Consider the following 57,671-nt stretch of genomic DNA (forward strand, 5'->3'; position numbering starts at 1 on the left):
CAGCGTTCTATTTATCCGAACGCTGTCTTAACCTGTATTGCGTAAACCCGCTGCTAGTGCATTAATACTACGGATTAATGGGTCTTCAACTTGCAAATTATTTAGCTCGCTGCTGGCTATATTATCTGTGCTATCTGCTTGTCTAGCACGCTTTAACAGCTCGATTTGGATATAGTTAATCGGGTCTAGATAAGCGTCGCGCCATTGCAGGGATGAAGCAAGGTTTTGCTGATTGGATAATAAAGAATCTTGCTCAAGCAGAGAGTTTAATCCTGAATTGGTCAGCGTGTGTTCATCGGTGACCGCTGTCATGATTTTTTCGCGTAACGGCTCATCATCACACAGTTGGCTATAAGCCTCTGCAATATTCATCTCTGACTTGGTAAAAGCCATCTCGATATTGCTGATAAACACGCTAAAGAACGGCCAGTGCTTATTCATCTCTTTCATTAATGCTTCGTCAGCTTTGACACTATGCAGCGCACTACCGACGCCATACCAAGCAGGTAGGGTAAATCGTGCCAATGACCAACCAAACACCCAAGGAATCGCTCGCAAGGTGGTTTTGCTTGGTAGGCCTTTTTTGCGATGGGCTGGACGTGAGCCAATGTTTAACAGAGAGATTTCTTGTACTGGCGTCACTTGCGAGTAGAATTTATAAAACCCTTCGGTATGATCGGTCAGCTCACGATAACGTTGTTCACCTGCGTCTGCTAAGCGTGCAAAAAGCGCTTCGTAATTTGGTAACTCAGTAGGTTGCACCACAAACCTTGAAGAGCAGGCTTTGAGTGTGCCCGTGATACCCATGGTCAGCTCAAACACAGCGGTGTCAGTATTGGCATACTTAGCATATAGCACTTCGCCTTGTTCAGTCACTTTAATCTGACCATGTAGCGTGCCAGCGGGCTGTGCGGCGATGGCATTATGCGTTGATCCACCACCACGGCTCACAGATCCGCCGCGACCATGAAACAAGCGTGTTTTGATGCCATATTGTTCAGCGATATGGTTGATGGTTTGCTGTGCACTATAAAGCTGCCACGCCGAGGTGATGATGCCGCCATCTTTCGATGAGTCTGAGTAACCCAACATGATCTCTTGCGTGTTATCGGTATTCTGTAGCAGTCCACGATACAGCGGATTATCTAACACGGCAGGCAAGATTTTATCGATGTTTTTAAGATCTTCGATGGTCTCAAACAACGGTGCGACAGGTAGGTCAGCAGACAATTGACCGTCAGCATCAATCGTACATAAGCCTGCAAACCGCATTAACAGCAACACTTCTAGTAGCTGACTGGCATTATTAGTCATTGAAATGACGTAACTACCAAAGGTGTCTTGACCAACCAATTTGCGTAGGGTGGCGACTGAGTTCATCAGCGCCAACTGCTCGCGTGTTTTGTCTGCTAGGTTGTCAGTATAAATGAGCGGTGTGCCCGGTTTTTCTAGCAAGCGTGTCAGCCACTCTCGACGCTCTACTTCACTGAGCGCTTGATAGTCTGGTAGGTTAGAGGCACTGGCAAAAATATCGGCAATGACTTCGCTATGATAAGACGATTCCTGACGGATATCGAGCGCTGCCAAATGAAAGCCGCAGGTTTTAACCAGACGAACGACATCGAGCAATAATCCATCTGCATGTGCTGTGTCATGAGTATTCACGCTATGACGGATAATGCGTAGGTCTTCTAATAACTCTTCTGGATTGCGGTAAGCGTCTTTTTCGGCCTCGATATCCGTGCCTTTGCTTTGAATACGGCGATTGGTGGCTTTGACTTTAGTCAGGATGATAGAGAGCAGTCGACGATAAGGCTCATTGCTGTAATCATCGAGATTGTAGTCAAATACTCGCTGATCGAGTTCGTCATAACTTTTGATTTTGGCATACACCTCAGGCTCGACCGTCACGATCGTATCACTGTGAATGAGCTGGCGGCGCAGTTTTTTGAGCAATACTTGGTAGTGACGTAACACCGTGTCCGCATGCATCAATACAGCACGTTCTGTGGTTTCAAAAGTCACAAAAGGATTGCCATCTCTGTCGCCACCGATCCAAGAGCCAAAGCTAATAAATGCAGGTAACGGATAATCTGTCAGCTCTGGGTAGATATCGATGATGGCTTTTTTAATATTGCGATACACTTTAGGAATGGCATTAAACAAACTGGCATTAAAGTAGTGCAGTCCATTATTGATTTCATCATAAACCAATGGCTTACGTGTACGCACTTCATCAGATGACCATAATAAGTCAATCGTTTGCGCAGTTTGGTCTTTTGCCTGCTCGTAAGCGAAACTGTTTTTATCCAGATTGTTTAGCGCATCGCTGTGTGTGAATAGGCTTTGCAACATGTTCATCGTCGTGCGGCGACGAGCTTCCGTAGGATGGGCGGTGAATACAGGTATGAACTTTAGCTGATCAATCAGCTCTTGCATTTGGGCAGGTTCGATATTGCGCTCACGGCACTCAAGTAGCGTACGACGGAACGAGCCTTCCCAGCTATGTTCTGACTGCATGCGTTGGGCGTGGCGTTGCTCACGTAGGTAGTTTTCTTCACTTAGATTGGCTAGGAAAAAATAGATAGAAAAGCTACGGATGACATTTTTTAAGGTTTGATTGTCTAAAGAGGCAATGAAGTCGATAAGCTGTTGCTTATTTTCTTCGTTAGGCTCACGGCGTTGTTGAATAAAACCTTTGCGTAGAGTTTCAATCGTGTGAATTGTTTTTTCGCCAGTTTGGCGAGAAATCGCATCGCCTAAAAATGATCCTAATAAGCTGATGCGCTCACGTAATACGTTATTATCTATAGTCATCATTAACCTTCTCATTAAATGGGTTGGCAATATATGAAAATCATGATTTTAATATATTGTTATTGACGGGTATTCATTGGCTGCTTTTATTATTTTGACTGTCCAAGCAATTTACCACATTAACCATAGCAAAACTAATGTGCCACTGGTATAAATTTTTCTCGCGGAATACATTTAGAACTTATCAAAGTTGTCAAACAACTCACATTCACTCTACGACAGTACTTTAAAATGAATTAACTGTCGTTTAATAAATTTGCTTTAAGATATGAAGTTGCGATCAAGGGTATTGCTATAGTCGGTTCAATATAATTTCGATACAAGGAAACCGAGTGCAAGTTATACATTAGTATGCTTAGCGAGGATGACGATGTAGCGGATTTATATGGACTTGACTATATTGAACTAGCTGGCTAGTAGCTAATAATCTAGGGCGTATCATCATTTAGATTGTGGGTCTTTATATCAGAAAGATAGATGACATACCCTAGCGTAGTGCTTTCAGTCTTACCTTTTTCAATATTAACTATTTTTGATGGGTTTACCAAGATCTACGATTTCTTCGGCATCGATAGAAGTAGGAAATTTTGCTTTCTGACGCTTATCCCACCAAGCAAAGAGGTTTGCTAATATAGAGCCGGATACAGAATGCCAGATACAAGCAACGGCAGCAGCGATGGCTGATTCTGCATTACCAGGGAAAAACTTGGTACTTAAACCCGTGGCCAAGCCTGCATTTTGCACCCCAACCTCAATAGATATGGTACGTTTTTTGGCTTTATTCATACCAAAGAATGCGCCTGAGTAGTAGCCCAATACATAGCCGATGATATTGTGTACGGCAATGGCTAAAATGACGACCAATCCCGATTGTAAGAACTGACTGCCAAATACGGCTGCAACGCCGCCGACGATCGCGGCAAAAGCCAACACCGCAACGCCTGGCATCACCGCCCGCACATCATTAAACCAGTGCTTGTTGTGAAATAAAATGTTTAACATAGAACCAATAGCGACTGGTAACAACGTCACTAGAAGCATAAAGCGGAACATGCCCCAGCCATCCATTTCTACAGATTGACCCACCAAATAATTCAACCAAAGTGGTGTTACTAAAGGCGCAATGATGGTTGAGACAGTGGTCATACCTACTGAAAATGCCACATCACCTTTAGCCAGATAGCTCATAATGTTCGAAGACACGCCGCCTGGACAAGTGCCGACTAAGACCAGACCGAGTGTCAAGCCGGGTGAGAGATCAAAAAGGCGAGCCACGCCAATTGCCAATATTGGCATCACGGTATATTGAATGATAGAACCAATAAAAATATCTAGTGGGCGCTTGGCCAATACTTTGTAATCTTCTTTGCCTAATGTCATACCCATAGCAAGCATGATGACACCCAGCACGATGACTTGGGTATCGCCTGTTACCCAAGAAAAAGTCGCAGGCTCTATAAATGTCACTGCCGCTGCCAAAATAATAACCAATGCTGTAAATCGACTCAATTGCTGACTTATCATCCCTAAAAACTGCATCTCTCACTCCTTCTAAGTCGAAAAATACTAAAGTATAAGTTTAAAACCGTTGTATTTCCAATAGGTTTGGGGTGTTTTTAGCCAACAATAAGTTGCTATTATAACAACTTTAAATATTTTCCATTTTTGATACAGAGGGAATTATTTGGTAAAAATTACGGATAGCTGACCATATCGTTACCTTTCTTTAAATTCCACAATTTTAGATGCCGTTATAATTCCTTATGATTTAGTGTATGTAATCTACATAACACTTTATTTATGAAGCATATGTATAAAATGCTATGCAGATTAACGTCATTCTTTGCAATAGTGTTATATAGTTAGTATACTAACAATTAATATGCTAACTAAATAATATCTAATATGCCTAATCAACCTTATCAGTTTCACTTTTTTTTGCATTGTGGTCATCTCATCGAAGAGCGTCTGCGTACCAAACTGACCCCTTTGGAGGTTATGCCGCGTCAAGCACGTGTGTTAGATGCGCTCGGAAGAATGGGGCAAGCATCGCAAGTGCAGTTGGCCGACGAGTTTGGATTGTCTGCCGCAAGCATGAGCACGATGACAGCACGCTTATTGACAGCAGGTTTAATCGAAAGACGTGTCGATGAGCATGAGCTGCGCAGTAACGTCCTCAAGCTCTCCAAGCACGGGAAAGGTCTATTAACACAGATTTATGAAGTATGGCACGAATTAGATCAAGAAATATATGAGGCGATAGGGTCTGAAAATGCGACGCAACTTGCCAGGATTACTCATGAGCTACGCAATGCGTTTGGTGGTTTTACACCAGGTGAGAATAGCTCGAATTCAGAAGAATTAGCTTCCGCATAATTAACTTTAAAACAGTCTTAATATTAGTGTTTTTATAAGAGATTTTTCACCTATTCAGTCTAACTAGCTATCAGGAAATTTACGATGTCGACCTCTATTCAATCACTTGTTCGATCAAAAAGTATTATCAAATACCTATCTTTACTGACGTTACTAACCACGTCTTCTTACGCCTTTGCGCTCGATGTAAATTTTGTGGATAGTAAATGGGATGGAGAAACGATACCCAAGGGGCAACAGTGCCAAAAATTTGATGGGGTCAATCCAGGTACACCCAAGCTGAGCGTATCTGATATTCCAGCAGGGTCAGACAGTGTCGTGTTGGTATACAGTGACCGCGACTCTAAAAAAATGAACAATGGCGGGCATGGCATTATGAATTACACCCTACCAAAAGGCGCAACTGCGGTTAAGTTGCCGATTGTGGCTGGACACAGTTATGAGATGCCAAAAGGGTTTGAGATAATTGCAGAACATCGCGGTGCTGGCTGGGACAAGGAAGGGGCTTATATGCCACCTTGTTCTGGTGGTAGTGGCCATGAATATTATGTCACGGTTCAAACCTATAAAGGCAATACAGTCACTGCTGAAACCGTGTTAGAGCTTGGCAAGTTTTAATCGGCAACGTGGTATTCGTTATCAAAAACACGACCATTTTTACCTGCGAATCGACTAAAAAATAGCCGCCGCCAATGTCATTAGCGCCATGGTCGAATACCAGTGACAAGATTTAATTTTTTATGATAATTTATGATAATTACTGTTCACAATAGAGGGTTTATGAAAACAAAGATACTTTACAATAGCATACTGATCAGTATGGCATTAACGCTAACCGCTTGTAGTCAACTTGCTGAGCAATATTCGGTAGAAGCTGCTAACGAGACTAGTCAAACGCTATCAGTTTCAGAAGCTGATCGCATTGCTAATGGTGGTGTTGATATGACACGCATCAGCCAAGATGCCCTTGTAAAGGCCCCTGAAACTGTAGACTGTACATTAGAAAACGGCGACGCTGCCAAGTGTGCAAAGATAGTGGTCAAGCATCAACCTGATAACTTGAAAATTGGGCCGTTTTGCCCAGAGACGCTAGATGACAAAGGTGGTGTCTGGAACTGGGATGGCGAAAAATCAGGGCTCTATCGTATCGATGAAAAGTTTTTGACCATGTTGGAGACGCAGGGTTACCAATTCTATGACGCTGACGGCAAGGTGAATATCGTCGACGTGCGTACGACCCAGCCAACGGTCAGTAATGCCTGCTTGTCTGCCTCGGCTGATGAATCGGTCGAGATGACTATTTTATTGCCATTGTCGCCTGTCAAGTCTGACGAAGAAACCAGTCTAGGGACTGTGGCCAAAGTTGGGTTGGCTCTTGATGGCGTGCCTATTTTTGCGGATGCGCCTTCAGTGCTACAAACCGGACACATGCCTGCGCTCGACACGTGCGGCGGCCATATTGATCCGGGTGGCTGGTACCACTGGCATGCCACCTCAACAGACATCAACTCAGTGTTCGAGCATGACCATGTCGATGCTAGTTGTGCCTTAGAGCAGAAGGCTGATGCCTTGTTTGCCTATGCTTTTGACGGTTATGCTATCTACGGTAGCGTGGACAGTAATGGCAAGATACCGACCGATCTGGATGCCTGCAACGGACACACCAGCGCCACTCTTGAAAATCCTAAAGGCACTTACCACTACCACGCATCGACAGAATTTCCGAACTTGCCAAGTTGCTTGAGCGGCGTAGTTGCTCAGGATAACTTCACGACCACTGCCAAACAAGGCATCGGTGCTGAAAATGGCACAGGAGCAGGAGGTCCAGGTCAGGCTGCGCCCCCAGGTTTTGATACGGCAGCGACAACACTTGGTGTTTCAGAAGCTGACTTGTTAAGCGCGATTATGAAAAATGGCGGAAGACAGCTCGACACTGCCGCTGCTGCCAAAGACCTTGGTGTGACCGAAGCGGCTTTGAAAGCTGCTTTACCCAACCAAGATTGATCTCGACAACCCTTTCAGACCTGCTAAGCTTTTGCATGCGGGTCTCATTTTATAAACCCTACAAGCTACAACAATAATTTGTGTGGCTTGTAGGTTGGTTGGAATTCTAGTCATCTCCATTTTTTATCAGACTCATTAAAACTTTCTAATTGTTAACAATTAATTTATATATGGAATTAATCAATTATTCATATAAAGAGGACACTATTCATGCAACTTTCTACTGCCAAATTTGGCTTAAGCTGCTTAGCACTGACACTCGCATCGGGCGGACTGTTCGCTTGTAGTAGCGAGGTGTCGAATACCAATGCAAGCGCCACGACCAGTGTGTCTAGCAAAAATGCAGATACCGTTATGCCTTCGGTACAACCGTCTTATTTCTTGAGTGATGGTTTGGTTGAGCCTATTAGTAAGGTGTCATGCTCGTTGTCAGATGGAAGCACTGGTGAATGCTATAAAATCGTTACCGAAAACAAGCCAAGCGATACAGGTATGGGGCCATGGTGTCCAAGCAATATTGCAGATGATGCCTCAAAAGGGGGTATTTGGTTAGAGGATGGTGAGGTTCATGATGTTGATGGTGAGTTCATCAAAAACTTATCACAGTTTTATGGTGACAGTAATTGGAATATGTACAACAAGACCACTGGTAAAATCATGAAAACCTCAACACTTGAGGAATGTGTGGCTGCGGCAGACCCTAAGGTTGGTGACGAATACCGCAACTATTGTGTTGAATGCTTGCCAGAATATGTAGAAGACCTGACCGATACTTTCTATATTCCAGTCACACCAAAAGCCTCAGCCAGTATCACTGAGTTCGGTGGTCCAGGCCCTCAGGCTAGAGGCCCATCGGTGCGCGGTATTGCCTTTAATGGCGTACGTTTTGATGCACCAGCGCCTGTCAGCAACATCTTAGGCGCTTATACGATTGCACCGTTTGACGATGCCGGTGGTCACATCAATTCTCATGAAGGTTACCATTATCATGCAGCTACTGGTGTGACGACCAAAATTGCACAAGACGACGGTCATGCGCCAATGATTGGCTATGCGCTTGATGGCTATGGTATCTATGCCAATACTGATGCAGATGGCAACGAATATACCGATCTGGATGAAGCGCGTGGACATTATGATGACGTGAGAGGGTATCATTACCATGTGGACAAAGCAGGCAATAACAACTTTATCGACGGACTGCGTGGTGTGTATGCGGAAGACTAGTTTGTCATCAACGACGTTTGCGTGCTTGGCTGCATTTGGACTGAGTATCGCGAGCGTCAATGCGACTGCCCACAATCCCAATACCTCGACTTTTATACTGTCGAAAGCTGCTGATGGTAACTACTCTGTGCGTCTAGACGGTGCATTGACTGGAGTAGAGGCGCAAATTAACGAAACGTACTCGCCCGACGCGTATAAAACGGCGGAGGAGTTTCAGCAATTAGCCAATGAGCACTTTATTAAATCATTGACCTTATCTATCAATGACCAGCCCATTAAGGTAGTAAACCCTAATGTACAGCTGGGTCACGGCACGCAGTTTTCTGCCGAGGCGCAGGGTATTGGTGATACGGTTGAATCTATTGATTTGACCAATACGTTCTTTAAAGACTTACATGGCAACCGAATGACAGTCGTATTGCTGTCTGACCAATTTCCAAAAACGCAATATACACTTAGTGATAGCAATCAACATCAGCTAAGTTTAAAGTTGGTTGATGGTCAATGGCAACAAAATAACAGCGATGCACTGCCTATGGCAGGTGATGCTCAACCGCATACTCATGATGAAAGTGGTCAAGAGGTGGTACATCATCATGACGAAGACGGCCATGATGCAGATTCCCATGACGTAGATAATCATTCGCATGAATCTGCTGATGATCTAGCACTAGATAGTGTTTTAGATGATGATAAAATAAAATTAGCAAGCACGCCGACGTTGGCTACAGCAGACAAGAGCTTGTTTGGTTCTGTCTATGTATTGGGTATTGGTGCTGTGATAGCATTGCTGATAGGTGCAAGGTGGTTTTTTAAGAAAAAACAGTAAGTGCTTATGTAGAATACGTACTGGAATTTATTGTTAAAAGGCCAGCTCAAAAGAGCTGGCCTTTTTTATGTTCTGCTCACTATTCAGACTGCTATGGTGTCAACTTCGCTAACCATACTAATAGATAGTAATCGGTTTCCTTACTCATTGCGACGTGATTCAAAAGCTTATCTTGCTAAAAATATAACTTATTATCACTATAATGGTGGTGATTATCTTTTATTAAAACTAGCATCTGGCGTTCCTTTAAAGCATTTTAATACCCATGGATAAGCGTCAGTAATATAGTAGCCATAGCTTCCATTAATGGTCATACCGTTACATTCATCCAAATCGCCCAAGTTTTTTATATACTCATAGTCATCGATATAAGTACCATCATAACTTCCACCGGGGTTAATACCATTTTGTGCTACACGAGTGCCTGATTTAAGTTGGTAGCTAGAAGCTGCCTTTCTAACGGTGCCATTATCATCGAAATATGAGCCATAAATAGAATAACCATCGGCTGCAAACCCTACGATAGGTGATTCAATTGCTTGATCTGAATGAAACAGAGCATTTGGATTGCCATGGTAATGATAAGTACCATCTGGCTGAGTATGGGCATTATGTGAATCTGTCCCAAAGCTTGATGCAGGTGACATAGGGTCGTATCTAAAAGGAGCATTCATGTTGTGACAACCAATTCTGCCATCACCTATGCCGAAACATCCTGCTGCCATCAAATCTAATTTCACACCATTTAGAAAAATCGCATTATCTGTTCTTAAAGAAAGAGGTGTTGTAGACGCTGCAGGGGTTGGTGTTTGAGTGACCTTAAACGTTTTATTGACTTCTGATACAGCAGTTGCAAAATGTGCACCACCATCATTGAAGTTATGGTTGGGTATTGAGTTTGTGTTAAATAAACATTTGCCATTTTCTAATACTATTTCTAAGTTCCCTTCAAAATCTAAATCTCTTTGAATATCCAAAACATCAGATGTATATGTGTTTGCATATTCAGCACAATTCGTTGCTCGGTTTTCTAATATCTTATTGGTAATATCAATGCTGTCATGCGTATGATTTTCATTTTCACCATGAGAGTGGTGTTCATGAGTGGCAATATCTGTACTAGTTTGAGAGGCGTCATTAGCATCCGTAATATAGCCATTGCAACCACTCAAAATACAGGCAGTCAAGAAAATATAATAGTGTCGCATACAGCTGTCCTTGATAGAGATGTTAGATAATATTTGAAGTAGTATGCTAACACTAAACAGTATCTAGTCGATAACCTTTGTTATTTTGGATTAAATATTTTTTAGATACGTAAGATGCTGATAGCTACTAATCTTGTGATTGTTTATCAAGTTTTTATAGCTGTGTGAATGCACTGTGATTCAGGGTACTGTGATTAAAGGCGCTTTGGTTGAAAATGCTACGACTGAAGAAAGTTATAGAAAGATATGAAATAAAGGTAAGTGTCTTCAAGACATTAAATATAGTTGAGTTCAAATAATTTCGGTACAAGGAAACCGAGTGCAAGTTATACACTAGTATGGATAACGAGGATAACGAGGATAACGAGGATAACGAGGATAACGAGGATAACGAATTTATATGGATTTGACTATATGATCTAAAGTGATTTGCTATACTTTATATAATTTAATCCATCAATTACGCCCCAGCGACTATAAACCTTTCAGCATATCTCAAGGCTATTTAATTGAACACTGTGTCTACGCATCTTTCGTCCACGACTCGTGCGCCATCGAAATCAACACGTTTTAGACATCTGTGCATTGCGTTATCAATATTTTATCTACTTTATAATGTGACGACTTTGTATAGTGTTTCATTATATGAGATAGCCCCTTCGAGCATTCATAATTTGGCCACGCCGTTCGATAGCGTTATTCCTTTCATCCCCATTATGATTGTTCCTTATAGTTGGTCGTTGATTTTATTTGTGGTCAGCTTTTTTTTGGTGCGGACGTCTACACAATTATCTTTATTGACCTATCGCCTGATTTTGGCAACCATTTTTGCCTGTTTGATTTTCTATTTTTATCCTGCTAGATTCTCACTTGATCGAGTGATACCTGATGATTGGACGCAATTCGGCTATCGGTTTTTGCAATTGGTGGATAAGCCGTTTAATCAGCTACCGTCTTTGCATGTCAGTTATGCCATCTTGCTTGGGGTGTCATTATGGGATGTTGCAGAGTCCGAAAAACTTTGGATTTCAGTCGCTTATCGATTATTGCTTATTAGCATATGTACATTGATAGCACTTTCAACGGTGTTGACATATCAACATCATTTGCTAGACATGCTAGGCGGGGCAGTGTTGGCCGTTGCGGTGCTCATACTCTCAAGTCGAATCCGTAACGCACTGGTAATCAAGTATTTAGTACTGGGTAGCATTGGGTTTTTATTGATAGCGATAGGAGGGTTTTACCTTGCCAATATGAGTATGATAGTGTCTGAAGTTGTAGAAAACTTAGCCATTATTATTGCTTCATACTGGCTGATCAGTTTCACAATGTTGGCTTGTGCCTATCAACAGGCCAAGCCAATACGGGATACATGCTGGTTTCAAAAGTCGAATAGCGGTCGACTCACCGTATATACTTGGATGAAGTTTGCGCCCATCATTATCATTTATAACGGTATGTCATTTTTGGGCCAGTGGTATTTTAAAGTTTTCTCAAAAGGTCAGAAATATCCACTCACACCGTATGCTATTAATAACATGGTCAACGTTGTGGCTTCCCCTCGATTGAGGCAGGCTGATTTGCATAGCCATTTAGCGCATTGGCTGTTTGACTGCACTTCATTAGAGTGGTCGCGCTCATTAGAAAAACTGCCGCCCTCGGTTTACTATCAGATTATCGTCATTGATTTAGCCGCCGAGATATCTAGTCATGTTTATCATCTCGAAGTAGCTGCTAAAAATATGACGAGTACGCCTGTCCATTATTTGTATCTACCTTTACTAGACTTACAGCCATTAAGTGATGTATTGCTCAAAGATTATATTGATCTATTTAAGCGAATTGATGCTTTGACGCGATCAGCTGAAACGCGAGCGATAAACGCTAATAATGAGAGTCGGGTAGAGGGTAATCAGGTAAAATATGGTCAGGTAAAGGATAGCCTCACCACGCTTCTCAACTTCCATTGCGTGATGGGGCTGTCGCGTAGCATTGGTGTACAGGTTTTATATTTATTATATTGTGGTACGCTAACCATCCATAATTATCAATCGTGGATTGAGCAGCATTATCCACATGCGCATCTGAAAGGTGCTTATCTGCCACAGTCACTGGTAGAAGCGGTGGCCAATTATAAATCTATCGAATATCCAACAACTCATTAATGCACATTGATGTCAGTGGGTCTGCGCCTGCTACTTTTTATTTGCTTGCTAGCTACTATTAAATTCCTATTCAACTATGGAAATCTCTATGAACGCTTCACTGCCTTGCTTGTACTCTTTTCGTCGCTGTCCCTATGCTATGCGTGCTCGTCTTGGTTTATTATTTGCCGAGTTACCGGTAGAGCTACGAGAAATCACGCTAAAGAATAAGCCAGAGCAGATGCTAGCGATTAGTCCAAAAGGTACGGTGCCAGTATTACAGCTTTTAGATGAGTCGGTGATTGAAGAAAGTGCAGAAATAATGATGTGGGCGCTTGAGCAAAAAGATCCGCAAGGACTGCTGGATGAAAGCGTTTTATCTCAGGGTAAATCTTTGATTGCACAAAACGACAATGAGTTTAAACAGTGGCTCGATCGCTACAAATATGCCGATCGTCACCCTGAAATGACTCAGACAGAGTATCGACAAAAAGGTGAGGTTTTTTTGCAGGATTTAGAAGTGTTATTGACTAATAATACGTATCTACTAGGCAATAGCGTGACTGTTGCTGATATTGGTATTATGCCGTTCGTTCGCCAGTTTGCCCATGTAGATCGTGATATCTTTTATAGTTTGCCTTATCCGAAATTGCAACTATGGCTAAAAAATTGGTTGGCGCATCCATTATTCATACAAGCCATGACTAAGTTTCAGCCATGGCAGGAAGGCGATGAGATAGTGGTTTTTTCTTCTTAATATTAGGGCGTGTCCTCAATTTAAACGAGTGTCCTCTAAATGGGCTAAAAACAGCTAAATTTTGCCAAACATCGTCAAATAGTTGGTCAATATCTCGATATTATCTGCACTATTTTCCTCGTTTGACGGCAATTTATCTCATTTTTATCACCATTTTTAAAATGAGGACACGCCCTAGGGTCTGTCATTAGTAGACCCAAAGCCGTGAATCTAATACAGTCGTATAAATAGACATGAATAACAGCTCTCTTTACTTAGCCATGTTTTCTATCTTGTTCAAACTTACTATCTTTGTGCTTTGTTTTGCTGTCATGATGCGCGTCTTTCTGCTTGGCTTTTTGTTTTGCTCGCAGCTCTGCATCATGCTTGGCTTTTTGTTTCGATTTCAGATCTGAGTGGTGCTTTGATTCTGCCTTGTGTTTAGCTTTGGCTTTAAGTTCTGCATTGTGCTTAGCTTTTTGTTTTGCCTCTATTGCATTTTTTTGTTTTTGGGTCAAATGATGCGTATCTGGTTGAGGCGCAGCATTTGCTGGACCAATCGCAGCAAAGCAAGTAGATACAGCAATTAGTGAGCTGATGGCAATGTTTTTCATGTTGAATTTTTTCATGGTAAAGCCCTTTTAAGCTCATTATAAGTATAAGCATTTATTAAGTGGTTAAAGAGGTATGAATATAAAGTTGCTCTATCGAACGACCACCACTTTTTTTGCTGGATGTTTGTCTTTGACAACGACTACTTGCTTGGCCTTATGTTTTGCTTTAACGACGACTACTTTTTTCGCTTTAGGCTGGGCTTTTTTAACGACTACCACTTTTTTTGCTGGATGTTTGTCTTTGACAACGATCACTTGTGGTGCGGCATTTGCTGTGCCGACCATTGCAAAGCAAGTAGATACAGCAATTAGTGAGCTGATGGCGATATTTTTCAAGTTAAGGTTTTTCATAGTAAGGTCCTTTTAATCTCATTATAAGTATGAGTATTTATTGAGTGGTTAGAAATATACAAATAGAACGTCGCTCTATCGAATAAGGAAATCATAACGGATTGCAGTGTTACGTACGTTTATGAAAGTTAAAGAAAGGTGACGTTTTCTAGCCAATACTCAACTATTTACACTAACGCACGTGAGTTGTGCGAGTGATAGGCAAATTAGCAATACTCTAGAGAGGATACTTACTTAATATCATCAATTTGCTTTTCCGCTAGCTTCTTACTACATTCTGATATGCCACACCAACTAACTATCTAGATCATCATTGAGAGGGGAGTCAGACGGCATATTGGCAATAGGTAAAGGATTTTATAAGATTTAGAAAAGTTGCTAGCTGATAGGACTAACTTATTATTTATACAAGAAAGCCATGACTGAGTTTCAGCCATGGCAATAAGGAAGTGATGTGGTGGTTATTCCTGTTTAGTACTAATTAGTACTGAGATTTTCTAACACATCGTTAAAGTACCGCTATAATTTAGATGGCGCTCACTTGAATTAAGCCCTCAATAGCTCAACACTGACTTGAAAGTAATAATCATCTTTGATAGTGATGCTGACATTGCCTTTATGAGCTTGTGCAATCGTTTGGACGATTGATAACCCTAAGCCCGCTCCTGTGTGCTTGTTGTCTGTCTTATGATGACGATAAAAACGCTCAGATAATTTATCTACCTCTAACTGGGTCATTGGCTCATCTAAACGATTGGTCATCACGATTTTTAGAGAAGATTGCTTTAATGCAGGTGCTGAAGTCTTTTGTAGACTACTCCTAGTTTTATGTGTCAGCGTCGAATCTCCAGTCGAAAAGGCTTCAATAGTGATGCTACTGTCACTCGCTGCATAATAAGTGGCGTTTGATATCAAGTTGGCAAATAACCTCTGCAATAAACTCTCATCTCCCAATACTGCTTGGAAATTACCTGTTTTTTGGAAGGTGATGTCACGCTCTTCCGCTACCAGCTCATAGTAAGAGATAAGGTTGGTCATCATTGACTCGGTATCGATACGATTGAGCTGTGAGTCAGACAGTCCTTTTTGAGTTTTTGCGAGTAGTAGCATGTTATTGATTAGCGCAGATAGCTGCTCAAGGGTGTCATGCTGATGATGCAGTTGTTCGACATATTCATTGCAGTTTCTATTTTTGCTGAGCATCACCTGAGTTTGGGTGCTGAGCGTGGCAAGCGGAGTGCGTAGCTCGTGCGCGATATTATCTGAAAAGCGAGACAGCGACTCAAAGTTGCTTTCAAGGGTTGCCATCATGAGATTGTAAGATTCAGCCAGTGGTCGTAGCTCTCGAGGCATGTCAGTAACGATGACTCTTTCATCCAAGCGCTCAGGATTAATGCCTTTCATTTTTTGGACGATGGTAGATAACGGTGCAAAACCCCAGTAGACACTCATGGCGGCCACTGATATCAGTAGCAGGGTGATAATCCCTAAAATAATACTTAACTGACGATTGAAGTGTAATAGGTATTGCTGATGGACATCGATAGGTAAGGCAATCAGTGCCAATGTTTGGTTGTTTTGAATAATAATGGCATGGTAGTTTTTACCGTTCATTGCCAATGAAAACTGTTGCTCATGGTGGGTGTCCCATAATGGCAATACTTGAAAGTCTTCGGGTAAAAAGGCTGAAAATCCGCTAGGGGCACTCGATAGCAGTTTTCCGTTTTTATCAAAAATAAGGGTTTTTATATCGTAATCAAGCCATGAAGAATGCAGATGATCCGCATCAGCAGGTGCAGATAATGTCAAAGCATTAGATAGAGTCGTTTGTTCATCAGTGCTATTGACACGCTTACGCAGGTTGAAGGCGGCATGAGACAGCATTTCAGTATCCATTTGATCGAAATGGTTACTGACAGAGCGCTGAACCCAGATATAGATGATGGCTTGAGAGATAACGACAAATATCGTTAGTAAGAAAATAGTACGCCATAGCAAAGGCAAGCGCCGATTGTGGACGTTACTCTTCATTGTGTGCGTGCTCAGCGTTGTCATTGCTATCGTCCGGTGTATCTAACTTATAGCCCATACCTCGTACGGTATGAATCAGTTTTATGTCAAAGTCATCATCGATTTTTAGACGCAAACGACGAATGGCAACATCGATGACGTTGGTGTCACTATCAAAGTTCATATCCCAGACTTGAGAGGCGATGACAGAGCGCGGTAACACCTCACCATGGTGCTCTAAAAAGAACTGCAGTAGAGAGAACTCTTTAGCAGTAAGTTTTATAGTGGTTTGACCTCTATTAACTGTGCGCTTGGAGAGATCCATTTTTAAATCTGCAATTTGCATGATGGTACTTTTATAATCTGCTTGGTTGGCACGGCGCAGCAAGCTTTTGATTCTTACAATCAATTCAGCAAAAGCAAAAGGTTTGGTTAGATAATCATCACCGCCAATCTCAATGCCTTTGATTCTATCGCTCAGATCATCTTTTGCTGTCAAAAATAGCACAGGCGTATAGTTTCCAGCCGCTCTATAATTGCGGATTAACTCAAAGCCGCTAATATCTGGCAACATGACATCCATGACTACCACGCTGAAATCATCTGTTATCAACGCATGATGACCATCTAAACCAGTCATATAATGATCTACAATAAAACCTGCTTCGGTTAATCCTTTTTTGATATATTCACCGAGTTTTATTTCATCTTCAATCAGTAGTACTTTCATATTTTCTCTATTTAGTATGGTGCGCGTATTTATCACAACTGAAGGGCATGGGCATGGGTATGGATAGGGTAGGTGTCATTAATGCTATCAGGTGTTTAGGATTCAAGTTATATCAGTTTTTGATGTGTCAATTCTGTGTGGCAGTCTATTTTTGATAAAAATGATCTAGTTGGCATAACCATGAGGTTTCAACCTCATATTAAAGGAAATGGTCGTGTATTAGAATCCAAAGACATCAACATGACAAAATTGTCATGTTGGTGTCATCTATCAGTCAGAATCAACCGTGTATGCTCCCTGCTGATTTAATGGACTGTAATGTCAATCCTGCTAGCCCTATAATTTTTATTAGCATCGAATCAAACCAATAGAACTCCCTGATGTGGCCACTCAAATCAATGGCAGCTTGATTGGTGTATATTTACACACAAGCCTATCTCAATATTAAATTAATCTTGGTACGAAACAAATTAGAGGCGGTCTTATGAGACACAAGAATAGTACTTATACATATAGGCATCGCAAGATATCGAGTCATATTTTGTTAGTGGCGCTGACATCGTTACTCTTTGCTTGTAGCCAACCAAGTACGGATGCGCAGAATATACAAAGTGTATCAAACGATAAATCTGCCACTACTGACTCGCAAACGGTACAAACAAGCGCTGCTAAGATAGAGCCAGTCATGACTCCTGTGTCCGATTCGTCTACATCACTTAAAAATGTTTCAGCCACTGTCTACAAAACGCCAGATTGCGGCTGCTGTGAGGACTGGATAGAACACATAGAAAGTCATGGTTTGGATGCAAGTGTTCAACACCCTGAAGACTTGTCTTTATTTAAAGATCGTTATGATGTTCCGCAGCAGATGCGTACTTGTCATACGGCCGTTACCGCAGATGGTTACGTCTTCGAAGGTCATGTGCCTGCAAAATATATGGCGCAGTTCTTAGCGAGCCCGCCGGCCCAAGCCATTGGCCTTGCGGTCCCGGGTATGCCAGTGGGCAGTCCTGGTATGGAGCAACAAGATAAATTTATGCCGTACCAAGTAATGCAGATGAATAAAGATGGCACAACAGAAGTATATGCTGATATTACGTCTGCTCAGCAGCAGTTGTAACGCTATAGTCAATCCTCTATAAAATGGATAGGGTGTCACTATTATCAATGATAAACACCAAATACTTTATAGCTAACAAAACAACCTATTGAAAATGAAGTGCTGAAACATCATTTTTGATATCAGTACCATAAATTTAGAACCATGGAGAAAGTACGATGATGAACGATACCGCTATGAATGGAGCAATGATGAACGGAACCATGATGCAGGGTATGGGTGGCATGATGATGTGTATGCTATTTGCACTATTGCTATTTGCCGTACTCATATTAGCTGGCATCGCACTGATAAAACACTTGCGTAAGCCAGCAGCAATTGCATAATAAACGGCCGCATCCGGCAGCAGGGGATAGGGATAATGTGTCTGTCCCAAGTTGTCAGAGATTATTTCAAGCTGATGGTTCTCAACAGAGCGTTTGATCAAGTGTGATATACCTGAAAATTCACATAGACGATAAACAGCCATGAGGCTCTGACACTGTAACCTGCTTGGATAGCGTAAATAAGGTTTAACCACCTAATAGGGCTGGCAATTTAATAAAATTGCCAGCCCTACTGGTATGGTGATGACGTCATTTAATATATTATCTAATACTTTGATATCAGATGTTTATTAAAAGATTGCCAGTTATAGTCAATCCTCTATAAATTGGGTACGGTGTCAGTCTCGCTTAGCCTACTACTTGTAGTGCTTTCACTCGGCTTCCTTGTATCCAAATTATATTGAACTGACTATAGTAAAAAGGTTATTCAGGGTTGTCATTAATGAAGGTAACCAAAAGCTCGCCCAATGTTTCGCCCTGATCTTCTTGAAGGAAATGCCCACCATTGGTAATAATCGTATGGTTTTGGCCTTTGGTTCCCGGAATAAGCTTTTGCATTATTTTATCGCCACCGTTGGTAACTGGGTCTGAATCGCTGAACAAGGTGATGAAAGGCTTTGTCCATTTACTCAGTTCAACCCAAGCCGAACGGTTCTTGTCTGAGGCAGGATCATTCGGTGTCGTAGGGACAAGTAGAGGGAACTGTCTTGCGCCTTCTTTATAAGACTCATCAGGAAACGGTGCATCATAAGCGTCGATTACCGCCTGTGATAGCTCTGTGGTAGTACCGCTCTTGATAGCACCGCCTACATTGAATAGCGGTGTTTCTTGTGAGAATTTTTGCCATTTTCGAAAGCCTTCCCCTGGATCATGATCGCCCGTAGGGAGCATGGTATTACCAGCGGCTACACGAGCAAATTTATCTGGGTTTTCTGCCACAAGTCGTAGGCCGATTAGGCCACCCCAATCTTGACAAAACAGGGTAATGTCTTTCAAATCTAATTGATCAAGTACCGATTGCATCCAGTCGACGTGACGCTGGTAGGTATAGTCTTCACGAGACGCAGGTTTGTCTGAACGTCCAAAACCGGGAAGGTCTGGGGCAATCACACGATGACCAGCGGCAGTTAATATTGGGATAACTTTGCGATATAGATAAGACCATGAAGGCTCTCCGTGTAACAATAATACTGGAGCGGCATCTTTTGGGCCTTCGTCGAGGTAATGCACACGTAGTTCACCTCCTTCGCTATCGTCGACCAGTAAGTAGTTCGGCTCAAAGTCGTAATCAGATAGGTTCGCAAAACACGAATCAGGGGTTCTAAGTATTTTCATATATCATCCTTGTTATCGTTTAGATCCATTAAATGTAACTTCAGGGTTGGGCTTTTGGTACGTGATGTAATAACTATACTCTATCTACTTCGACATTCTATCTACTTCGACGGGTAGTTATCTTAATCAGATAGAGGTATCTACTATAATGAACAAGCTTGTCTTATATACTTAAAAAATATTTTCAATAAAGACTATATCGCACATAGCTTTGTTCATGCAACACAGAAAGTGCTGAAAAGGATATGAGCGATATGGCGTGTCAATAGTGATAAATTCAAACTCCATTAACAAATGGATTGTTGTATATAAGCTTCATTATTTATGAACGAGCTTGGTGTAAGCTTTGCCTAATACCACGCCAAAGACGAGATGTAGCATTAAGGTTGCGATAGGTATCATGAAACCGCTTGGCATATCTAAGCCAAACATTGCTTTGCCTATTATTGGCATCACGGCAACCATCATCACAAGCCAACCTGCAAAACCTATCCCAATACCTAGTCCGACGAAATTTCTATGTAAATTATTGCCAGATGCTAATGCGATGCCAATACCGTAGCCGATAGAACCAATCATAAAGTGAGCCACCAAAGCGATGGCTTTACTACCACCCATTTTGGATGCGATCATCGCGATGATGTCAAAATCAAGCATCAGTCCCATCATGCTTTTGAACATGAGTAGTAAAGACATGACGATAGTAGCGATAAAGCCTGCAATTATTCCTGCTATATATTTATTCATGATAAATATTACTTTTTTATAGTTTTAAGGTTATTTCTTCTTTTTTGAGATAATTTGCTCAACCAGTGTGACAAGATCTGACGCTATAAAGTCAGGGGTTGGGACGTTAGGGGCGGGTAACATAGCGTTGTAAGGCCGTGTGAGAAAAGCCCCTTGGCAACCAGCTGCTTGTGCACCAATCGTATCCCAAAGATGAGAAGCTACTAGGCACATATCAGACATCTTCACCGATAGCTCTTTAGCCACCATTTGATAGGTCTCAGGTGCAGGCTTGAACTTCGCTACTGTCTCAACGCTAAAAGATTGCTCAAAAAACTCACTCAATCCTGCTTTTTCAAGTGGTGTAGGGGAGGTGCTACTCGCTGAATTGGTCAATGTCACGAGTCTAAACCCTGCCGCACGTAGTTTGGTCAATGCAAGCGCAGCGTCAGGATGAGCGGGCATGTTACCCATGCGAGTTTTGAATTCTTGGATGTCATCATCTGTTAGCGTGACTTGATGGATATCAGCTGTCATCTGTAATGCGCCAACACCGAGCTCACCGAAAGATGTATAAAGACCGGATAAGGTCATGGCTTGCGAATACAGCACCAACTGAGCGAACCATTCTCTTAATATGTTCTCATTGTTAAACAGACGAGCAAATAAAGGTGTGAGGGTATCGATATCTAATAATGTCTCGTTGACATCGAATACGATGATTGAAGGAGATAGGTTAGAGGGCATAAAAGCTCCTTTTAATATATAAGTGTGTTGAATAAACGTATTAAATATAGGTGCTTTGCATTTATAAGTATTAGAGCAACAGCATCAGTGGCTATTACAGTAACTGGACTTAAGCAAGCATTCAAGTTAATTTGAGTAATCACTCAAATTTAGAGTCGAGTTATAACCAGCTTTTTAAATAGCTCGCTGAACTTGCTTAGATTCTTTCGCTTAGAGGACTTGGCTATATATTACTGAAGGGCATTGCGAAAGTTTTGAAATTCTGCTGATTGATCAAGCAGACTGCTGCCTAATGAGCGTAAATCATCGACTTGCTCAGGTTGTAAGTGAAAAGTGGTTGGCATCGCATCGAACTTTGCACGTTCGTTTTTATCTTTTACTTGATCAAAGGTTAATACCGAAAAATGCACCTCAACTTTAGGGGAGTCTGAGTCACGCTGAGCATTCACATGCTCACCCCATTGCAAAAACTCTTTTTTAGCCGATGAGACAGTTTCATTATTCAAAGTACCTAATGCGACCTCACTAGCAGCGGAAATGGTGTCGAGGAAACTAGGATCTTTACTCTCTAGTGACCACTCATGCTCTGAGTAGGTTTGCGCATTGGCAATGACGACCAGTACTTGTTTGACCTGGCGCAACTTGTCGGGGCTAAATGCGCCTGCCATATTCGGGACGTCGCCATATTGAGTCACAGGGCTCATCATTGAGCCACGAACGCCTAGATTATCGGTGACGCCGCCATCTACCAACCGAACGACAGGCATGCGATCTGGCTGTGAATATCGGTCTAATGCACGGGCGATTGCATAACTGCGTGGTAGATGATCGTCTTGATTTAAAGCCTTATCCACCCAAGGTTGCCCACGCTCGGAGCAGTCAAAAAAGTTACGTAGGGCTATGGGAGCAAAGATGCCAGGCACAGACGAAGAGGCCATCACTGCATTGGCCACAGGATAGCTCGATAAATCTGAACATAAAAAATCAAATTGCTGCTGAGTGAATGAGAACGTCATGGCGTTATTGAGGTCACTGGCATTGAGGATGACATAAGGCAGTTTGCCTCGACCCATATCCGCAAAAGTCTTTTGCTGAAACAGGCTACTGTCTAAGTTGTCCGCTACCAGATCGCCTCGATTGTATTCAGAGCTGCTCATAGCGATTAGGCTTTTCGGACGTAATGCAAGCTTGATTAGTCGAGACTGCCAGTCCTCATATAGAAACTCTGGGGCAAACCGCTTAAAAATATCATCACCAAACAAGCCGTAATAAGCAGCGGTGTAACTACCGCCTGATACTGAGGAGATGACATCTACCTCATCTAACAGTCGGCGCTCGACGCCATTGATAGTCACTGGCGTGTCACGCAGTTTTTCGAGCACGCCGTAGCTAAGCGCCGCTGCCCGTGTGCCACCACCAGAAAAGGCGAGCACCACAAATACATCATCTGAGTTTTGAGGTAAAGTATTATCAAAGTCATAACGAGTGGTGGTTGTATCTGCTATGGGTTCGTTCCAGACTCGTTGCGTACAACCGGTCAATAGGCTGGATATAAGGATAAGCATCAAGAGAAAAATCATGAAGCGTAATTGCGGCGCAGCTATGCGGTTTGATAGCCTTTGAAGGAGGTGTTCATAGCAATTAGATAAGTATATACGCATGCAGACTACCTCAAAATATGTATAGTAAAATCCACATAAATTCGCTACATCGTCACCCTCGCTAACCATACTAATGTATAGCTTGCACTCGGTTTCCTTGTATCGAAATTACTTGAACTCAACTATAGGTCGGGTCTCTTGTCTCTCAGTTATTTCAAAGCGGCTATCCGTGACACTTTTTATGAATTTTTAGAGAGAGCTTGACGCTTATTATATTGACCTTTCTTATATAGATAGCTGATGCGTACGGTCTACAGTTTACAATGTGAATGGCAGCCAATATAGTAAATCCTCTATAAAAGAGTGACAGCGTTAACCTCGCTTGAAGTATCACATATACATCTGCACTCGGTTGCCTTGTCTCTCTTTTAAACTGAATCAACTATAGTACGATTGCTACATATAAACAGTAACGGCATAGCAATGGTCAGTCAAGATAAAATTAAGCAGTCCTTCAATGTTGATAGAGGTGTGTTTAAGATTAATCCCTCTAGAAGACATATGTTGTCGTTTGAATATAGAGATTGTCTGTTTTGAGCAGTGCTAGACAATTATGCTGAAGCCCAAAGTTTGATGATCGAGAAAGGCTATATATTAGCCGTCGTCAGCATACTTATTCGCTAGGATCAGAGCCAGGTGGAAAGTCATGACGCAGCTGAGACACGTTGTCAGTTGTCACTATATCAGTATAGTTATTTAAATCGCTATGCACATATTGGGTAACCGCAGCTATCTGCTGATCATTCATCATGTGATGAAAAGAGGGCATACCGCGTAATCCATTGATAAGGATGCTAATGATGTAATATTTAGACTCCATTTTACTGTTGTTGGCTAATGGTGGATAGTAACCCGCTCCCTGTGCGCCTTCGCCTTTGAGCATATGACAGCCCGCGCAGGAATCTTCATAAAGCTTCTTGCCATCCGTAGCGAAAAACCCAGTTTTGCCTTGTGTACCGCCTTCAAATTTGGCTAACCATTTTTGTAAATTGGCATCGTCACTCATTTTTGGTATAGCACTGACGTCGACGATATCCATAGGCGTGCGTGTCAGCGCTTCTTTTGATAGATAGACGCCGCCCCAAGCCCCATTATTGCGACTAGCTTGATTATCAAACACCATGGGCGCTGTTTGCTGGCTGGCGATAGTAGCGGCGTTCTCGGTTCTATGCTGACTACAGCCTGACAACGTTATTAACGCTATTGATCCACCAACAACGAGGGTCATTATTGCCTTATCCGAGCTAAGCGGGCTAGATAATCTAAATGGGTTTGATGTCAACATAGTCATGATTGTTCCTAATGTGCCTAGTCTCATTGTTATCATTCTTGCGTCAATGCCAGACTTATTAACCAAAGACTTATTATTTAAAGATGTGCTATCCAAGTTTCTTGGCCTTTTGATGTAGGCGCTTGGCTGCGTCTAGCCCTGAGAGTATCGCACCTTCTTGCCAAGCAGGAATATGAGAACAATGCTCACCCGCTAATACAATACGATGGTCAATACTACAAAGCGACTCGTAATACTGCTGACGGCTCGACTCACTCCAAATGCCATAGCAGCCGAGTGACCAGGGAATACGATGCCAAGCGACTGATGTACCTGCGCGGAACTCTTTGGTGTATTGCGGATGAATATATTTGCCATATTCTAAAGCAACGTTAATTCGCTCTTTTGGCGTTAACGCATTGAATTTATAAGACGCTTCTCCAAAGCCATAAGCACCTAATAACACGCCTGAACCTGAGGTAAATAAATCTTGTGAAGGGTAGGAGATTTGGGTAATGGGCAGATCCGTATAAGTGATGCCGCCGTATATCCATTCATCCTCTTCCCAAAACCGTCGCTTAAACTCAAGCCCTACTTTATAGGAGGTGTCATAAGGCACTGCAGCCATGGCTTGCTTCATTGGCTCTGAGACATTGATGTCAATTTGGGTCAATACTGACAGTGGAATATTGCAAATACACCAATCAGCACGAATACTTTTAACGCCACTTGTTAAGTTACCGCTTTCAGAGTTGCTGCTTTTAGAGTTATTGGCATCGACATAATCAACCGTGACACCCGTTTCATCTTGATGAATCTTAGTTACCTTAGCATTGAACTGAATCATATCGCGGCATTCGCGGGTGAAAGCATCGCCGATTTTACCCATGCCACCAACGGGTTGGAACATGGCGGGTTGATGCACATGAACCGTATAGTTGTTATAGAGATCAGACCACATGCCTGAACTGAGCAGCTTATCCATTGGAATGGGCGTAGAGGGTTTGGCATCGGGCATCAGTCCACCACCTGGATAGACGCTATAGCCACGATGTTTACCCGTTTCATGGCTTTTGACATAGCGATAATCAGTATCGAGCACGCCCCAACCTTTGAGACCTTCTAATAGTTTTTCTTTGTCTTCTTTAGTCACCGTATCATCCAAGCTGCCTTTATTGACGGCTTTGGATAATAGCTCTGATACATAGCCACGGATATCGCTTTGCACGTCACCCAAGCGCTGCGGCGCACCATTGAAATGGTTGGTACGATGCAGATAAGCACGATCATTGGTTTGAATAAAGGGCTGTAATGCCACATTGAACTTTTTGCAATAATGAAAGACCGCATAGTGATGTACGGGCAGTCGCCATGGTCCACCATTGAAGTAGTTGCCTTTTTCAAAGTCGCAGGTGACTTCTTCGCCCCCTAGTTCCGTGTATTTATCCCCGCTATTTAGCGTCCAACTGCGTCCGCCGCCGCGATTTTGGTACTCAAGGACAGTAACTTTATAGCCTGCTTTGCGTAATTCATAAGCCGCTGTCAGTCCACCTAAGCCAGCACCAAGGATAACGATGCTGGCGCCAGCAGGGGCACCTTTTAGATCTATTTCTTTTTGAAAGCTAGACTCTGAGGCAAAGCCCAATGTGGTCATTGCCTGATACATGGCCGTCGCGCCAGCCGTCTTACCAATCATCGAGAGCAGTTGTCGCCGTGTAGGGGAATGCAGCAAATCTTTCATTTAAATGTCCTTATAGTGCTCAACCTCTATATTAGTATAGTCAATCCTCTATAAAAGAGTGGCAGCGTTAACCTCGCTTGAAGTATTACATATACATCTACACTCAGCTGCCTTGACTCTCTTTCAAACTGAATCAACTACATAAGAGGCAAACAGTCCGATTTATTTTTGGGATTAGCCTTTCTCTTTTATGACTCGCTTAACCTCGTCAGCACTCACATCACTACTGGATAGACCGCCAAAGTTGATTCGCACATAATTGGTAATACTAGCAATCTGTGCGTGGCTCAAGTCTTTTTCAAAGCCAGGCATCTTGGGCGCGGTATTGAATGCACCTTTTGCCCCAAATGCAATCACGCCAATAAGTGCATCAGGTTTAGCGCGGCGGATGCTACTGAGACCGACGATAGCGGCATAGCGGGCATCAGGTTGCGCGTAACCATCGACACCGTGACAGCTGGCGCAATGAGTCAGATATAGGGATTTTGGTGAATCGCTATTTTCCATGCCTCTATTTTGACTGTTGATTTGATTACTGCTTTGACTAATAGTGGCAGGAGATGTATTGGCTTTCGCCTTAGCTAAGTAATCCTTTTGCTCAAGTAAGTCATAGGTGATAGAAGTGCTTTTCGGGCTAGGGAGTCGAGCGACATTAACTGGTATTAGGTAATCATCCGTCTTGATTGCTGGGACGACTTTTAGATAGTTAGCCATCGCACTCAAGTCTTCATCAGTGAGATAGCGTGTACTATGTGCTACCGCTTCGGCCATAGGGCCACCGGCATAAGCTTGCTTATCAAGCTTGCCAGTACGCAAATAAGCGATAATGTCACGCTCAGACCAGCGCCCAATGCCCGTATCGTTGTCAGGAGTGATGTTAGGGGCAAACCACTTACCGAGCGGTGCTCCAGATAGATAGCGATCTTGATCGAGACCTTGGGTGAGATTGCGCGGCGTATGACAAGTGCCGCAATGCTCTAGATTATTTACCAAATATTCACCGCGCTGCTGTACGGAAGTCAGTCCTGAGCGATTTTCGGTAGAAGGTACATTGATGATATTCCATGCCAACATCAAGCTTCGGATGTTTAATGGAAATGGCAAATGAGTGGTCTGTTCAGGAGGCTTATCAATGATAGGCACGGTCTGAAAATAGGCAAATAAAGCGCTAATGTCAGCGTCAGACATGCCGTGATAGGATGGATAGGGCATGGCGGGATAGATTTGATGCTTTGGCGCACGACCTTTACGAAGCGCGCTTTTAAAGTCAGCTTCGGTATAGTTGCCGATGCCATACTGCGTAGAAGGCGTAATATTGGTTGAATAAATATTGCCAATAGGCGTCTCTATCGGTACGCCGCCGCTGTAATCTTCACGGTGGCAAGCCATACAATCTGCTGTACGTGCCACATAAGCCCCGCGATTGGCGAGATCACTATTAAGTGGACTAACATTTGGCAGGCTGGTTCTAGCAGGCAAATCAGTGTGTGCAGGATAGATATTATCAGCATAGGCCGTACTGCAAGCCAGACTAGCAACCAGTGCTGATATCGGTATAGAAAGTGGTTTCATAATATCCTTATAATGCTAGTAATAGCTCCTGTCTATAACGCTTGTTCACAGCACCCGTCGTATTGGCGGCTTATATCGTAGCAGTTTATTCTGACACTCAAATAGAAGGCTCATGACTACATTCCCTTGTAGGCCATCTACACTTCAATGACGATTACGACGAGTGCGATTCATATTTTTATCGACTCATATATTGGTTACTATTGATTATTTATACATTGTTTTTCAAATATTTAGTAGCAATATTTTAGTGGGAGTAATATGGATGACCTAAGTAGTGTTTGCTCGACGATGGCCGCATCATCGTTACGGTCAAATCGTTTTAGGATGTTTTTTGCTATTAAAGATATCTATAAAGTTCTTTAAACATTGAGGGTAATGCTTTTAATTGTGCTGGTAGTCTTCTTCTTCTTAAAAAATAGGCTAGAAAGCGCACAAGCAATGGTTAGTGACAGTAGCATCGATACCAATGTATGACTAAAAAAATGGTCGCCAAAGAGCATTTTATACAGCCCCATTGTCCAGCCTAAGACGGTCACGCTCTCAAATATTCCATAACGATATTTTTTTAGAGTGGGTAAAAATGCCAAACCATATAAAGAAAATCCTGCGCTCGCATGTGCGGCTGGAAAGCATTTGGCTGGCGTGTCGGCGACTATGTTTTGCCAGACATTTAGATAGGGTAAGCTCCCACCAAAGAGGGTTAAATGGTTGGGGCAACTCACATGTGTCATCCCTTTTAATAGTGCAATAGAAGTAGGGACTACGATAAGAATCGTCAAAAGATAACTTATCTCACGAATGGATAAAGGGGTAACAAATTTATGGAGCTTACTGCTATTGGTTGCAGAGATACTGTTTAGGGAGTGTCTGTACTTTAAGATTAATACGGTAATCAAATAGAGTGCTAGGAGAATCAATAATGCTTTAGGTCCATCATAAAAGATGAAAGCATAAGGCTGTGCATCTTTTTGGATGAGCCATTGCCCATGGCTATAAAACAGTTCACTAATACGAATATCAAATTGGCTATGCTCAAAAGTTAAAGCAGCAATAATCGTTAAGCACAAGAGTTTAAGCCAAACCCAATCCGTTGAATCGTCCTCTAGAATCATTTAAAACTTCAACTAGTCCTATAGTCAATTCTCTATAAAAGAGTTACCGCGTTAACCTCGCTTGAAGTATCACATATACATCTACACTCGGTTGCCTTGTCTCTCTTTTAAACTGAATAAACTATACATACATTATGGTAGTGATACTGCTAACTAAATACTGTTTAAGATAAAAAAGTCGATAATGCCATTAGCCACAAAACAAACAATAACAGCAATGCTAGAAACTGAGCAGCTGAACCGACATCTTTGGCTATTTTCGCTAATGAATGTTGCTCAGTAGAAGTATGGTCGACACTCGCTTCGATACCAGTGTTGATAAGCTCAACGATTAAGGATAGGAAAGAGGCGAATACCAGCATCATTTTGATGCTGATAGTAAAAGGCATAAATATAGTGAATATTAACAGCAGTAGATTAAGCCAAAGAACTTGTCTGAATGCGGCTTCAAACTTATAAGCAGCACGGAAACCATCTATAGAATATCCTGTTGCATTTAGGAGTCGATCCAGACCTTTTTTACCCTTGGCATTACTTGCAAAGCTGCCGGACATCACAAGAGTATCAGGTGCGCTCTTATTTTTAGAATAGGAATCTATCTGTTGATGCTCGATAGAAATGGTTTCGACATTGTTCATATTGATGCTCAATCGTTATGGATATTTTGAGTATATGGCAAGGAACACGTAGTGCTTTCACTCGCTTTTCTTATCTCTGAAAATATAGAGTAAGTGCAATCATCTCTATAATTATTGTTTTAATGATCCCAGTGTAGGAGGTCACTGGTTAGCACTTGGGTATTAGTATGAGCGGGGCGCTGTTAAGAAAACGTTAAGATGAGATGCTTTTGCTTTTTTTATATTTATGCGATGTACTTATGCGATTGTTGAGTGTGGATGCAATACTTCAAGCGAGGTTCAAGCTGGCATTCTTTTATAGAGGACTGACTATAGAAGAGGCTACGTATAATAAATACTAAAGGTGCTACCGCCAGCCTCATTGGCTTGGTGCGTTAGTTGCCAGTCCATATGAGTCATGATGCGTTGCACGATGCTAAGTCCCAAACCGCTGCCTTCAACTTGGTAGCTAGACTGACCTTTTGACAATGATTCGGTATCCAGTTGTTGGTCATGGTTCTGTTGTTCTAGACGCTCAAATCTTTCATATAGCAAAGGCATCATCACTTCAGGAATACCAAGCCCTGTGTCTGTGACGGTGATTTTTTCGGCATCAATCGTAATGACTACCTCACCATCATCAGTATATTGAAATGCATTTTTTATTAGATTGCCCAATGCCATTTTTAGTAGCTCGGGTCGTACGTACGCGAAACATTCTTGTTCAGCCATTACGGTGCAAGTCACTGCCTTATTGCGTAGCAAGTATCTTAAGCGCGCTACTTCATTTGAGGCAATATTGTTGATGGAGGTTTGCGGCGTGTCTAACTTTTCAGGCGCACGAGAGAGTAATAGTAAAGCACTGATAATCTCAGAAGTTTCTTTAGCGGTATTGCTAATGCGGTTGGTAAATTCACTTAAGTGACTGTCATGTTCTAATTGTGAGGCCAGTACCTCTGATGCCCCCATGATAATAGTCAAAGGAGTACGCAGCTCATGGCTGACATCGCCTGTAAACAACTGCTCACGCTTTAGGTATTGTTCTAGCTTATGGTTTTTATCATCAATAGCTCGAGCCAAGACGCCAACCTCTGAAGGCATATGTGTCAGTTGGGATAGATTTTGATGATCGGTTTCTACGGCTTTTTTTAAATCTAATAGCGGTTTGGTGATTTGCCTAGAGGACAGCTGAGAGAATATCGCTGCGATTAATAAACTCAAAATGACAGCCGCTCTCAAGGCATTGGCGAAAATATCTTCTAAGCTTTCGAAGATTTCTAAAACCGGATAGTGACTCATCACCATCTCAACCCCTTCTACGTAGGTCAATATATAAGCTTGCTCACCCTGCTGATCGATAAAAAAATGAAGGTTGGCGTGAGTTTTGCCAGACTCATCGTTGATAGTGACCGATATTTCTTGCACTTTTTCATTCGCCAATGCTTGTAGATTGGCAGGTGCCACATCGTAGCGGTAAATTTTAATACCTGGGTCGGCAGTATAAATAGGCTGATCGCCGTACTTCTCTTGACTGAGATCAAGCTGCTGTAATAGACGAGCCTTGACCAACTCCTGTTCTATTCTGCTCTCCGCGTACAGAAAAATACTGACGAAAGTTGCGCAAAGCAATAAGGCAAATAAGAAGTAAGAGATTCGAAATTTGTTAACGATGGAGTCGATACTAAACATGGTATTTACTTCGTAATGAAAGGCAGAAAGAAAGAAAGAAAGAGAGATAGGCGGCCATACAAATATCTAAATATTTTTTATCACAAGGGCAGATTTTTGAAGCTATCAGCGGATTTTATACTTTATCTGGATCAATGATTTGGTAACCCACACCAGGTATCGTGACTATCATAGATTGTACAAAGGGTTTGTCGACTTGTGCACGTACACCATGCATATGCGTGCGCAGGGCATCGCTACTAGGAATGTCCTCACCCCATACCTTTTCTTCTAGCTCGTTTTTACTGACGACTCGAGGAGAAGTGCTCATGAGCACATTTAGTATCTTAAAGCCTGTTGGCGTGAGTTTTAGCGACTGTCCTTCACGTGTGATGGTGTGCTCTTCCGTGTTTAACGACAGCTTGCCGACTTCTATACTATGCCGGAAATGGTCGTCTTGATGTCGACGTATAAGGGCTTTGATGCGTGACTCTAGTTCTACTAAAGAAAAGGGCTTAACCAGATAATCATCGGCACCACTATCGAATCCTGCGACTTTATCTGAAATAGTATCGCGCGCCGTCAACATGAGTACTGGGGTTTTATTATGTAGCTCATCTCTTAGCTTTTTACACAGTTTTGTACCGTCCATGCCAGGTAGCATCACATCTAATAAAATCACGTCATAACGATTATTAGCAGCGAGCGTTAAGCCGCTAATACCATTGTGAGCATTGTCCAACTCAAACCCTTTTGGCTCAAAAAAAGCATAAATATTGGCCACAATATCAGGATTATCTTCAATAATAAGTATTTTGTACATAGATGTCTCGTGCATAAATGCCAGTCGTGAATGGATTAAAACGCTAACTGGCCAGCTTAAAAAAAGTGGGTTCTGCTGCCACTTCATCGGTTATGATACCGAAGAAACTGAGTAAAGTGGGCGTAATGAAATCATGTGATACGGGCTGATCGGTCATACGAGTAAGACTATGGTTATCAATGCTGTTGCTAGTAGGTGACCAAATGATGACTGGTACCTGCTTTTGGGCATCGGGTGCGATACTATAGGGTAGGCCATGCAAATAAATATTGTTTTCTCCTAAGCTCTCGCCATGATCACTGATATATACCATCACCACATCATAGTCTTGCTCATAATTTTTTAGCGTATCAATAACGTTATCTAAGAAGTAATCAGTATAACGAATGGCATTATCGTATCCATTGATAACAGACTGATCATCGCATTTGGCCAGCTCATTGGTCATACAGACAGGTTTAAACTCTTCAAACTCGTTAGGGTAACGCTGGTAATAAGCAGGGCCATGATTGCCCATTTGATGCAGTAAAATAAGCGTGTCTGTAGGTGTGTCGCTTGACTTAACAAGTTTGTCAAAACCATCGAGCATACCAATATCTCGGCATTCAACATCGCAGTTAGGGTTAGTCTCAGCGGTTTTATAGTCTTCAAACGTGACGCGATCGGCCACGCCTTTAGAGCTAGAGTTGTTGTCTCGCCAAATGACGTTGACACCTTGTTTATGTAGCGTGTCCAGTACGTTTTCATTATAGTCTGCATTCTTAGAGTTATAGTTTTCTCTATTAGCATAACTGAACATACAAGGCACCGAGTAAGCGGTAGATGTCCCGCAAGAGGTGGCTTTTCTGAAGCTATAAATGTCTGGCTGGCTAGCCAGTAATGGCATGGTATCGCGCTGATAACCGTTGAGACTAATATGATCAGCACGGGCTGTTTCGCCGACGACAAATACCATCAGCTTAGGTTTTGCAGCATTAGTACCAGCTCCAGTAACAGGCGCTAGACGCTTGGCATCGGTCGCATGCAGTATCAACGTGTCAGGCCAACGTAGTTCATCAATGTAATCAGTGCCCAGTTTGATAACAGAATAGACAGGGGTAATGGGGTTGGCGTAACTACGGATTATTTTGTGTTGACGAAAAAAAGTGGCATATTGATCGCCCAAGGGCAAAAGGCATGCGCCTATAAACGCAAGCGACAGTATCAAAGTCATAATGCGTTGTAAGATGGCACGACGTAAAGGACTGCGTTTTATAGGGGTTTTGGCAATAATAAAAGCGGGTATGATGCCCAATAAAATAAGACGAATAAAAAAGCTTGGTGCCATCAGTCCCGCTGCTTCAGCTTGGTCCGTCTCCATACTATTGATCAGCATATTGGTGTCAAATATCGTGCCGTAAGCATCCGTAAAGTAGCCGCATACAGCAGCTATCAATACCATCGAAATTAGCACGATCTTTGCAATTGGTCGATAGCATAATAGTTGGAACAGTAGCCACATAAGTCCGAATAACAGACCTGCGAGGGACGTTATAAAAGCAATATGAGTTCGAAAGGGATAAATATTCAGCACTTGCTCAAAAAACCCAATATTCGCCGTGGCGACCAAATAGAGCGCAACGATTATAATCAAATAATTGAGATTAATCTCGCGATTAGACACTTTGCTTATTGTGCTTATATCGCTATTTTTAGTATAAGTTTTAGTGTCATTGGTGCTAATTAATTGAGGTATTGACATAATCTGGCTTCTCAATAGCGTTATAGTGGATATATTCCTCACAATAACAAGCGGCCTGTTAAGAAGACGTTAAGGTAATTGAGTTAAAGAATTGTCCAATCGGATACTATGATTGATTAAGCTGTCGATCAAAGTTGTTTTCAATAAATCATTGACTCTTGATGGTATATCGAAATATCATGTTATATGAATATAGAAAACGTAATCTCCGCTCTTAATAACCCCATGCGCCGTCAAATCCTTGAATGGTTAAAAGACAGGTCAAACTTTCCAGCCTCATTACCAGAGCACGCGGATTTGGATGGCGTGTGTGTGGCATATATCCAAGAAAAAGCAGGATTGTCGCAATCAACCATCTCGAATTACATGGGGGTGTTAAAAAAGGCAGGACTGGTCATTGCTGAACGCCATGGTCAATGGACATTTTATCAACGCGATGAGGCTAATATTAAAGCTTTTCTCAACGAGGTTGAGAAAGAGTTGCTAAAGCTTTGATACACTGTCTTCTCAGTCTAAGATGGATTTTTAAAATATAATATCGAGATATTTCGATATAACGATGGAGTGTCCCGATGAAACAAACAATGACCAAACTTAATCCAACCAACCTAGCAGAAACATTAGGTAAGCCGCTTGAACTGCCTTGCGGGGTAGTGCTCAAAAACCGAATGGCGAAGGCCGCAATGTCAGATTCTCTCGGTGATGGGTGTGGTAATGCAACGGATGCTCAATCACGTCTTTATGAGCGCTGGGCACAAGGCGGCGTCGCATTGTCATTGATTGGCGAAGTACAAGGTACTCCTCATTATCCTGAGAAGCCTGGCAATTTAGTACTAAACCCAAATTCAGATATCGAGGCATTACAGGATTTGGCACGTCGCGGATCTATTCATGGTGCACATCTTTGGCCGCAGCTTGGACACGCTGGTGCATTGTCATATTTGCCTGTTAGTAAACCCAAAGGCCCTTCTGCCTTAGATCTTGCAGAGTTACAATGCGAGGGGATGAGCATAGAAGATATCGAGGCGTTACCAGCTATGTATGCAAACGCAGCCATGATTGCTAAAGATGCAGGCTTTGGTGGTGTTCAAATACATGCAGGACATGGGTTTCTTCTAAGTCAGTTTTTATCTCCATTGTTCAATCGACGCACCGATGGATACGGTGGATCTATAGAAGGAAGATTCCGTGTCGTATATGAGGTGATAGAAGCCGTTAGAGAGGCGGTGGGCGATGCATTCCCCATTGGTATTAAGATAAACTCAACCGATCAATTAGAAGGCGGCCTAACAGAAGAGGATGCTATGGAGATGATTGGTATCATCGATCAGACTTCTATCGATCTGATTGATATCAGCGGTGGTACTTATTTTCCAGGTGCTCCTGCAAGCTCAGACAGCAGCTCTGGTAGTGGGCCTTACTTCGTTAGTTTTGCACAACGTGCAAAGCAGATAACCACTATTCCTATTATGGCGACAGGCGGTTTTAAAACGCGTCAGCAAGCTGTTGATGCTATTGCGAGTGGCGCGGTCGATATGGTTAGTATAGGTCGTGGTATGGCATTAAATCCAAATCTAGCCAATGACTGGTTAAATATTGAAGGTGGTGACTCAAAGTTTCCAAGATTCGATACCAACCCTCCAGGCGGTGTCACTGCTTGGTATTCCATGCGACTAACAGCATTAGCAGAAGATAATGAGGATGCATTCGATTTAGATCTAGAATCTGCTATGAGTATTTATGATGCGAGAGATGAGGCTCGTTGCGATGAATGGCGTCAGGCTTTTGGTCGTATCTAACGCAAGACGCCTTGATTTTAGGTCTTGGTTTTCTTATTCAGAGTAAACCTTGCCACTCTACAGCCAGTAGTTCTCTTGAACATACGCAATACAGAGATTATAAAATGCTTGGGCGGGCGGAGAGATAGATTTATTGGCGAGTTTAAAGATACCGATCTGTCGGTTCAAAGAAGGGTCAACTAAATCTATCCAAACCAATTCGGGCTCATTAGCAGGGAAGGCAAGCTTGGGTAGAGTAGTGATGCCCAAATCATTACGCAATAAAGAAAATAGCGATGTGATGTTTTCTACCGTATATCTTGCCCTGCGATTGAGCGCCTCGGCTGGCGTGTTTTCGAGCAATCTGCAAGTGCCATTATAGATAAACGGCTGCGACATGAGTTGTTGCCATGTTAGCCCTTGCACCTGATTTAACTCGTTGTTCAGTTCATTGGCTTTAAGGCAGACAACGCCAATGGGGTCTGATATTAATAAGGTGAAATCTATATTTGCTTTATCAATACTGGTGCAATTGCCCAATGCCAAATCTATCTCACCGGCCAATAACCGATTGGCCACACCGACAGAGTTATCATCTATCAATACAATCTCGATATCAGGATATTTTTTTGAGTATTCGACCAACACGCTAGGTAATAATTTAGTCACTAGTGATGGCACGCTTGCAATTCTAATTTTACCTTTATCGCCAGATGCAGAGGCTCTAAGATCGTCTTCTAGCGCTTGATAAACGGTAAGAAACTGCTCCATTTTTGGTAAGCAGGTTTCACCAAAGGGCGTCAATATGGCTTTGTTTCCCACTTCAAATAAACGCTGACCTAACGTTTTTTCTAATTCCTTTATCGAGGCTGATAAAGCGGCTTGCGAACGGTTAGCGCGATCAGCCGCCGCACGAAAGCCGCCTTCTTCTACCACAAATAAAAAATGTCGTAATTGCTGTAGCTTCATATTCAGATCATCCAAGACTATTTTTCCATAACTTATCTTAAATGATAGATTAAATCTATCAAAATTCAAATTTAATTAGTTAGATTTATCGTTGTTAATTAAGTAGGATAAGTTATATAGCAGTTGGCAATGATTAAATAAATTTCAGATCGCTTACTGCTGAAACCACTTATCAAAGGATCTGACAACATGATGACTCATTCAACCAAACAAGCTATCAAAACCTCACTTTATGCATCTAAAGCCCCTTTAGAATGGGCGATCACCAGCAATGGTACGTTGTACACTGCGCAGATTCCTATCGATGAAAATGGTGATGTGGTTGCAGGTGGTATTGAAGCGCAAACGCGCCAGACCCTAGACAACCTCAAGCACACATTAGAATGTGCCAATGTTGGCATGGATTCGGTACTACAAGTCATGATCTATGTGACCGACCGTGACTATCTAAAAACGGTCAATCGAGTTTACGCTGAATACTTTGAAGCACCCTATCCAAATCGTGCGGCGTTGGTGATAGCAGGATTGGCTCGTGAAGAGATGCTGGTTGAGTTGGTCGTATATGCCGCTGTGCCCTAAACTTTGAATGTACTCCAGTCAATAAATCAAATATTTAATACTTTATCAAGGAAGCTCTTATGTCAGCTCACACCGCCCAACAGATATTGCAGCAAGACCCAACCAAATCACTTTACATCAATGGTGAATGGCAGGCAGGCGTAAATACCGTTGCCAATATTAACCCATCTGATATCACTGAAACTATCGGCGAGTTTGCACAAGCCAGTAGCGATCAAGTCAAAGATGCCATCGCGGCGGCGCGTCAAGCCCAGCCAAAGTGGGAAGCGACTCCTTTAGAAAAAAAGCAGTCTATCCTACAAGCGATTGGCGATGAAATGATTGCTCGCTGTGATGAGCTAGGTACGCTGTTGTCTCTTGAAGAAGGTAAGCCGTTTGCGGAAGGTCGCGGTGAAATTTATCGCGCAGGCCAGTTCTTCCATTACTATGCCGCTGAAGTGCTGCGTCAAATGGGTGATAGCGCTGATTCAGTGCGTCCTGGTGTTAAGGTCGAAGTTACCCGCGAAGCAGTCGGTGTGGTTGCCATTATCTCACCTTGGAATTTTCCAACTGCCACTGCTGTATGGAAAATCGCGCCAGCATTAGCGTTTGGTAACACTGTCATTTGGAAGCCTGCAAATTTAACGCCAGCCAGCGCAGTGGCATTGGCTGAAATTATTCACCGTCAAGGCATGCCAGAAGGCACATTTAACTTATTGTTGGGTGGCGGCTCGTCAGTCGGTGATACGCTCATCAATTCTACAGACATCGACGCCGTTAGCTTTACAGGTTCTGTACCAACAGGTCGCAAAGTCGCTGCTGCTACTGCACCAAACTTTATCCGTTGTCAGCTTGAGATGGGCAGCAAAAACGCCTTGGTTATCGCTGACGATGCCGATTTGCAAGTCGCTATCGATGCGGCAGTGGCTGGTGCGTTTGGCGGTTCGGGTCAGAAATGTACGGCTTCTTCACGTCTTATTGTGATGGACGGTATTCATGATGCGTTTGTAGACGGTGTGATTGCCAAAATGAAAACCCTAAAAGTTGGCCATGCGCTTGAAAACGGCATATTTATGGGGCCTGTCGTCGATGATAAGCAACTGGCATCAAATATGGACTGGATCGAAAAAGCCAAGCAATCTGGTGCCAATTTAGCGTTTGGCGGTGAGCGTTTAGAGATGCCGCATGACGGCTACTATATGTCGCCCACGTTGTTTACGGAGACGGATAACAGCTGGGATATCAACCAAGAGGAAGTGTTTGCACCGCTGGCGTGTGTCTTGCGTGTCAAAAACCTAGAAGAAGCGATTGCCATGACCAATGATACGCGCTTTGGTCTGACGGGCGGCATCATCACCCAAAGCTTGCGCAGCAGTGCGATGTTCAAAGAGCAAGTACAAGCAGGCTGCGTCATGGTCAATCTAGCAACTGCAGGTACGGACTATCACGTGCCATTTGGTGGCCGTAAACAGTCAAGCTTTGGCCCGCGTGAGCAAGGTCAATATGCCAAAGAGTTCTATACCATCGTCAAGACCGCTTATCAAAAAGCGTACTAGAACTATCTTAACAAGAATACTCGCCGCTATCGAAGCGACAGGGTGTGAACACGCACTGAATAGCAAATGATAGCGGTCACTTATAAAAGTATTAAAGGGAATTGATATGTACCAAGACCATATCGTCATTGACGGATTACAGTATAGCCATTGGGATCGCGACTACTTCAAGATGCTACAAGCCAGTGGTATCAATGCGGTACACGCCACCTTGGTCTATCACGAAGACGCTCGCCAAACCACGACTCGCTTTGCTGAATGGCATGCACGCTTTGAGCAAAACTCAGATCTTATCTTGCCCGTGTACTCAGTGGCTGATATCAAAACGGCAAAAGAGCAGGGCAAAGTTGGCATCTTTTTCGGCGCACAAAACTGCTCACCAATTGATGATGAAATTGGTTTGATTAGCGTGATGCGCCGCTTAGGTCTATTGATTATGCAACTGACTTACAACAACCAGAGCTTACTAGCGACGGGTTGTTATGAGCAGAATGACAATGGCATCACCCGATTTGGTCAGCAGGCCATCGCTGAGATGAACCGTGTCGGTATGATTATTGACATGTCACACAGCGCTGAGCGCTCAACGCTTGAGGCGATAGAAGTGTCATCGCGTCCGATATGTATCAGCCATGCCAATCCGACCACGGCTCATGAGGCCTTGCGTAATAAATCAGACACGGTCATCAGTGCCTTGACCCAAGCAGGTGGGTTGTTAGGGTTTAGTTTATATCCATTCCATTTGCCAAATGGCAGCGCATGTACGCTTGATGACTTTTGCACCATGATTGCCAATTGTGCTGATAAATATGGCGTCGAACATTTAGCGATTGGCAGTGATTTATGTCTCAATCAACCGCAAGCCGTGCTTGAGTGGATGCGCAATGGTCGCTGGTCAAAAGCGATGGATTATGGTGAAGGCAATGCCAATAATTCAGGTTGGCCAGATACTTTGCCATGGTTCGCTGGCAAAGACGGTATGGAAAATATCTATAACGGTCTGCTAAAGCACGGTTTTAATGAAAGTGATGCTGGAAAAGTCATCGGTCAAAACTGGTTCGATTTTTTAGAGCAAGGCTTAAAGCCTTTGTCTTAACCACTCAGTCTGAAAATAGTGTTTCAATCAACGGTTACTCGAAATCGCTATAAGAAGACAGACGTTTTATAGCATAAAACCTTTTGAAGTAGACAGTATAGCGAGGTTGTTTAGATATATCATCATTGCTATGCACCTGATTTAAATAACGAAACGTTAGCATATGGAGCCACATCATGGCCGATTTAAAGGGATTTAATCAAGATGAGCAAGGACGCTCAAGCGCTGCCAATACAGATACAGAGGCGGAAAAGGTCACTAGCACATTAATTTCTACAGATGCTGACACGCTAGGGCTTAAAAACCCTGCATTTTGGTACAGTGGCGGCTTTATTACGATCTTTGTGCTCATGGCAATTTTTGCAGAGGCGCAGTTAGCCACGATCGTTGATGTTGGTTTTCAATGGTCGGCTAATATTTTCGGTCCTTTCTGGCAAATTTTGCTTCTTGCTACTTTTGTTATCGCGTTAGCGGTTGGCGCAGGTCGTACTGGTCGCGTCATCTTGGGCAATTTACCAAAGCCTGAAATGGACAATTTCAAATGGATGGCTATTCTGTTTTGTACGTTGCTGGCTGGCGGCGGGGTTTTTTGGGCTGCGGCAGAACCCATTGCTCATTTCGTTTCAGCACCTCCATTATATGGTGAATCACCAGACTTACAACAACGGGCTTTTAACGCCTTATCACAGTCTTTTATGCACTGGGGATTTTTGGCGTGGTCGATTGTCGGTAGTTTGACAGCGATTGTGGTCATGCATCTGCATTATGACAAAGGCTTACCGCTGAAACCTCGTACGCTTCTTTATCCTATGTTTGGTGAGCGCGTACTCACTGGTCAAACGGGCGCGATTATCGATGCTTGCTGTATCGTCGCCGTCGCCGCTGGTACGATTGGTCCTATCGGTTTTCTGGGTCTACAAACCAGCTATGCACTCAACACCTTGTTTGGTATCCCTGATACGTTTACCACTCAGCTCATCATTATTGTATTTGCTATTGCGCTTTATACCTTATCAGCGATCAGTGGGCTTGCTCGAGGCATGCAGTTGCTCAGCCGCTTTAATGTCATATTGGCGGTTGCCCTGATGCTCTTTATTCTGATATTTGGGCCGACCAACTTTATTGTGAATGGTTATATCCAAGGTGTCGGTACGATGGTCGATAACTTTATCCCAATGGCGACGTTTCGCGGTGATGAAGGTTGGCTTGGCGGTTGGACAGTGTTCTTTTGGGGTTGGTTTTTAGGCTATGGCCCGATGATGGCCATCTTTATCGCTCGCATCTCACGTGGTCGTACGATTCGCCAATTAATTACCACCGTTTGTATTATTGCACCGCTCGTGACGTGCTTTTGGTTCACCGTCGTTGGTGGTTCTGGTTTAGCATTCGAGATTGCCAACCCTGGTAGTGTCAGTAGTGCATTTGAAGGCTTCAATCTACCCGGTGCATTATTAGCCGTCACGCAGCAACTCCCATTTCCTTTGATTACCTCGATATTGTTCTTGATTTTGACGACGGTATTTATCGTGACCACTGGCGACTCGATGACTTATACCATCAGTGTGGTCATCAGTGGCGAGCGTGAGCCGAACGCCATGATTCGCACCTTTTGGGGCATCATGATGGGTGTAACAGCCATTGTTCTAATATCGCTTGGTTCGGGCGGCGTGACAGCGTTGCAGTCCTTTATCGTGATTACCGCCGTGCCAGTCTCTTTTGTATTGTTGCCTTCATTATGGAATGGGCCACAGATTGCTCAGCAAATGGCACGAGAGCAAGACTTGTATCGTCCCAATAAGGTAGAAACCAGACATAAAATTAGTGAAGAAAAACGTGCTCAGGAAAAATTGGCTGAAAAAATTGATTGAAGCACTGAATCACTAAACGGTAAATATGAGACAGCCATCACCTACACCGCTAATTTTATATTTACCAATAGATATCATCATTGAGATTATTAACGAAGCTGCTGGCTCGGTATATTAGGTAAGGTAGTGAAATTATGAATATGGTTTATGCAAATAACGAAAACAGTAACGTCAAACCACCTTCGCTTAGTACGGGTTTTCGTACTCGTGATGTGATTATGAATGCAGAAAGATTAGGCGCAATGCACCAGACCCGTATTAGCTTTGTGCGCACACTACTACGCAAAGTTGACAAAGAAAAATGGACACTCAGTACGCACTTATGGGATTTGGATGAACAAGGTTACGGCAAAGTTATCTATCGCCTCAATACTCCAGAGCACTTGTATCATCTGGTAGTTTTCTGTAATGAGCTGGCTGATGAAGAGCGTAATGATAGGGTGATTGCCCAAAAATGGGATGTGACCTTTGGGCTTGTGTTTGGTGAGATAGGTGAAGAATTATTAGATAATCTACAAGCTAATGTGCCGCTACAAGAAGCAGGTCGCAACTCTAATATGGTGATGGTGCTGGCACGAGCAAATAAGAGCGTCAGGGTCTTTGATCATATTGTCAGCTCGCTTGCTATTGGTAGGCAACCAGATGTAGATGTGCTATCGCAAGTCGGTTATATTTTGCGTACCACGGCTGTCTATGGCAACGGTAAGTTTGGTATTTATGATTTTAAGCCGTTGGAGCATAGTGAAGACTTTGATCAATCGTTTCGGGCACAGATGTGTGCCGTCTACCTGCTGCGCGAGTTTAGCTTAGATTGGGTTGATTATTTGGCAAAGCAAAAAGGTGGTAGCAATGCAGTCACGTTGCATCCAGAGATTAAACGTTATCTTGGGATTGGTAATGCTACGGGTCTGGGTATGGCACCGTACTTAATCAACCATCCTTGTGTCGTTGACCAATGGCTTGCGACGCGTGAAGAGGCATTGCAAGCAACGTTGGTCTGTCAGGTGGAACCCAAAGAAACGGCGCATTTTGCGAGCTTAATCAAACGTGCCATTCAGCATTTTAGCGAAATCGTTACTATCAATGAGCAGCAAATAAAACTCAATGAAGCGGTCGTCACAGAGTTAACAGTACTACAAAACAATTTGATGATAAGTATTAATAATTACGCGACATGGGCAGAGTTTTTGCAAGACCACGATTACCTGAGTTTTGAGAGTCAAGAAGTCATCATATCCTGCTTAATGGAGTTGTATCCTGAGCGTGTCGATGCCTCTCAAAAAAAGGTAAATGCTGATGAAGCTTTATCGTTACCGAAAGGAAAGGTGATTCAAGATTTAATTGATGTATTAGAGCTGTATTATCAGTGGGCGATTGATATTGATTTTAGCCAGCCTGAAAACAGCTATTGGTTTTGGTATCGTTCAGTGGATAAAGAAGAGCCGCGCATGGGCGTGCGCGGGCAAGAGCCGGGCGCGGATCGTGAACTTGCATTGGACATCGCAAGGCAAGCAAACAGACTGTATCTCGCGCTTAAGCAAGCCAATGCTCAACAACTGATTTCTGAGTTTACTTTAAATCAACCAAAGTACCGTTCAATTGCGCGTCGCGTTTGGACGATGGGGCATAAACCATTGGGTGATATTCAGATGAATGTTTTGCATAAAACCGCATTACCCATGCATCTATTACGGTGTAAATTATCGATGTTTGGTGCGACGAAATTTGATCCTAGATCCGATCGTTGGGTGCGGATTACCTTGTTTCAAGGTGCGCCTTTATTTGCAGAAGTGCATAGTGATGAATGGCTGTTTCCATTACTACCCGATTTATCGACAGAGCAGGGAGGTTTGACTCATGATCGTATCGCATAATGAAATCGTCGCGATGGTATACAAAGCCTTTACTGGGCTGCACAGAGAAGTGGGTGAAGCAGATGTGATTGCCACTATGGTCGCTGAGCTACAGATGGCGGGCTTGGATGGTATCAGACACTTTAATAACGCCAGTCCGTATATCTTGAACGAGGTTGATACGCCAATTAACATCATCCATCAAGAGGAATGTGCTATTCGCTTAGAGTTGCATGGTAATAGTTTGGCTTGTCACTTGCCGACCATCATTGACTATGCGCTTGAAAAAATGGGTGATCTAACGCATTTTCATATTTATTTGCAGAACTGCCATAACCGCTGGCTGGCTTATAGTGAGCTGGTAGGATTGGCAAGCAAGGGTTTTGCCTGTCTGGCTAAATGGGACAATGGCTCTGTACCTAAACAAACGTTATTCACGTTAAATCAAGGGTTTATCTATCCTGATCTATACTTTTTTGATAAGGCACAAGCCAACTATAATACCAATGATATGATTATTGAGATTGCGACTCAAAACTTTGATATTGAAAACGATATTCAGAATTTCGATCGTAAAATATCAACAGATGAACTGTTTTCAACCCATCAGCGCGCGTGGAAAGAAGGTATCTATGTCGACGATGAACAATGGGCGATACTCAGAACAACAGCCGCCGCGATATTGGTCGAAAATAGTGAAGCATCAAGTAAAGGCGCGGGAGGCATATAGCGTATAAAGCCAGACTTCTAATTACTCTATCAAATATCTTTATGTATAATTGGTTCAGTTTGAAAGAGAGACGAGGCAACCGAGTGCAGAGGTATATGTGATACTTCAACCGAGGTTAACGCTGTCACTCTTTTATATAAGGTTGGCTAGATATTAATAAGCAATTAGCTATTTGGCGCTTGCGTGATGTGCTCATCCCAGTATGGCGGAGCGCCATAATAGTCTGTCATAAAGTCAATAAAACATCTGACCTTATGGGGCAGCAGCTTTCTATGAGCATAGACAGCATACAAGCCCAAAGGGTCGGGCTCATACTCAGGCAACACTACGACCAACTTACCAGTATGTAGTGCATCACTAGCAATAAAAGTTGGTTGTAATATTAATCCTCCACCTGCAATAGCCGCCTCAACGAGTACGTCACCGTTGTTACTGCGGAATATACTATGCTCCTTGAATTGTTTTGCTTTTAGGTACTTATAAATTTGTCCTTTGGTTTCAACATTCATATAGCTGTAATGCAAATAGCGATGCGATTCCAAATCTTCAAGCTTCTTAGGCACGCCGTGGATTTTTAAATACTCAGGCGATGCGCATAAAACCACGCGGATAGGTGCAATTTTCTTAGCGACGAGTGATGAGCTGTCGAGCTGTCCGATACGCAGTGCAATATCAAAGCCTTCTTCAACGATATCAACTTTCCGGTCGCTTAGCTGAAGGTCAACAGTGACAGAAGGATGCTGTGCTTGAAAATCAGTGATCAGTCTTGCCATATGCTTTAAAGCAAATGAGACAGGCGCACTGATTCGCAAGATTCCCTTGGGGTGCTGCTGTAGGCCGCCTAATTGCGCCGCCATTTCATCAATGCTCAATAAAACCTGCTGCGCATGCGTAAAATATTGGCTACCAGCCTCAGTTATACTCACTTTACGGGTAGTGCGATTAAGCAGGCGAGTATGTAGTTCATCCTCTAGCTTTGCCACATACTTGCTCACCAGTTGCGGCGAGAGCTGCATCGTGATGGCGGCTTTGCTAAAACTGCCCTCTGTCACGATTGCTACAAAGGCACGCATCGCGTCGATTCTATCCATGTTTTTTCCTGTATTTATCCTAATATCAAATATATTATAAACAATACATTGATAATTATTCAATATAACTTAGCTTACTCTTTTATATCGTTGATAGTAAAGTGTGCTCATATCATTTCCGACACTATTTATCCTAATCATACATTCTGGAGTAAGCATCAATGACAACATCACTACTAAATAAAGTTTTGACATCGAACGCTGGAGCAGCGGCCTTAGTTCTTCGTATACCAGTTGGCCTGATTTTGGCAGCCCACGGTGCCCAGAAGCTATTTGGTTGGTTTGGTGGTAATGGGCTAGCAGGTACGGCTCAATGGTTAAGCAGTATGGGTATGGAACCTGGTTACTTAATGGCGATATTGGCAGGCGGCGCTGAATTCTTTGGTGGTCTTGCTCTGGTATTGGGTTTGCTAACCAGACCAGCCGCTTTAGCCGCAGCATTTACCATGTTGGTGGCTATTTTTTCTGTCCATATCGGCAATGGATTATTTGCTGATAATGGTGGTTACGAATACGCGTTGACATTGATGGTGGCTTCGCTCGCGTTAATGATACAAGGGGGCGGAAGTTTCAGTATCGACAAAATGCTATCAGGAAAAGTCGAGCAGATTTAATAGCTGTCAGCAGTTTAAAACTTGCGTCATCTAGAGCCATTTCTCAGCTTAAACATTGGTATTTATTATTGGGTTATTGAGCATTAAAGTGAAGCATAATGGAGTAAAAGCGAATGGGCAACGAGTCGATTTCGGTCACACAGCCAGTATTCTTTATCCCTCATGGTGCGGGGCCGTGCTTTTTCATGGATTGGCAACCGGCTGATACGTGGAATAATATGGCTGCATTTTTAAAAAGTATTTCTGATCGATTGCCTGAGCCTCCCAAAGCTATTTTGATGGTTAGTGCGCATTGGCAGACATCTGAATTTAGTATTACCGCTGGCACGAAACCTGAGCTCATTTATGATTATTATGGTTTTCCTGATCATACCTATCAACTGACTTACCCTGCATGTGGCGCGCCAGTATTGGCCGAGCGGATTAGCCAATTGTTTACCGATGCAGGTATCACTAATGAAAAAAATACCACGAGAGGATTTGATCACGGGACTTTTATACCCTTAAAGCTGATGTATCCTGAGGCCGATATTCCAGTGGTGCAGCTATCATTACATAATAATCTAGACCCGAAGGCGCATCTGGCTGCAGGTCGAGCGCTGGCATCATTGCGTAAAGAGGGCGTGTTAATCATCGGTAGTGGCATGAGCTTTCATAATATGCGTGGCTACAACGATGCAAACTTTACCGCACCTTCAGAACGTTTTGATGAATGGCTGACTAATACTGTGGAATCGGTAGATTCAGATGAGCGACTTGTAGCCCTTGCGAATTGGTCAAAAGCGCCTCACGCGCTTGATTCACATTTATTGGGTGCAGAAGAGCATTTACTGCCGCTTATGATAACGGTAGGGGCAGCAGGTCACGATGATGGTCGGAAGGTTTATTCTGAACAAGTACTAAAAACGCAAATATCAGCCTTTCAGTTTGGCTAAATGTTTTGAAAAGTACAACCCATAGTGTTTCAGCGTGGTTGTCAAAAATAAAAACCCCTTTGAATCTCAGATTCAAAGGGGTTTTTATTTTTGAGATAGCGATTATGAATAAAATATCAAATTAGAGATAACGTCTCTTATTATTCATATGTTGCCACCACATTATTTCCATCAAGTTTGAATTTATAAGTATTGAGCACAATACTCTCATCATCTAAACACTGACCAGTAGCTAGGTTAAAGCGTTGCTTATAGATGGGCGAGGCCACATAAAGGACTTCTTTTGCTGTTCCTGTATCATCTGTAATCGTGGTGCCACCAATCAACCCCCGTGACAGTACATTGGCTTGACTGAATGGATCGTAGTTATCAAGAGCGAATAAATCGTTCTGTTTGGTACGAAAAATAGCAATTTGTTTGCCATCTATCAGGGCGCAGACACCGGTTTCAGGAATGATATCGTCAAGTGTACAAATAGTCTGTTGGTTCATGAGGCGGTATCCTTAGTGATGATAATATTGCTCTGTATGAGTGATAAATTGTGAGTGACAAGCTGCAAGTTGCAAAACATGATTTGAGAAAAATGAGTCGTAAAACTTGAGTCAAAAAACAGCACCTTGCTTGTTGTGATAACAAACAAGGCACTCATCATTGGCTAAGCCAGTTCAACTAAGTTAATGGTTGCTTTTTCCGCGTCAGTCGCTGGACGAATCTGTTCACGATCGGTCACGAAAACGACATTCTCATCGCCTTGCTCACTGTTTACAAAATGACGGAAACGTTTGAGTTTTTCGGTGTCGTTAATCGTCGCCGCCCACTCACACACGTAATTGTCGACCAACAATTGCATTTGCGCTTCGAGCTCATCTGCTATGCCTAAACTGTCTTCGATAATGACAGCCTTCAGATAATCAAGCCCGCCATCTAAGCTTTCACGCCACTTTGAGGTACGTTGTAGCTTGTCCGCTGTTTTTATATAGAACATAATGATGCGGTCGATGTATTTGACCATGGTTTCGGTATCCAGATCGGTGGCGAACAGCTCGCCATGACGCGGGGTGATACCACCATTACCGCAGACAAATAGATTCCAGCCGTTTTCAGTCGCAATCATGCCAAAGTCTTTACTTTGCGCCTCAGCACATTCGCGCATACAGCCCGACACACCCATCTTGATTTTGTGCGGTGAGCGCACGCCTTTATAACGATCTTCTAATCTCAAGGCTAGGCCAATACTGTCATCGACGCCGTAACGGCACCAGTTATTACCGATACAAGATTTCACGGTACGTAAAGATTTACCATAGGCATGGCCAGTCTCAAAGCCTGCTTGCACCAGTTGCGTCCAAATATCAGGCAATTGCTCCATGCGTGCGCCAAACAGATCGACCCGCATCCCACCAGTGATTTTGGTGTACAAATTAAACTGCTTCGCTACTTGACCCAGTACGATGAGCTTGTCTGCAGTAATTTCACCGCCTGGCACACGAGGTACGACGGAATAAGTGCCGTCTTTTTGGATGTTACCTAAGTAGTAATCGTTACTGTCCTGTAGTGGTGTCAGTTCGGTTTTGAGTACGTAGTCATTCCAGCATGATGCTAGAATAGAGGCGACCGTTGGTTTACAGATCTCACAACCATGACCGCTACCATGTTCAGTCAATAATTCATCAAAGGTTTTGATACCGTGCACGCGAATCAGGCTATATAAATCTTGACGAGAGTACGCAAAGTGCTCACACAAGTCATTGTTTACTTCAAAGCCCATGGCGGTGAGTTGATAGCTGACCGTATCTTTGACCATAGGGGCACAGCCACCACAGCCACTACCGGCACTGGTCATGGTTTTTACATCGCTGACGGAGTATGCGCCGTTTTCAACTGCCGAGCAGATAGCGCCTTTGGTCACGTTATAACAAGAGCAAATCGTGGCGGTATCTGGCAGATTGTCGATGCCCATCACGGGTTTTTCGACATTGGGTAATATCAGGCTTTCTGGGTGTGCGGGTAGGTCAATGTCATTTAAATACAATTGCAATAGGTTGTTATAGTCTTCGGTGTCGCCTACCAATACGGCACCAAGCAAGCGTTTGTTATCAGGTGTGGTGACCAGTTTTTTATAAATGCCCTCACCAGGGTTTTGATACAGATAGCTTAAACTGCCTTCACTCGTGCCATGTGCATCGCCAATACTGCCCACATCCACACCCATCAGTTTTAACTTGGTGCTCATGTCGGCACCCGTAAATATCTGCTTGCTATCACCAGCAATTTGCGCGGCACAGATACTGGCCATATTGTAGCCGGGAGCCACCAGGCCAAATACTTTGTTGTCCCATACTGCGCATTCGCCTACGGCATAAACATGATCAGCGTTGGTACGACATTGCTCATTGATCAAGATGCCACCACGCCCGCCCATTTCGATACCGCATTCGGGGTTGTTTTTAATAAGGCCATCTTGCGGTCTAATACCGGCGCTAAACACAATCATATCGGTCGTTAGAGAGGTACCATCTGTAAACTCCATGGTTAAATGTTGATCATCACCGCTGGTGTCATCAGAGTTCGGCGCAGTATTAGACAGAATCTCTTTGGTGTTTTTGCCTGTCAGTACTTTGACACCAAGTGCTTCTATTTTTCGCTTTAAAATCTCACCGCCAGCGGCATCGAGCTGAACGCCCATCAATTGCGGCGCAAACTCGACCACATAGGTATCAAGCCCTAGCGTAACGAGCGCTTTTGCGGCCTCAAGCCCCAATAGACCACCACCAACCACCACGCCTTTTTTGACAGTGGGCAGCTCAGCAATCGCTAAAATCTCATCTAAATCCGCAATGGTACGGTATACATGGCAATGCGGATGCTCGCGACCTGGGATGGGCGGCACAAAAGGATATGAGCCCGTCGCTAGTACCAACTCAGAGTATTCAATAATCTCGCCTGCCTCAGTAGTAATACGCTGACCGGCCGAATCGATATCTACAATGCACTGATTCAAATGCAAATTAACTTTTGATAATTCATAAGCCGTCAAATCTACTAGGTTCAGCTTACTGGCATCTTTATGTTCAAAGTAGCTCGACAAATAAACACGGTCATAAGCAGGGCGGTCTTCTTCAGCAAACACATGAATGTCAAATTGCTGATGTAGTCCTTGCTCAATTGCTCGTTCAATAAAGTGATGACCGACCATACCATTGCCAATCACCACCAAATTGCCTTTACTTTCTGTGCTCAATGCAGTGCTACTCATGCGTCTGTCCTTAGTAATGGGGCTGGTTGGATACGGTCATCGTTTATTTTTTTATCACGCTATAAACGGCTCCGTCCCTCAACAACAGCTGATAAACAGCATTTAATACCTACTATTACAGAGCATTCAATAATCATGCCATGGCACTTCGATTAGCGGGGGTTTTGCATGTTACTACTAGATATAAAGGTATGCCGTATCGGGGCCAGTCGCTTATGTAATAAGGTTTTTACGTGAGTATGGCTAGCTCCATTACTTACCAAAAATCAGGATAGATACCGTTGTTGCCGACTGCAATGTCAGAAGTTAATGCACCAAAATAGATACTGCTGTGCCCCACGTTGGATGTTATTGCTGTTTATAAGGGAGGCTGACGGAGTGTTTTAAACCTGCTGTGTTAATGCTTTATTAGCATAAGCGTCAGGTGTGATGATGGTTATAGACCCGCCAGTAAAGGCGCCTAGAGACTCAATAAGCGTTGGTCTTTATACAGATTTGGCAGCGTACACAAATAACTGGCATAACCATTGCACCGCCTGAAACATTGCTACTTATCATATTTGAATACTGCATTTTTTGAACACTTAGTACCTTTAGTACGTTGTCAGAACCCTGAAGTTAATCATTTGAGGAAGTTGCCTATGTCATCATCAGCCCCCGTTGCACCTAGTAAAGACAAGCTTAATGTTTTGTCATTTACGGGTAAAAATAAAATCCTTCATTTAGGTTGGATGGCATTTTTCCTTACCTTTTTTGTATGGTTCAACCATGCACCATTTTTATCAGCGATTGGAGAAACACTCAATCTGAGTAAAGACCAAATCAAAACGTTACTCATTTTAAACGTGGCATTGACCATTCCTGCCCGCGTGATTATCGGGATGCTGACAGACCGTTTTGGCCCTCGCATTGTTTATACCGCTATTTTAGCCATTGGTGCTATTCCTTGTTTTACCTTTGCGTTCGCGCAGGATTACAACACCTTGGCGCTGTCTCGGTTTTTGCTGGGTTTTGTGGGTGCAGGTTTTGTGGTGGGTATTCGTTTGATGAGTGATTGGTTTCCAACCAATGAATTGGGGACGGCTGAAGGTATTTATGGCGGTTGGGGTAATTTTGGCTCGGCAGCAGCGGCATTGTTATTACCAACTATAGCGATTGGTGCAGCAGCAGTGTTCGGTGGTGATGAAGGGTGGCGTTATGCAACAGCCACATCAGGGGTCGTGATGGCGCTTTATAGCATCATTTTTTATAAGATGGCGCGTAATACACCCAAAGGCGCTACTTATTTTAAACCTAAAAAATCAGGTGCCATGATGGTGACGTCATCGGGTGATTTTTGGTTAATGATGGTTTTTAAACTGCCTATGTATTTGGCATTGGCACTATTGGCATGGAAACTATCACCTGATGGTGTGAGCTTATTGAGCCAGTCTAGTGTCACCATGGTCTATATTGGCCTTGCGATACTGTATGTTTACGAGTTCGTTAGTAGCTACCGTTTTAATAAAGAGGTTTTCACCACGCCTGTACCAGTGGCGCATCGTTATGATTTTAAGCAAGTGGGTATCTTAAATATTTTGTATTTTGCCACGTTTGGCTCAGAGCTTGCCGTCGTGTCGATGCTACCTTTGTTTTACCAAGAAACTTTTAGTTTATCGATTGTGATGGCAGGGGTATTGGCATCGAGCTATGCCTTTATGAATCTCATGTCACGCCCAGGTGGCGGTTGGCTCAGTGATAAGTTTGGTCGCAAAATAACTTTATTGATTTTGACAGCTGGTTTGGCTATCGGGTATCTGTTGATGGGCTTCCTTGACTCAACGTGGCCACTGGCATTGGCATTGTTAATCACAATGTTTTGCTCATTCTTCGTACAGGCAGGTGAGGGTGCTGTTTTTGCGGTGATTCCTCTGATCAAACGCAGCATGACAGGGCAGTTTGCAGGGATGACAGGTGCGTATGGTAATGTTGGATCAGTGGTGTATTTAACGGTGCTGAGTCTGGTGTCTTATCAGGTGTTTTTCTTTGTAATTGCAGCGACAGCAGTGGCTGGGTTCTTTGCATTGTTTTTCTTAAAAGAGCCAGAAGGCATCATTATTGAAGAAATGCCAGATGGTACATTTGCCGAAATACAAGTGAGTCATAGATAGTACGGGGTGAAGACAGATGACGATAGCACACGCCAATAGAAACAATAGTCAAAATGCGGATGGTGATATGTACCAAAACGCTGATGAGATGGCGGTTCATTTTAATACAGGCAATCCGTCATCTCTAATAGGCTCAGGTCAGTTTGTTGCCAATGATGTCAGCCAGAGCATTGATAGCCACGCTATTGATGAAACTGGTGACAGTAAGGATATTGATGATAGCACTGCATTATGGTGGCTTGATTTTTTCACCATGGCAGGTCGCAAGACGGAAAACCAAGACAGTGTACTTATTACCACCTGCTTGCCCTATCAATGTTCAGGTGAAGAATCATCTGGTGCCAATCGCCCAATGCCTCATGCAGTATCTCACCCGCCATCATCAGCCCCATTATTGGTGTTGATGGCAGATGGGGTCAGCGCTTGTCAGTTTCCAAAACAGGCAAGTAGGCTGGTGGTGAATACCATTGCTCACAAAATAACATTGGGGTTGACCGCACTGGCACACTCACAAGATGAGTCGCCACCCATCAGTTTTGACGATGATCAAGTCGCTAGTCTCATCAAAACAGCAGTCAATAAAGCCAACGATATCTTATATTTTCCTCAAGCGTATCAACGAGTGCCGCCGTTGTTGTCTACGTTATCAGGCTTGCTCTGTATCGGTGACCGTATTCACCTGTTTCATACAGGCGACTCTCGAATATACCGCGTTGGGGTAGATTGTCTGACAGTATTGAGCAAAGATCATCGCGTGCACCGCGGCCAAGACAAAGGAGCGCTTGCTGCAGCTATCGGTGCAGATAGCCAGTTAGAGCTACAACAATCGGTATTTACCCTTCATCAAAACGAGTGTTTGGCCATCATGACGGATGGGGTGTATGAGCATATAGAGCCCACAGAGCTGCAATTTGAGCTGTGCAGCAGTGCGACTGATATATTTCAGTTGATGGCTACTACGCACAAATTACCGCTAGGGTTTAATACCAGTCAAGCCGTGTGCGAGCAAGCTTTTACTGCAGGTAGTCATGACAATCTAAGCATGGTTATGCTGAGTATGAACACACGCTCAGCCTGTTTTACTTCTATCAATGGCTCTAAAAGTATTGGTCATTTTGATGGCATTGACTTTGATAATCTGGATACGGTCATACATGATGTGAATCGCTACCAGCTGCCAACCGATTTACAGATAGGCGATCATATTGACGGCTTTACTGTGATTGGTATCATTGCCCGCACAGCTCGCAGTCACGTGTACTGGGTACAAGATGAATACAACCGCGACTTTGTTTTAAAATCGCCCAGTTTAGACTCTGTTACCGATGGCCACTATCTGCGTGATTTCTTAAAAGAACGCAAAATTGGTTTGAGCCTATCAAAACATCGCCGCGCAGGCGAGTCGGCTTACAATCAAGCTGACCCCAATCGATTACCTGTCAATCCTGTATCCAACAATAGTGGTCATAGCGTGGGTTCTGGGCTCAGTGAGTCGGGGCTGCTGCGTTACTATCCGGTGCCAGCAAGTACCACATACTTATATCATTTGACTGAATATATCGCCGGTGAGAGTCTACGAGACTTTATGGATCGTCATGCGCCTTGTGATGTGTGGCAAACCTTTGATTTGCTCACCAAAATTGGCATGGCGGTTCGAGTCATGCATCGCAACTATCTGCTGCATCAAGACATCAAACCCGAAAATATTCTTTTAACCAAATCTGGCGCCGTCAAACTTATTGATTTTGGTTCCGCCAGCTCCTCTATCTTAAAAGACAGCACTCGACCACCAAATGGTGATTTGCACTATGCTGCACCAGAATATTACACCGATGCACCAAAAGGCGTGCATTCTGACTTGTTCTCGATTGCTGTGATTGGCTATGAACTGCTGACAGGGCAATTGCCATTTAATACCCAAACACTAATGATGCCAAACCAAACATTACTGATGCCCGCGCAGCCGCTACGGCAGCAGAACGTACCTGACGCCAGCCAACAGGCACTCATGCGTGCGCTGCATGTCAATACTAACGCGCGCTATCAAGCCATTGGCGAGTTTTTACAGGATTTTAACCCCGATAATAAGGCGCACAGCCGCGACCCAGAACCACTCATTAAGCGTAACCCTCTATTGGTATGGCATGGCATTTGCTTCATAGAGTTTGTCATCATTTTATTATTGTTGGCGTACTTTTCATGACACGCTGTTTTGCATTCAATGCTGCTCCGCGCGGCTAAGGGACTTACTGTTTATGTCGTTATCTATATCGCAAGCCGCCACTACGGTAGATACTCATACCAACAATCACGCCTTAGCATCAGGTCATCAAAAAAATGCTGGCATCGTTATCATCGGGGCGGGCATGGCAGGCAGTCGTTTTGCCATTGAGCTTGCTCGCACACAATCGAATGATGATAAATCCCGTTTGCCAATTACGTTAATCAGCAAAGAGCCGCAAGTGGGCTATAACCGCATTATGTTATCACCAGTATTGGCTGGCGATACAGCGTTTGAAGATACTTATTTATATGACAACTCAGAGTATGAGCAGCTGGGTATCACCGTACTGGCTGGGGTTGTGGTAGAGACAATAGATACCAAGTGCCAGTGTATTGAGCTAGATGATAGGCAAACATTCAACTATGCCAAGTTAGTAATGGCCACAGGATCAACTGCCCGAGTCATTCCGTTCCCCAATCACACGGCTAAGGGCGTGCATGTGTTTCGAGACCTTGCTGATGTGACCGCTCTGATGGACTATGCTAGCCAAGGAAAAACGGGTTTGGTGATTGGTGGTGGTGTACTAGGATTGGAGGCTGCCTGCGCGTTGGCGGCACAGGGCGCGAGCATGACGGTCATTCATATGGACGGTTATGTACTCAATCGTCAACTAGACCTGCCAGCTGCCGAGCTTTTGCAAGCTGAGCTCAGTCGCCGAGGGGTTGATCTCGCAGTTTCTGCCCATACTGAGGCTATTGAGATGAATGATGCAGGAGAAGTATGCGGATTGTCTTTAAAGGACGGGCATACGCTAGCGGCCGATTTTATCGTGATGGCAGTGGGTGTGATACCCAATACAGCGCTTGCCAAACAAAGCGGGCTTGAGGTTAATCGCGGTATTGTGGTCGATAATTTTATGCACACCAGTTGTCCCAATGTTTATGCCATTGGTGAGTGTATAGAGCGAGAGGGCGAGCTATTTGGAATGGTGGCGCCGGTCAATCAGCAAGTGGATACGTTAGTCACGGTTTTAAAAGATGACTTGATAGAAAACGATATAAATGTGATAGATGGCAAAGCCACCGTGCCAGATCACTGGGTTCCTTTTGTGAGTAAGCCGTTGTCATTGAAATTGAAAGTATCTGGCATGTCGGCATTTTCTGCAGGACAAATCGCTTTTGATGACGAAGCCGCTGATACTGTTGAGACCCTCGTATATCGTCAGCCTGACTTAAACCATTATCATTGTCTGTACCTCAAAGAAAACAAACTCATTGGCGCTGTACTTTATGGGGACACCAGCGACGGTAGATTTTACAGTCAGTTGATTATAGATAATGTTGATATTACGCCCATCAAAGACACACTCATATTTGGCGAAGCATATTGTCATTTGGACGAAATTACGCTTAACAATTCGCTAACTACGGAAGTAGATGTAGAATTTAATGATACAGACAAGAACGTCAATCATCATAAAGTGGCCGAACTGTTAGAGGATGCATTATGAATGATGCTATTGCCAATCAATCTGCTGCTAGCAAAGTAGTGTCAGCTAATAGCCTACCTAATAGCATGCAAAAAACAACAGACTGCGTCATTGAGACACATGATATAAGTGCTGCCAAAAATATCAAAAAAGCACAGTTGTCATCTGATGGTGATTTGATTGATAGTTCGATTGATGCTTTGATAACTACTATCCGCACGACGTGCCCTTATTGCGGCGTGGGATGCGGTGTGTTAGCGAGCGTGAATGCAACAGAGGTGCTGAGCGTCAAAGGAGATCCTGAACATCCGGCTAACTTTGGTAAATTGTGCTCAAAAGGGAGTGCACTGGCACAAACATTGGGCACCACGCGCCGCTTGACCGAGCCATATTATCAAAACAAGCAGTCAGTCATGCAACAGCAGCAGCCTATGCAATTGGGTAATGATTTCAATGCTATAGACGTATCCGACAAGCCACTTATAGAGCAGACAGACTGGGGCACCGTTTTAGATGACGTGGCCAGTCGTTTAAATGACACCATCGCTAAGCACGGGCGAGACAGCATTATGTTTTATGTCTCAGGTCAATTGCTGACTGAAGACTATTACGTGGCCAATAAATTTATAAAAGGGTTTATCGGTAATAATAACATCGACTCCAACTCTCGGCTGTGCATGTCATCTGCAGTAGCCGGGCACAAACGCGCGTTTGGCGCAGACCTTGTGCCGGGTAATTACGAGGATTTAGAGGTTTGTGATTTATTAGTGCTGGTAGGCTCCAATATGGCGTGGTGCCATCCTATTTTGTTTGGTCGATTTTTAGCCGCCAAAAAAGCCAATCCTAATAAAAAACTGATTGTGATAGATCCGCGCCGTACAGATTCTTGTGAATTTGCCGATTTGCATTTACCAATTGCTGCGGGCACGGATACACATTTATATAATGGGTTGTTGCATTACCTAGATCAGCAGGGTTGCCAGAATGATGAATATGTTAGCCAAAGCTTGGGCGTTGATGATGCGGTGAATGCGGCCAAAGCATGGAGCATTGATGAAGTCGCCAGTGCTTGTCAAGTGTCTGCGGATAGTATCCGCCAGTTCTATGAATGCGTAGCCGCCACTGATAAAACAGTCACTGCCTTTAGTATGGGTGTCAATCAATCACAAAGCGGAACCGATAAGGTTAATGCCATCATCAATACCCATTTGTACACAGGGCGTGTGGGCAAAGTAGGGGCCAGTCCGTTTTCACTCACTGGGCAGCCTAATGCAATGGGTGGACGAGAAGTAGGCGCCCTTGCTAATTTGTTGGCGGCGCATTTAGAACTAGAAAATGCCGATCACCGGCAGCTCGTGGCAGACTTTTGGCAGTCGCCTCAGGCTATCTCCCCAAACGTGGGTGTGAAAGCCTGCGATGCGGCCGCTGCCATATTGGATGGTCGTATCAAGGCCATTTGGATTATGGCCACCAACCCTGTGGTCAGTTTGCCAGATGCGGATAATTTTCGCCAAGCGCTTGCTGAATGTGATTTGGTGATTGTCTCTGACTGCTCGGTAGACAGTGATACGGTGAAGTGTGCCGATATTGTATTGCCTGCTCAGGGGTGGGGTGAAAAATCTGGAACGGTCACCAACTCTGAACGGCGCATCTCTCGGCAGCGGACATTGATGCCTGCGGTAGGCGTTGCCAAACCAGATTGGTGGATACTGTCTCAAGTTGCCACACACATGGGGTTAACGGGATTTGATTACCAACACCCAAGCGAGATATTCAATGAGCATGTGGCATTGACCGCTTATGGCAATACGCACAACCAAAGCCCATCCAATTCTAATAAGACTTATCCTCGTTACCTGAATCTTAGCAAAGACTTGTATGCTTTAATGACAGATGAGGTGCCAGCCGATAAACCTGCTCAACAACATATTAGCCAGCATATTAATCAGAACGGCAATCAAGCACATCAGCCAATCGCACTCAGTCATCAAGCATA

At 43.4% G+C, this 57,671-nt stretch carries 46 protein-coding genes (1 of these 46 only partly in view); 23 read left to right on the top strand and 23 right to left on the bottom strand.

All coding sequences use genetic code 11. The annotated features are described in order from the left end of the window. Positions 1-27: 27 nt before the first annotated feature. Together ppc and I6E83_RS06080 are read right to left on the bottom strand one after the other, a co-directional pair. Positions 28-2,817, bottom strand: coding sequence for a phosphoenolpyruvate carboxylase (gene ppc / locus I6E83_RS06075; protein ID WP_197100535.1), 2,790 nt, complete (start codon positions 2,815-2,817; stop codon positions 28-30). Positions 2,818-3,339: 522 nt separating this feature from the next. Next, on the bottom strand, positions 3,340-4,356 hold the full coding sequence (locus I6E83_RS06080; RefSeq protein ID WP_197100407.1) for a bile acid:sodium symporter family protein: 1,017 nt from the start codon (positions 4,354-4,356) through the stop codon (positions 3,340-3,342). 366 nt (positions 4,357-4,722) lie between these two features. Here I6E83_RS06080 and I6E83_RS06085 point away from each other — a divergent pair, with 366 nt between their 5' ends. The 5 genes from I6E83_RS06085 to I6E83_RS06105 all read left to right on the top strand — a co-directional run bounded on the left by I6E83_RS06085 (position 4,723) and on the right by I6E83_RS06105 (position 9,253). After that, the gene (locus tag I6E83_RS06085; RefSeq protein ID WP_197100410.1) at positions 4,723-5,193 is read left to right on the top strand and encodes a MarR family winged helix-turn-helix transcriptional regulator; all 471 of its coding nucleotides are present in this window, start codon (positions 4,723-4,725) and stop codon (positions 5,191-5,193) included. Positions 5,194-5,277: 84 nt separating this feature from the next. Beyond that, positions 5,278-5,811, top strand: a complete 534-nt coding sequence (locus I6E83_RS06090; protein WP_197100412.1) for a hypothetical protein — start codon at positions 5,278-5,280, stop codon at positions 5,809-5,811. 162 nt (positions 5,812-5,973) lie between these two features. Further along, positions 5,974-7,197, top strand: a complete 1,224-nt coding sequence (locus tag I6E83_RS06095) for a YHYH protein (RefSeq protein ID WP_197100414.1) — start codon at positions 5,974-5,976, stop codon at positions 7,195-7,197. A 210-nt stretch (positions 7,198-7,407) separates the two neighbouring features. Beyond that, positions 7,408-8,424, top strand: a complete 1,017-nt coding sequence (locus I6E83_RS06100; protein ID WP_197100416.1) for a YHYH protein — start codon at positions 7,408-7,410, stop codon at positions 8,422-8,424. Beyond that, complete coding sequence (locus I6E83_RS06105) at positions 8,411-9,253, top strand: hypothetical protein (protein WP_197100417.1); 843 nt, start codon at positions 8,411-8,413, stop codon at positions 9,251-9,253. The genes I6E83_RS06100 and I6E83_RS06105 overlap by 14 nt, the downstream gene beginning before the upstream one ends. Before the next feature lie 212 nt (positions 9,254-9,465). Here the strand turns inward: I6E83_RS06105 and I6E83_RS06110 are convergent, their stop codons facing one another. After that, entirely contained in the window at positions 9,466-10,461 is a 996-nt protein-coding gene (locus I6E83_RS06110) for a YHYH protein (RefSeq protein WP_197100419.1), read from the bottom strand. 626 nt (positions 10,462-11,087) lie between these two features. Between I6E83_RS06110 and I6E83_RS06115 the strand changes: the two genes are divergently transcribed. Together I6E83_RS06115 and I6E83_RS06120 are read left to right on the top strand one after the other, a co-directional pair. Then, positions 11,088-12,626: a phosphatase PAP2 family protein gene (locus I6E83_RS06115; RefSeq protein ID WP_197100421.1), complete on the top strand. Its 1,539-nt coding sequence runs from the start codon at positions 11,088-11,090 to the stop codon at positions 12,624-12,626. Between the two features lie 88 nt (positions 12,627-12,714). Continuing rightward, entirely contained in the window at positions 12,715-13,362 is a 648-nt protein-coding gene (locus I6E83_RS06120) for a glutathione S-transferase (protein WP_197100423.1), read from the top strand. Between the two features lie 254 nt (positions 13,363-13,616). Here I6E83_RS06120 and I6E83_RS06125 read toward each other — a convergent pair whose 3' ends face one another. From I6E83_RS06125 to I6E83_RS06140, 4 genes are all read right to left on the bottom strand, one after another. Then, a complete protein-coding gene (locus tag I6E83_RS06125; RefSeq protein ID WP_197100426.1) occupies positions 13,617-13,955 on the bottom strand; it encodes a hypothetical protein in 339 nt (112 codons plus the stop codon). 90 nt (positions 13,956-14,045) lie between these two features. Continuing rightward, entirely contained in the window at positions 14,046-14,306 is a 261-nt protein-coding gene (locus I6E83_RS06130) for a hypothetical protein (RefSeq protein WP_197100428.1), read from the bottom strand. Positions 14,307-14,852: 546 nt separating this feature from the next. Further along, on the bottom strand, positions 14,853-16,361 hold the full coding sequence (locus I6E83_RS06135) for a histidine kinase dimerization/phospho-acceptor domain-containing protein (protein ID WP_227680833.1): 1,509 nt from the start codon (positions 16,359-16,361) through the stop codon (positions 14,853-14,855). Beyond that, positions 16,327-17,046, bottom strand: coding sequence for a heavy metal response regulator transcription factor (locus I6E83_RS06140; RefSeq protein ID WP_197100431.1), 720 nt, complete (start codon positions 17,044-17,046; stop codon positions 16,327-16,329). The genes I6E83_RS06135 and I6E83_RS06140 overlap by 35 nt, the downstream gene beginning before the upstream one ends. A gap of 484 nt (positions 17,047-17,530) precedes the next feature. Here I6E83_RS06140 and I6E83_RS06145 point away from each other — a divergent pair, with 484 nt between their 5' ends. Both I6E83_RS06145 and I6E83_RS06150 read left to right on the top strand, forming a co-directional pair. Then, positions 17,531-18,166, top strand: coding sequence for a DUF411 domain-containing protein (locus tag I6E83_RS06145; protein ID WP_197100433.1), 636 nt, complete (start codon positions 17,531-17,533; stop codon positions 18,164-18,166). A 158-nt stretch (positions 18,167-18,324) separates the two neighbouring features. Next, positions 18,325-18,492: a hypothetical protein gene (locus tag I6E83_RS06150; protein ID WP_197100435.1), complete on the top strand. Its 168-nt coding sequence runs from the start codon at positions 18,325-18,327 to the stop codon at positions 18,490-18,492. 423 nt (positions 18,493-18,915) lie between these two features. On the opposite strand, the gene I6E83_RS06155 is transcribed toward I6E83_RS06150, so the two are convergent. The 12 genes from I6E83_RS06155 to I6E83_RS06210 form a co-directional block, all read right to left on the bottom strand. Continuing rightward, a complete protein-coding gene (locus I6E83_RS06155) occupies positions 18,916-19,827 on the bottom strand; it encodes a haloalkane dehalogenase (RefSeq protein ID WP_197100437.1) in 912 nt (303 codons plus the stop codon). Positions 19,828-20,145: 318 nt separating this feature from the next. After that, a complete protein-coding gene (locus I6E83_RS06160) occupies positions 20,146-20,574 on the bottom strand; it encodes a DUF6789 family protein (RefSeq protein WP_197100439.1) in 429 nt (142 codons plus the stop codon). A 30-nt stretch (positions 20,575-20,604) separates the two neighbouring features. Further along, positions 20,605-21,300, bottom strand: a complete 696-nt coding sequence (locus tag I6E83_RS06165) for a haloacid dehalogenase type II (protein ID WP_197100447.1) — start codon at positions 21,298-21,300, stop codon at positions 20,605-20,607. A gap of 230 nt (positions 21,301-21,530) precedes the next feature. Then, entirely contained in the window at positions 21,531-22,865 is a 1,335-nt protein-coding gene (locus tag I6E83_RS06170) for a patatin-like phospholipase family protein (protein WP_197100449.1), read from the bottom strand. Positions 22,866-23,574: 709 nt separating this feature from the next. Next, positions 23,575-24,252, bottom strand: a complete 678-nt coding sequence (locus I6E83_RS06175; RefSeq protein ID WP_227680834.1) for a c-type cytochrome — start codon at positions 24,250-24,252, stop codon at positions 23,575-23,577. Positions 24,253-24,340: 88 nt separating this feature from the next. Next, on the bottom strand, positions 24,341-25,972 hold the full coding sequence (locus I6E83_RS06180; protein ID WP_197100451.1) for a flavin monoamine oxidase family protein: 1,632 nt from the start codon (positions 25,970-25,972) through the stop codon (positions 24,341-24,343). A gap of 174 nt (positions 25,973-26,146) precedes the next feature. Further along, positions 26,147-27,544, bottom strand: a complete 1,398-nt coding sequence (locus tag I6E83_RS06185) for a cytochrome c (protein ID WP_197100453.1) — start codon at positions 27,542-27,544, stop codon at positions 26,147-26,149. Positions 27,545-27,906: 362 nt separating this feature from the next. Further along, entirely contained in the window at positions 27,907-28,659 is a 753-nt protein-coding gene (locus I6E83_RS06190) for a PAP2 family lipid A phosphatase (RefSeq protein WP_197100455.1), read from the bottom strand. Positions 28,660-28,823: 164 nt separating this feature from the next. Next, a complete protein-coding gene (locus I6E83_RS06195) occupies positions 28,824-29,213 on the bottom strand; it encodes a diacylglycerol kinase (protein WP_197100538.1) in 390 nt (129 codons plus the stop codon). Between the two features lie 405 nt (positions 29,214-29,618). Continuing rightward, entirely contained in the window at positions 29,619-30,965 is a 1,347-nt protein-coding gene (locus I6E83_RS06200; protein WP_197100457.1) for a sensor histidine kinase, read from the bottom strand. Between the two features lie 115 nt (positions 30,966-31,080). Then, positions 31,081-31,767, bottom strand: coding sequence for a response regulator transcription factor (locus tag I6E83_RS06205; protein ID WP_197100459.1), 687 nt, complete (start codon positions 31,765-31,767; stop codon positions 31,081-31,083). 43 nt (positions 31,768-31,810) lie between these two features. Next, positions 31,811-33,508 carry a phosphoethanolamine transferase gene (locus I6E83_RS06210; RefSeq protein ID WP_197100461.1) on the bottom strand — a complete coding sequence of 566 codons (1,698 nt, stop codon included), beginning with the start codon at positions 33,506-33,508 and terminating at the stop codon, positions 31,811-31,813. 186 nt (positions 33,509-33,694) lie between these two features. Here I6E83_RS06210 and I6E83_RS06215 point away from each other — a divergent pair, with 186 nt between their 5' ends. Continuing rightward, positions 33,695-34,003 carry an ArsR/SmtB family transcription factor gene (locus tag I6E83_RS06215; protein WP_110924327.1) on the top strand — a complete coding sequence of 103 codons (309 nt, stop codon included), beginning with the start codon at positions 33,695-33,697 and terminating at the stop codon, positions 34,001-34,003. Positions 34,004-34,080: 77 nt separating this feature from the next. Next, positions 34,081-35,307, top strand: coding sequence for an NADH:flavin oxidoreductase/NADH oxidase family protein (locus I6E83_RS06220; RefSeq protein ID WP_197100463.1), 1,227 nt, complete (start codon positions 34,081-34,083; stop codon positions 35,305-35,307). 57 nt (positions 35,308-35,364) lie between these two features. On the opposite strand, the gene I6E83_RS06225 is transcribed toward I6E83_RS06220, so the two are convergent. Continuing rightward, the gene (locus tag I6E83_RS06225; protein ID WP_197100465.1) at positions 35,365-36,255 is read right to left on the bottom strand and encodes a LysR family transcriptional regulator; all 891 of its coding nucleotides are present in this window, start codon (positions 36,253-36,255) and stop codon (positions 35,365-35,367) included. Between the two features lie 189 nt (positions 36,256-36,444). On the opposite strand from I6E83_RS06225, the gene I6E83_RS06230 reads away from it, so the two are divergent. The 6 genes from I6E83_RS06230 to I6E83_RS06255 all read left to right on the top strand — a co-directional run bounded on the left by I6E83_RS06230 (position 36,445) and on the right by I6E83_RS06255 (position 43,916). Then, positions 36,445-36,834, top strand: a complete 390-nt coding sequence (locus I6E83_RS06230; protein ID WP_197100466.1) for a RidA family protein — start codon at positions 36,445-36,447, stop codon at positions 36,832-36,834. 59 nt (positions 36,835-36,893) lie between these two features. After that, a complete protein-coding gene (locus I6E83_RS06235; RefSeq protein WP_197100467.1) occupies positions 36,894-38,369 on the top strand; it encodes an aldehyde dehydrogenase family protein in 1,476 nt (491 codons plus the stop codon). A gap of 106 nt (positions 38,370-38,475) precedes the next feature. Beyond that, positions 38,476-39,465 (top strand): membrane dipeptidase, encoded by a 990-nt coding sequence (locus tag I6E83_RS06240; protein WP_197100468.1) that lies wholly within the window; start codon positions 38,476-38,478, stop codon positions 39,463-39,465. Positions 39,466-39,641: 176 nt separating this feature from the next. Beyond that, entirely contained in the window at positions 39,642-41,333 is a 1,692-nt protein-coding gene (locus tag I6E83_RS06245; RefSeq protein ID WP_197100469.1) for a BCCT family transporter, read from the top strand. A gap of 134 nt (positions 41,334-41,467) precedes the next feature. After that, positions 41,468-43,207, top strand: a complete 1,740-nt coding sequence (locus tag I6E83_RS06250; protein ID WP_265091207.1) for a hypothetical protein — start codon at positions 41,468-41,470, stop codon at positions 43,205-43,207. Next, entirely contained in the window at positions 43,191-43,916 is a 726-nt protein-coding gene (locus I6E83_RS06255) for a DUF3726 domain-containing protein (RefSeq protein ID WP_197100470.1), read from the top strand. Before I6E83_RS06250 ends, I6E83_RS06255 begins: the two co-directional genes overlap by 17 nt. A gap of 164 nt (positions 43,917-44,080) precedes the next feature. Here the strand turns inward: I6E83_RS06255 and I6E83_RS06260 are convergent, their stop codons facing one another. Beyond that, positions 44,081-45,007 carry a LysR family transcriptional regulator gene (locus tag I6E83_RS06260; protein WP_197100471.1) on the bottom strand — a complete coding sequence of 309 codons (927 nt, stop codon included), beginning with the start codon at positions 45,005-45,007 and terminating at the stop codon, positions 44,081-44,083. A 161-nt stretch (positions 45,008-45,168) separates the two neighbouring features. On the opposite strand from I6E83_RS06260, the gene I6E83_RS06265 reads away from it, so the two are divergent. Then, on the top strand, positions 45,169-45,621 hold the full coding sequence (locus I6E83_RS06265; RefSeq protein WP_110924335.1) for a DoxX family protein: 453 nt from the start codon (positions 45,169-45,171) through the stop codon (positions 45,619-45,621). 113 nt (positions 45,622-45,734) lie between these two features. Continuing rightward, positions 45,735-46,556 carry a DODA-type extradiol aromatic ring-opening family dioxygenase gene (locus I6E83_RS06270; RefSeq protein WP_197100472.1) on the top strand — a complete coding sequence of 274 codons (822 nt, stop codon included), beginning with the start codon at positions 45,735-45,737 and terminating at the stop codon, positions 46,554-46,556. A 140-nt stretch (positions 46,557-46,696) separates the two neighbouring features. On the opposite strand, the gene nirD is transcribed toward I6E83_RS06270, so the two are convergent. Then, positions 46,697-47,047: a nitrite reductase small subunit NirD gene (gene nirD / locus I6E83_RS06275; RefSeq protein ID WP_197100474.1), complete on the bottom strand. Its 351-nt coding sequence runs from the start codon at positions 47,045-47,047 to the stop codon at positions 46,697-46,699. A gap of 164 nt (positions 47,048-47,211) precedes the next feature. Beyond that, the gene (gene nirB, locus I6E83_RS06280) at positions 47,212-49,812 is read right to left on the bottom strand and encodes a nitrite reductase large subunit NirB (protein WP_197100476.1); all 2,601 of its coding nucleotides are present in this window, start codon (positions 49,810-49,812) and stop codon (positions 47,212-47,214) included. A 560-nt stretch (positions 49,813-50,372) separates the two neighbouring features. On the opposite strand from nirB, the gene I6E83_RS06285 reads away from it, so the two are divergent. The 4 genes in view from I6E83_RS06285 to I6E83_RS06300 are tightly spaced (at most 52 nt apart) and all read left to right on the top strand, a layout consistent with a single transcriptional unit that may run on beyond the window. Then, a complete protein-coding gene (locus tag I6E83_RS06285) occupies positions 50,373-51,962 on the top strand; it encodes a NarK family nitrate/nitrite MFS transporter (protein WP_342767480.1) in 1,590 nt (529 codons plus the stop codon). A 16-nt stretch (positions 51,963-51,978) separates the two neighbouring features. Then, positions 51,979-54,165 (top strand): protein kinase domain-containing protein, encoded by a 2,187-nt coding sequence (locus I6E83_RS06290; RefSeq protein WP_320158382.1) that lies wholly within the window; start codon positions 51,979-51,981, stop codon positions 54,163-54,165. A gap of 52 nt (positions 54,166-54,217) precedes the next feature. Then, positions 54,218-55,696 carry an NAD(P)/FAD-dependent oxidoreductase gene (locus tag I6E83_RS06295; protein ID WP_197100484.1) on the top strand — a complete coding sequence of 493 codons (1,479 nt, stop codon included), beginning with the start codon at positions 54,218-54,220 and terminating at the stop codon, positions 55,694-55,696. Beyond that, positions 55,693-57,671 carry the 5' portion of a nitrate reductase gene (locus tag I6E83_RS06300; protein WP_227680835.1) on the top strand. 1,516 nt of this gene lie beyond the right edge of the window, so 1,979 of the gene's 3,495 nt are visible here — the first part of the coding sequence; its start codon is at positions 55,693-55,695; its stop codon lies beyond the right edge, outside the window. The genes I6E83_RS06295 and I6E83_RS06300 overlap by 4 nt, the downstream gene beginning before the upstream one ends.

Origin of the sequence: Psychrobacter sp. SZ93C1, from assembly GCF_015864635.1 — a bacterium.
In the GTDB taxonomy this organism is placed as follows: domain Bacteria; phylum Pseudomonadota; class Gammaproteobacteria; order Pseudomonadales; family Moraxellaceae; genus Psychrobacter; species Psychrobacter fozii.

Coding starts and splice junctions, on each gene's coding strand:
- ppc (WP_197100535.1), bottom strand. CDS start 2,817: ATGACTATAGATAATAACGTATTACGTGAGCGCATCAGCTTATTAGGA.
- I6E83_RS06080 (WP_197100407.1), bottom strand. CDS start 4,356: ATGCAGTTTTTAGGGATGATAAGTCAGCAATTGAGTCGATTTACAGCA.
- I6E83_RS06085 (WP_197100410.1), top strand. CDS start 4,723: ATGCCTAATCAACCTTATCAGTTTCACTTTTTTTTGCATTGTGGTCAT.
- I6E83_RS06090 (WP_197100412.1), top strand. CDS start 5,278: ATGTCGACCTCTATTCAATCACTTGTTCGATCAAAAAGTATTATCAAA.
- I6E83_RS06095 (WP_197100414.1), top strand. CDS start 5,974: ATGAAAACAAAGATACTTTACAATAGCATACTGATCAGTATGGCATTA.
- I6E83_RS06100 (WP_197100416.1), top strand. CDS start 7,408: ATGCAACTTTCTACTGCCAAATTTGGCTTAAGCTGCTTAGCACTGACA.
- I6E83_RS06105 (WP_197100417.1), top strand. CDS start 8,411: ATGCGGAAGACTAGTTTGTCATCAACGACGTTTGCGTGCTTGGCTGCA.
- I6E83_RS06110 (WP_197100419.1), bottom strand. CDS start 10,461: ATGCGACACTATTATATTTTCTTGACTGCCTGTATTTTGAGTGGTTGC.
- I6E83_RS06120 (WP_197100423.1), top strand. CDS start 12,715: ATGAACGCTTCACTGCCTTGCTTGTACTCTTTTCGTCGCTGTCCCTAT.
- I6E83_RS06125 (WP_197100426.1), bottom strand. CDS start 13,955: ATGAAAAACATTGCCATCAGCTCACTAATTGCTGTATCTACTTGCTTT.
- I6E83_RS06130 (WP_197100428.1), bottom strand. CDS start 14,306: ATGAAAAACCTTAACTTGAAAAATATCGCCATCAGCTCACTAATTGCT.
- I6E83_RS06135 (WP_227680833.1), bottom strand. CDS start 16,361: ATGACAACGCTGAGCACGCACACAATGAAGAGTAACGTCCACAATCGG.
- I6E83_RS06140 (WP_197100431.1), bottom strand. CDS start 17,046: ATGAAAGTACTACTGATTGAAGATGAAATAAAACTCGGTGAATATATC.
- I6E83_RS06145 (WP_197100433.1), top strand. CDS start 17,531: ATGAGACACAAGAATAGTACTTATACATATAGGCATCGCAAGATATCG.
- I6E83_RS06150 (WP_197100435.1), top strand. CDS start 18,325: ATGATGAACGATACCGCTATGAATGGAGCAATGATGAACGGAACCATG.
- I6E83_RS06155 (WP_197100437.1), bottom strand. CDS start 19,827: ATGAAAATACTTAGAACCCCTGATTCGTGTTTTGCGAACCTATCTGAT.
- I6E83_RS06160 (WP_197100439.1), bottom strand. CDS start 20,574: ATGAATAAATATATAGCAGGAATAATTGCAGGCTTTATCGCTACTATC.
- I6E83_RS06165 (WP_197100447.1), bottom strand. CDS start 21,300: ATGCCCTCTAACCTATCTCCTTCAATCATCGTATTCGATGTCAACGAG.
- I6E83_RS06170 (WP_197100449.1), bottom strand. CDS start 22,865: ATGCTTATCCTTATATCCAGCCTATTGACCGGTTGTACGCAACGAGTC.
- I6E83_RS06175 (WP_227680834.1), bottom strand. CDS start 24,252: ATGACTATGTTGACATCAAACCCATTTAGATTATCTAGCCCGCTTAGC.
- I6E83_RS06180 (WP_197100451.1), bottom strand. CDS start 25,972: ATGAAAGATTTGCTGCATTCCCCTACACGGCGACAACTGCTCTCGATG.
- I6E83_RS06185 (WP_197100453.1), bottom strand. CDS start 27,544: ATGAAACCACTTTCTATACCGATATCAGCACTGGTTGCTAGTCTGGCT.
- I6E83_RS06190 (WP_197100455.1), bottom strand. CDS start 28,659: ATGATTCTAGAGGACGATTCAACGGATTGGGTTTGGCTTAAACTCTTG.
- I6E83_RS06195 (WP_197100538.1), bottom strand. CDS start 29,213: ATGTCCGGCAGCTTTGCAAGTAATGCCAAGGGTAAAAAAGGTCTGGAT.
- I6E83_RS06200 (WP_197100457.1), bottom strand. CDS start 30,965: ATGTTTAGTATCGACTCCATCGTTAACAAATTTCGAATCTCTTACTTC.
- I6E83_RS06205 (WP_197100459.1), bottom strand. CDS start 31,767: ATGTACAAAATACTTATTATTGAAGATAATCCTGATATTGTGGCCAAT.
- I6E83_RS06210 (WP_197100461.1), bottom strand. CDS start 33,508: ATGTCAATACCTCAATTAATTAGCACCAATGACACTAAAACTTATACT.
- I6E83_RS06215 (WP_110924327.1), top strand. CDS start 33,695: ATGAATATAGAAAACGTAATCTCCGCTCTTAATAACCCCATGCGCCGT.
- I6E83_RS06220 (WP_197100463.1), top strand. CDS start 34,081: ATGAAACAAACAATGACCAAACTTAATCCAACCAACCTAGCAGAAACA.
- I6E83_RS06225 (WP_197100465.1), bottom strand. CDS start 36,255: ATGAAGCTACAGCAATTACGACATTTTTTATTTGTGGTAGAAGAAGGC.
- I6E83_RS06230 (WP_197100466.1), top strand. CDS start 36,445: ATGATGACTCATTCAACCAAACAAGCTATCAAAACCTCACTTTATGCA.
- I6E83_RS06235 (WP_197100467.1), top strand. CDS start 36,894: ATGTCAGCTCACACCGCCCAACAGATATTGCAGCAAGACCCAACCAAA.
- I6E83_RS06240 (WP_197100468.1), top strand. CDS start 38,476: ATGTACCAAGACCATATCGTCATTGACGGATTACAGTATAGCCATTGG.
- I6E83_RS06245 (WP_197100469.1), top strand. CDS start 39,642: ATGGCCGATTTAAAGGGATTTAATCAAGATGAGCAAGGACGCTCAAGC.
- I6E83_RS06250 (WP_265091207.1), top strand. CDS start 41,468: ATGAATATGGTTTATGCAAATAACGAAAACAGTAACGTCAAACCACCT.
- I6E83_RS06255 (WP_197100470.1), top strand. CDS start 43,191: ATGATCGTATCGCATAATGAAATCGTCGCGATGGTATACAAAGCCTTT.
- I6E83_RS06260 (WP_197100471.1), bottom strand. CDS start 45,007: ATGGATAGAATCGACGCGATGCGTGCCTTTGTAGCAATCGTGACAGAG.
- I6E83_RS06265 (WP_110924335.1), top strand. CDS start 45,169: ATGACAACATCACTACTAAATAAAGTTTTGACATCGAACGCTGGAGCA.
- I6E83_RS06270 (WP_197100472.1), top strand. CDS start 45,735: ATGGGCAACGAGTCGATTTCGGTCACACAGCCAGTATTCTTTATCCCT.
- nirD (WP_197100474.1), bottom strand. CDS start 47,047: ATGAACCAACAGACTATTTGTACACTTGACGATATCATTCCTGAAACC.
- nirB (WP_197100476.1), bottom strand. CDS start 49,812: ATGAGTAGCACTGCATTGAGCACAGAAAGTAAAGGCAATTTGGTGGTG.
- I6E83_RS06290 (WP_320158382.1), top strand. CDS start 51,979: ATGACGATAGCACACGCCAATAGAAACAATAGTCAAAATGCGGATGGT.
- I6E83_RS06295 (WP_197100484.1), top strand. CDS start 54,218: ATGTCGTTATCTATATCGCAAGCCGCCACTACGGTAGATACTCATACC.